Source organism: Kocuria sp. KD4, from assembly GCF_011769905.1.
GTDB lineage: Bacteria > Actinomycetota > Actinomycetes > Actinomycetales > Micrococcaceae > Kocuria > Kocuria marina.
Genome location: NZ_CP050449.1, coordinates 857092 through 912148 on the forward strand (window position 1 = coordinate 857092; position 55057 = coordinate 912148).

At 70.2% G+C, this 55057-nt stretch carries 58 protein-coding genes and 1 tRNA gene (2 of these 59 running past the window's edge); 39 read left to right on the forward strand and 20 right to left on the reverse strand.

Translation table 11 applies throughout. From position 1 onward, the window contains the following. Positions 1-230: the final stretch of an anion permease gene (locus HBK84_RS03960; RefSeq protein ID WP_167318246.1), read on the forward strand. It extends 1201 nt beyond the left edge of the window; only the last 230 of its 1431 coding nucleotides appear in the window; its start codon lies off the left edge, out of view; it ends in the stop codon at positions 228-230. An 88-nt stretch (positions 231-318) separates the two neighbouring features. Here HBK84_RS03960 and HBK84_RS03965 read toward each other — a convergent pair whose 3' ends face one another. From HBK84_RS03965 to HBK84_RS03975, 3 genes are read right to left on the reverse strand one after another with little or no spacing between them, the layout of a single operon-like run. Further along, positions 319-1068, reverse strand: coding sequence for a succinate dehydrogenase/fumarate reductase iron-sulfur subunit (locus HBK84_RS03965; protein ID WP_167318247.1), 750 nt, complete (start codon positions 1066-1068; stop codon positions 319-321). 13 nt (positions 1069-1081) lie between these two features. Continuing rightward, the gene (locus tag HBK84_RS03970) at positions 1082-3076 is read right to left on the reverse strand and encodes a fumarate reductase/succinate dehydrogenase flavoprotein subunit (RefSeq protein ID WP_167318248.1); all 1995 of its coding nucleotides are present in this window, start codon (positions 3074-3076) and stop codon (positions 1082-1084) included. After that, a complete protein-coding gene (locus tag HBK84_RS03975; protein WP_167318249.1) occupies positions 3076-3798 on the reverse strand; it encodes a succinate dehydrogenase cytochrome b subunit in 723 nt (240 codons plus the stop codon). Before HBK84_RS03975 ends, HBK84_RS03970 begins: the two co-directional genes overlap by 1 nt. A 516-nt stretch (positions 3799-4314) precedes the next feature. Here HBK84_RS03975 and HBK84_RS03980 point away from each other — a divergent pair. The 3 genes from HBK84_RS03980 (at position 4315) to HBK84_RS03990 (ending at position 7067) form a co-directional block, all read left to right on the forward strand. Continuing rightward, a complete protein-coding gene (locus tag HBK84_RS03980) occupies positions 4315-5913 on the forward strand; it encodes an L-lactate permease (protein WP_167318250.1) in 1599 nt (532 codons plus the stop codon). A gap of 220 nt (positions 5914-6133) precedes the next feature. After that, positions 6134-6493, forward strand: a complete 360-nt coding sequence (locus tag HBK84_RS03985; RefSeq protein ID WP_052160972.1) for a cupin domain-containing protein — start codon at positions 6134-6136, stop codon at positions 6491-6493. Between the two features lie 190 nt (positions 6494-6683). After that, positions 6684-7067 carry a low temperature requirement protein A gene (locus HBK84_RS03990; protein WP_255458081.1) on the forward strand — a complete coding sequence of 128 codons (384 nt, stop codon included), beginning with the start codon at positions 6684-6686 and terminating at the stop codon, positions 7065-7067. A 68-nt stretch (positions 7068-7135) separates the two neighbouring features. Here HBK84_RS03990 and HBK84_RS03995 read toward each other — a convergent pair whose 3' ends face one another. Further along, positions 7136-8032, reverse strand: coding sequence for a serine aminopeptidase domain-containing protein (locus tag HBK84_RS03995; protein ID WP_167318252.1), 897 nt, complete (start codon positions 8030-8032; stop codon positions 7136-7138). Between the two features lie 489 nt (positions 8033-8521). Here HBK84_RS03995 and HBK84_RS04000 point away from each other — a divergent pair, with 489 nt between their 5' ends. After that, a complete protein-coding gene (locus HBK84_RS04000) occupies positions 8522-9208 on the forward strand; it encodes a histidine phosphatase family protein (RefSeq protein WP_167318253.1) in 687 nt (228 codons plus the stop codon). A 414-nt stretch (positions 9209-9622) separates the two neighbouring features. Beyond that, a complete protein-coding gene (locus HBK84_RS04005; protein ID WP_156523461.1) occupies positions 9623-9769 on the forward strand; it encodes a hypothetical protein in 147 nt (48 codons plus the stop codon). An 87-nt stretch (positions 9770-9856) separates the two neighbouring features. Here HBK84_RS04005 and HBK84_RS04010 read toward each other — a convergent pair whose 3' ends face one another. Together HBK84_RS04010 and HBK84_RS04015 are read right to left on the reverse strand one after the other, a co-directional pair. Next, positions 9857-10393 carry a hypothetical protein gene (locus HBK84_RS04010; protein ID WP_167318254.1) on the reverse strand — a complete coding sequence of 179 codons (537 nt, stop codon included), beginning with the start codon at positions 10391-10393 and terminating at the stop codon, positions 9857-9859. A gap of 31 nt (positions 10394-10424) precedes the next feature. Beyond that, positions 10425-11087 (reverse strand): GAP family protein, encoded by a 663-nt coding sequence (locus HBK84_RS04015; protein ID WP_167318255.1) that lies wholly within the window; start codon positions 11085-11087, stop codon positions 10425-10427. Between the two features lie 71 nt (positions 11088-11158). Here HBK84_RS04015 and HBK84_RS04020 point away from each other — a divergent pair, with 71 nt between their 5' ends. Both HBK84_RS04020 and HBK84_RS04025 read left to right on the forward strand, forming a co-directional pair. Continuing rightward, entirely contained in the window at positions 11159-11758 is a 600-nt protein-coding gene (locus HBK84_RS04020) for a TetR/AcrR family transcriptional regulator (protein WP_167318256.1), read from the forward strand. Between the two features lie 62 nt (positions 11759-11820). After that, a complete protein-coding gene (locus HBK84_RS04025) occupies positions 11821-12405 on the forward strand; it encodes a hypothetical protein (protein ID WP_167318257.1) in 585 nt (194 codons plus the stop codon). A 10-nt stretch (positions 12406-12415) separates the two neighbouring features. Here HBK84_RS04025 and HBK84_RS04030 read toward each other — a convergent pair whose 3' ends face one another. After that, a complete protein-coding gene (locus tag HBK84_RS04030; RefSeq protein ID WP_082943248.1) occupies positions 12416-13105 on the reverse strand; it encodes a superoxide dismutase family protein in 690 nt (229 codons plus the stop codon). 191 nt (positions 13106-13296) lie between these two features. Between HBK84_RS04030 and HBK84_RS04035 the strand changes: the two genes are divergently transcribed. From HBK84_RS04035 to HBK84_RS04045, 3 genes are all read left to right on the forward strand, one after another. Further along, positions 13297-14724, forward strand: coding sequence for an NAD(P)/FAD-dependent oxidoreductase (locus HBK84_RS04035; protein WP_167318258.1), 1428 nt, complete (start codon positions 13297-13299; stop codon positions 14722-14724). Positions 14725-14834: 110 nt separating this feature from the next. Beyond that, a complete protein-coding gene (locus HBK84_RS04040) occupies positions 14835-15020 on the forward strand; it encodes a hypothetical protein (protein WP_240919096.1) in 186 nt (61 codons plus the stop codon). Beyond that, positions 15013-15276, forward strand: a complete 264-nt coding sequence (locus HBK84_RS04045; RefSeq protein ID WP_206069191.1) for a GNAT family N-acetyltransferase — start codon at positions 15013-15015, stop codon at positions 15274-15276. Before HBK84_RS04040 ends, HBK84_RS04045 begins: the two co-directional genes overlap by 8 nt. Here the strand turns inward: HBK84_RS04045 and HBK84_RS04050 are convergent. Both HBK84_RS04050 and HBK84_RS04055 read right to left on the reverse strand, forming a co-directional pair. Further along, complete coding sequence (locus tag HBK84_RS04050; protein ID WP_239320836.1) at positions 15255-16055, reverse strand: glycerophosphodiester phosphodiesterase family protein; 801 nt, start codon at positions 16053-16055, stop codon at positions 15255-15257. The genes HBK84_RS04045 and HBK84_RS04050 overlap by 22 nt on opposite strands. A 322-nt stretch (positions 16056-16377) precedes the next feature. After that, positions 16378-17013, reverse strand: coding sequence for a hypothetical protein (locus HBK84_RS04055; RefSeq protein ID WP_064846014.1), 636 nt, complete (start codon positions 17011-17013; stop codon positions 16378-16380). A 222-nt stretch (positions 17014-17235) separates the two neighbouring features. On the opposite strand from HBK84_RS04055, the gene HBK84_RS04060 reads away from it, so the two are divergent. From HBK84_RS04060 to HBK84_RS04070, 3 genes are all read left to right on the forward strand, one after another. Beyond that, positions 17236-17721 carry a pyridoxamine 5'-phosphate oxidase family protein gene (locus HBK84_RS04060; protein ID WP_064846016.1) on the forward strand — a complete coding sequence of 162 codons (486 nt, stop codon included), beginning with the start codon at positions 17236-17238 and terminating at the stop codon, positions 17719-17721. A gap of 121 nt (positions 17722-17842) precedes the next feature. Beyond that, positions 17843-18988 carry a type III polyketide synthase gene (locus tag HBK84_RS04065; protein ID WP_167318260.1) on the forward strand — a complete coding sequence of 382 codons (1146 nt, stop codon included), beginning with the start codon at positions 17843-17845 and terminating at the stop codon, positions 18986-18988. Between the two features lie 3 nt (positions 18989-18991). Continuing rightward, the gene (locus HBK84_RS04070) at positions 18992-19840 is read left to right on the forward strand and encodes a class I SAM-dependent methyltransferase (RefSeq protein ID WP_167318261.1); all 849 of its coding nucleotides are present in this window, start codon (positions 18992-18994) and stop codon (positions 19838-19840) included. On the opposite strand, the gene HBK84_RS04075 is transcribed toward HBK84_RS04070, so the two are convergent. The 5 genes from HBK84_RS04075 to HBK84_RS04095 form a co-directional block, all read right to left on the reverse strand. Continuing rightward, entirely contained in the window at positions 19813-20625 is an 813-nt protein-coding gene (locus HBK84_RS04075) for a nitroreductase family protein (RefSeq protein WP_167318262.1), read from the reverse strand. The genes HBK84_RS04070 and HBK84_RS04075 overlap by 28 nt on opposite strands. A gap of 3 nt (positions 20626-20628) precedes the next feature. After that, positions 20629-20958, reverse strand: a complete 330-nt coding sequence (locus HBK84_RS04080) for a hypothetical protein (RefSeq protein ID WP_167318263.1) — start codon at positions 20956-20958, stop codon at positions 20629-20631. A 153-nt stretch (positions 20959-21111) separates the two neighbouring features. Next, positions 21112-21870 (reverse strand): LppP/LprE family lipoprotein, encoded by a 759-nt coding sequence (locus HBK84_RS04085; RefSeq protein ID WP_167318264.1) that lies wholly within the window; start codon positions 21868-21870, stop codon positions 21112-21114. 136 nt (positions 21871-22006) lie between these two features. Continuing rightward, positions 22007-24028, reverse strand: coding sequence for a VWA domain-containing protein (locus HBK84_RS04090; RefSeq protein WP_167318265.1), 2022 nt, complete (start codon positions 24026-24028; stop codon positions 22007-22009). 7 nt (positions 24029-24035) lie between these two features. Beyond that, positions 24036-25424: a sigma 54-interacting transcriptional regulator gene (locus HBK84_RS04095; protein WP_131332556.1), complete on the reverse strand. Its 1389-nt coding sequence runs from the start codon at positions 25422-25424 to the stop codon at positions 24036-24038. A gap of 133 nt (positions 25425-25557) precedes the next feature. Here HBK84_RS04095 and HBK84_RS04100 point away from each other — a divergent pair, with 133 nt between their 5' ends. The 6 genes from HBK84_RS04100 to nrfD all read left to right on the forward strand — a co-directional run bounded on the left by HBK84_RS04100 (position 25558) and on the right by nrfD (position 33425). Further along, positions 25558-26229, forward strand: coding sequence for a histidine phosphatase family protein (locus HBK84_RS04100; protein ID WP_167318266.1), 672 nt, complete (start codon positions 25558-25560; stop codon positions 26227-26229). Positions 26230-26298: 69 nt separating this feature from the next. Continuing rightward, the gene (locus HBK84_RS04105; protein ID WP_240919097.1) at positions 26299-27189 is read left to right on the forward strand and encodes an SCO1664 family protein; all 891 of its coding nucleotides are present in this window, start codon (positions 26299-26301) and stop codon (positions 27187-27189) included. Positions 27190-27315: 126 nt separating this feature from the next. Beyond that, positions 27316-27657, forward strand: a complete 342-nt coding sequence (locus HBK84_RS04110) for a hypothetical protein (RefSeq protein ID WP_035965408.1) — start codon at positions 27316-27318, stop codon at positions 27655-27657. 199 nt (positions 27658-27856) lie between these two features. Beyond that, entirely contained in the window at positions 27857-31237 is a 3381-nt protein-coding gene (gene fdh, locus HBK84_RS04120) for a formate dehydrogenase (RefSeq protein ID WP_231885519.1), read from the forward strand. Between the two features lie 11 nt (positions 31238-31248). Beyond that, positions 31249-32328, forward strand: coding sequence for a 4Fe-4S dicluster domain-containing protein (locus HBK84_RS04125; RefSeq protein ID WP_035965484.1), 1080 nt, complete (start codon positions 31249-31251; stop codon positions 32326-32328). After that, a complete protein-coding gene (gene nrfD, locus HBK84_RS04130; protein ID WP_064846027.1) occupies positions 32325-33425 on the forward strand; it encodes an NrfD/PsrC family molybdoenzyme membrane anchor subunit in 1101 nt (366 codons plus the stop codon). The genes HBK84_RS04125 and nrfD overlap by 4 nt, the downstream gene beginning before the upstream one ends. A gap of 121 nt (positions 33426-33546) precedes the next feature. Here the strand turns inward: nrfD and selD are convergent, their stop codons facing one another. After that, the gene (gene selD, locus HBK84_RS04135; RefSeq protein ID WP_167318267.1) at positions 33547-34590 is read right to left on the reverse strand and encodes a selenide, water dikinase SelD; all 1044 of its coding nucleotides are present in this window, start codon (positions 34588-34590) and stop codon (positions 33547-33549) included. A gap of 83 nt (positions 34591-34673) precedes the next feature. On the opposite strand from selD, the gene HBK84_RS04140 reads away from it, so the two are divergent. The 10 genes from HBK84_RS04140 (at position 34674) to HBK84_RS04185 (ending at position 42455) form a co-directional block, all read left to right on the forward strand. Next, positions 34674-34768 (forward strand) — tRNA-Sec (locus HBK84_RS04140). A gap of 41 nt (positions 34769-34809) precedes the next feature. Further along, positions 34810-36117: an L-seryl-tRNA(Sec) selenium transferase gene (selA, locus tag HBK84_RS04145; protein WP_167318268.1), complete on the forward strand. Its 1308-nt coding sequence runs from the start codon at positions 34810-34812 to the stop codon at positions 36115-36117. Further along, the gene (selB, locus tag HBK84_RS04150) at positions 36117-37904 is read left to right on the forward strand and encodes a selenocysteine-specific translation elongation factor (protein WP_167318269.1); all 1788 of its coding nucleotides are present in this window, start codon (positions 36117-36119) and stop codon (positions 37902-37904) included. Before selA ends, selB begins: the two co-directional genes overlap by 1 nt. Positions 37905-38180: 276 nt before the next feature. Continuing rightward, positions 38181-38381, forward strand: coding sequence for a DUF3072 domain-containing protein (locus HBK84_RS12825; RefSeq protein WP_231885531.1), 201 nt, complete (start codon positions 38181-38183; stop codon positions 38379-38381). A gap of 112 nt (positions 38382-38493) precedes the next feature. Next, positions 38494-39315 (forward strand): alpha/beta fold hydrolase, encoded by an 822-nt coding sequence (locus tag HBK84_RS04160; RefSeq protein ID WP_145002544.1) that lies wholly within the window; start codon positions 38494-38496, stop codon positions 39313-39315. A 354-nt stretch (positions 39316-39669) separates the two neighbouring features. Further along, positions 39670-39930 carry a hypothetical protein gene (locus HBK84_RS12630; protein WP_206069192.1) on the forward strand — a complete coding sequence of 87 codons (261 nt, stop codon included), beginning with the start codon at positions 39670-39672 and terminating at the stop codon, positions 39928-39930. 35 nt (positions 39931-39965) lie between these two features. Next, entirely contained in the window at positions 39966-40874 is a 909-nt protein-coding gene (locus HBK84_RS04170) for a DMT family transporter (RefSeq protein ID WP_145002542.1), read from the forward strand. A gap of 245 nt (positions 40875-41119) precedes the next feature. Continuing rightward, entirely contained in the window at positions 41120-41737 is a 618-nt protein-coding gene (locus HBK84_RS04175; RefSeq protein ID WP_145002540.1) for a mismatch-specific DNA-glycosylase, read from the forward strand. Between the two features lie 83 nt (positions 41738-41820). Further along, positions 41821-42255, forward strand: a complete 435-nt coding sequence (locus HBK84_RS04180) for a hypothetical protein (protein WP_145002537.1) — start codon at positions 41821-41823, stop codon at positions 42253-42255. After that, the gene (locus tag HBK84_RS04185) at positions 42255-42455 is read left to right on the forward strand and encodes a helix-turn-helix transcriptional regulator (protein ID WP_064846036.1); all 201 of its coding nucleotides are present in this window, start codon (positions 42255-42257) and stop codon (positions 42453-42455) included. Before HBK84_RS04180 ends, HBK84_RS04185 begins: the two co-directional genes overlap by 1 nt. Before the next feature lie 23 nt (positions 42456-42478). Here the strand turns inward: HBK84_RS04185 and HBK84_RS04190 are convergent, their stop codons facing one another. The 3 genes from HBK84_RS04190 to HBK84_RS04200 all read right to left on the reverse strand — a co-directional run bounded on the left by HBK84_RS04190 (position 42479) and on the right by HBK84_RS04200 (position 46055). Beyond that, positions 42479-43924: a carboxylesterase family protein gene (locus HBK84_RS04190; RefSeq protein ID WP_167318270.1), complete on the reverse strand. Its 1446-nt coding sequence runs from the start codon at positions 43922-43924 to the stop codon at positions 42479-42481. Continuing rightward, a complete protein-coding gene (locus tag HBK84_RS04195; protein WP_167318271.1) occupies positions 43917-44360 on the reverse strand; it encodes a GNAT family N-acetyltransferase in 444 nt (147 codons plus the stop codon). Before HBK84_RS04195 ends, HBK84_RS04190 begins: the two co-directional genes overlap by 8 nt. A gap of 69 nt (positions 44361-44429) precedes the next feature. Beyond that, positions 44430-46055 carry an alkaline phosphatase gene (locus tag HBK84_RS04200; RefSeq protein WP_167318272.1) on the reverse strand — a complete coding sequence of 542 codons (1626 nt, stop codon included), beginning with the start codon at positions 46053-46055 and terminating at the stop codon, positions 44430-44432. Between the two features lie 213 nt (positions 46056-46268). Between HBK84_RS04200 and HBK84_RS04205 the strand changes: the two genes are divergently transcribed. The 8 genes from HBK84_RS04205 to HBK84_RS04240 all read left to right on the forward strand — a co-directional run bounded on the left by HBK84_RS04205 (position 46269) and on the right by HBK84_RS04240 (position 52593). After that, positions 46269-46985, forward strand: coding sequence for a trimeric intracellular cation channel family protein (locus HBK84_RS04205; RefSeq protein WP_064846039.1), 717 nt, complete (start codon positions 46269-46271; stop codon positions 46983-46985). Positions 46986-47520: 535 nt separating this feature from the next. Further along, positions 47521-48411: a rhodanese-related sulfurtransferase gene (locus HBK84_RS04210; RefSeq protein WP_064846040.1), complete on the forward strand. Its 891-nt coding sequence runs from the start codon at positions 47521-47523 to the stop codon at positions 48409-48411. 167 nt (positions 48412-48578) lie between these two features. Further along, the gene (locus HBK84_RS04215; protein WP_167318273.1) at positions 48579-49253 is read left to right on the forward strand and encodes an MOSC domain-containing protein; all 675 of its coding nucleotides are present in this window, start codon (positions 48579-48581) and stop codon (positions 49251-49253) included. 179 nt (positions 49254-49432) lie between these two features. Then, positions 49433-50305, forward strand: a complete 873-nt coding sequence (locus HBK84_RS04220) for a uracil-DNA glycosylase (protein WP_167318274.1) — start codon at positions 49433-49435, stop codon at positions 50303-50305. A 192-nt stretch (positions 50306-50497) separates the two neighbouring features. After that, a complete protein-coding gene (locus tag HBK84_RS04225) occupies positions 50498-51559 on the forward strand; it encodes an LLM class flavin-dependent oxidoreductase (protein ID WP_144997903.1) in 1062 nt (353 codons plus the stop codon). Positions 51560-51757: 198 nt separating this feature from the next. Continuing rightward, the gene (locus HBK84_RS04230) at positions 51758-52147 is read left to right on the forward strand and encodes a YchJ family protein (protein WP_167318275.1); all 390 of its coding nucleotides are present in this window, start codon (positions 51758-51760) and stop codon (positions 52145-52147) included. After that, positions 52144-52329, forward strand: a complete 186-nt coding sequence (locus HBK84_RS04235) for a hypothetical protein (protein WP_167318276.1) — start codon at positions 52144-52146, stop codon at positions 52327-52329. The genes HBK84_RS04230 and HBK84_RS04235 overlap by 4 nt, the downstream gene beginning before the upstream one ends. Before the next feature lie 9 nt (positions 52330-52338). Then, entirely contained in the window at positions 52339-52593 is a 255-nt protein-coding gene (locus HBK84_RS04240; protein ID WP_167318277.1) for a hypothetical protein, read from the forward strand. A 335-nt stretch (positions 52594-52928) separates the two neighbouring features. On the opposite strand, the gene HBK84_RS04245 is transcribed toward HBK84_RS04240, so the two are convergent. Continuing rightward, on the reverse strand, positions 52929-53648 hold the full coding sequence (locus tag HBK84_RS04245) for a PIG-L deacetylase family protein (RefSeq protein WP_167318278.1): 720 nt from the start codon (positions 53646-53648) through the stop codon (positions 52929-52931). A gap of 56 nt (positions 53649-53704) precedes the next feature. On the opposite strand from HBK84_RS04245, the gene HBK84_RS04250 reads away from it, so the two are divergent. Beyond that, the gene (locus HBK84_RS04250) at positions 53705-54220 is read left to right on the forward strand and encodes an O-acetyl-ADP-ribose deacetylase (RefSeq protein WP_145002510.1); all 516 of its coding nucleotides are present in this window, start codon (positions 53705-53707) and stop codon (positions 54218-54220) included. 37 nt (positions 54221-54257) lie between these two features. Here the strand turns inward: HBK84_RS04250 and HBK84_RS04255 are convergent, their stop codons facing one another. Then, positions 54258-55057 carry the 3' portion of a malate dehydrogenase gene (locus HBK84_RS04255; protein ID WP_167318279.1) on the reverse strand. 187 nt of this gene lie beyond the right edge of the window, so the window shows 800 of its 987 coding nt (coding positions 188-987); its start codon lies beyond the right edge, outside the window — the gene reads right to left on this strand; it ends in the stop codon at positions 54258-54260.

The following is a 55057-nucleotide window of genomic DNA, read 5'->3' on the forward strand; positions in this document are numbered from 1 at the left end:
CCGCCGGTGCCCCGCCGATGTTTGCGGCCCTCGCTCTCGGCTTCATCGGCAACCTCTTCGGCGCCATCAGCCACTACGCGTCCGGCCCGTCCGGCGTGGTCTACGGCTCCGGGTACGTCAAGGTCTCCGAGTGGTTCAAGGTCGCCTTCATCATGTCCGTGGCCATCATCATCATCTGGACCGTCGTGGGCAGCGGCTGGATGTGGATCCTCGGCGACCTCGCCATGTAGTCCGCCCCGCGAACCCTCCCAGCACGACGACGCTCGGTACCCTCCCAGGGGCACCGAGCGTCGTCGTCTGTTGTGGAAAGCGGCCAGGTCAGTCGTCCTTGTTGCGCAGCACCTGCCGCAGCTTCTCCCGGTTGAGCCCGGCGATCGCGGTGAGCGGGATGCCCGCGGGGCACACCTCCGCGCACTCGCCGTACACCGAGCACGGGCCGAACTCCTCCTCGGCGGCACGCGTGATGCCCTTGGCCCGGCGGCTGCGCTCCTTCTGGCTGGAGGGCAGCGTGGCCAGGTGCATGGTCTTGGACCCGGCGAACAGCTGCGCGGAACCGTTGGGGCACGCGGCCACGCACGCACCGCAGCCGATGCACGCGGCCAGGTCCAGGGCCCACTCCGCGGCCTCGTGCGAGACCGGGATGGCGTCTGCCTCCGGCGCCGTGCCCACGGAGGTGGAGACGAAACCACCGGCTTCGATCACTCGGTCCAGCGCGCTGCGGTCCACCGCGAGGTCCTTGACCACGGGGAACGCGCCGCTGCGGAACGGTTCGAGCTGCACCGTGGCGCCGTCCTCGAAGGAGCGGAGGTGCTGCCGGCAGGACGGCGTCTTCTCCTGGGGGCCGTGGGGTCTGCCGTCCACGATCACGCCGCACGCCCCGCAGATGCCCTCGCGGCAGTCCGAGTCGAACGCGATCGGCTCCTCGCCACGGGTAACGAGGTCGTCGTTGAGCTTGTCGAGCGCCTCCAGGAGGGAGAACTCGGGCCCCACGTCCTCCAGCGGGTACTCCTCGAAGTGCCCCTCCTCGGCGCCGGACTCCTGACGCCAGACTTTCAACGTGAGTTTCATGAGGATGGTCCTCTCATCGGTAGTCGCGGGTCTCGGGCGGGACGCTGGGGAACTCCAGGGGCTCCTGGTGCCTGATGTAGCGCGGTCCCGTTTCGCCGGTCTCGCCGGAATCAGCACGCTCCCACGCGGACGCGAACAGCCAGTGCTCGTCGTCGCGCTGGGCCTCGCCGCCCTCGGTCTGGTGCTCCTCACGGAAGTGCGCGCCGGCGGACTCGTCCCGGTCCAGCGCGTCCAGGCACATGAGCTCGGCCATGTCCAGGTAGTCGGCCACGCGGCCGGCGCGCTCGAGCTCCTGGTTGAAGCCGTCCGGGCGCCCCTGCACCCGCAGGTCGCTCCAGAACTCCCTGCGCAGCTCCTGGATGCCTCGCAGACCCTCGGCCAGCCCCTCGGCGGTGCGCGTCACCCCGCACTTCTCGTACAGCAGGTCGCCCAGTCGGCGGTGGAAGCGCTCCGGGCCCTGCGTGCCGCCGATCGCGACCAGCGCCTGCACCCCGGCCTCGGCCTCGGCAACCGCGGCCCGCACGACGTCGTCGTCCGGCGAGAGCTTCGGCTTGCCCAGCAGCGGTGCCAGGTAGTTGGGCACCGAGTAGGGGAGCGTGAACCACCCGTCCACGCACGCGGAGAGCAGTGAGTTGGCCCCGAGGCGGTTGGCGCCGTGGTAGCCCCAGCCGGCCTCGCCGCCCACGAACAGCCCGGGGATCGACGTCATCATGTCGTAGTCGCTCCACAGCCCGCCCATGGCGAAGTGCGCGCCGGGCGCAATGCGCATGGGCTCCTCGTACGGGTCCTCGCCGGTGGCGTCCGAGTACATCTCGAAAAGGTTGCCGTAGCGCTCCGCGATCACCGTCCGTCCGAGCCGCTCGATGGCGTCCCGGAAGTCGAGGTAGACGGAGTTCTTCAGCGGCCCGACGCCGCGGCCCGCGTCGATCTCGGTGCGCGCGGCCCGGCTGGCGACGTCGCGCGGTGTGAGGTTGCCGAAGGCCGGGTACCGGCGTTCGAGGTAGTAGTCGCGCTCGTCCTCGGGAATCTCGTTCGGGGGCCGGTGGTCCCCGGCCTTCACGGGAACCCAGATTCGGCCGTCGTTGCGCAGGGACTCGCTCATGAGAGTGGTCTTCGACTGCCACTCGCTGGAGACCGGCAGGGCTGTGGGGTGGAACTGGATGAAGCACGGGTTGGCGAACAGCGCGCCGCGCCGGTGGGCCCGGAATGCGGCGGTGACGTTCGAGTTCTTGGCCAGCGTGGAGCGGTAGTAGACGTTGCCGTAGCCGCCGGTGGCGAGCACCACGGCGTCCCCGGTGACCGCCGAGATCTTCCCGGTCACGAGGTCGCGCACCACGATGCCCTGGGCGCGGCCCTCCACGACGATGAGGTCCAGCATCTCCGTGCGAGTGTGCAGGTTCACCTGTCCCGTGGAGACCTGCCGCAGCAGCGCCTGGGCGGCGGCAACCTGCAGCTGCTGACCGGTCTGCCCGCGCGTGTAGTAGGTCCGGGAGACCTGCACGCCGCCGAACGAGCGGGTGGCCAGCCCGCCCCCGTACTCGCGGGCGAAGGGCGCGCCGATCGCGTTCATGTGGTCGATGACCCGGATGCTCTCCTCGGCCAGCCGCCAGGCATCGGCTTCGCGGCCGCGGAAGTCGCCGCCCTTGACGGTGTCCTTCACGAACCGGGCGATCGAGTCGTTGTCCACCGTGCGGGCGCGTGCGGCATTGATGCCACCCTGGGCGGCCACCGAGTGGGCGCGGCGCGGGGCATCGTGAAAGGTGAACGACTCCACGTTGTAGCCGAGTTCGCCCAGGGCCGCCGCCGCACCTGCACCGGCGAGTCCGGTGCCCACGACGACCACGGTGAACTTCCGACGGTTGAGCGGGCCCACCATGCGGTAGTGCAGCCGCCGGTCCGCCCACATCTGGGACGGGGGCACGTCCGAGCCCAGGCCAGGGAGGTCCGAACCCACGGTGCGCAGCTCGTCCAGCAGGGCCTGCGGCTGGGTGGTCGAGGATGCCGTCATCACTGAATCACTCCCAGGAGAACCAAGACGGGGATCGAGATGTTACCCAGGCAGATGGCCATGGCGACCAGCCCCGCCACCCACGCGGCGAGCCGCCGCAGCCGCCTGCCGGTGGCGCCGAGGTCGTTGGCGGCGGTCCACGTCCCGTGGGCCACGTGCACGGTGAGCACCAGCATGGTGAGCATGTAGAAGAGGGCCACGACGGGCCGCTGGAAACTGGCGACCAGATTGGCGTACGCCGATCCGCTCTCGAACGCCCCGGATGCGGCCGGCTGGACACCCAGCGTGAGGTCCAGGATGTGGAAGATGACAAACAGCAGGATCACCAGGCCGGTCCCGAGCATCGAGCGTGCCATCAGGGCGTCGCCGCGGCGCAACCCGGTGCGTTTGAACGGCCCGCGGGCTCGACGGGCGCGCGTCCACAGCAGGAGCCCGCAGCCCACGTGCAGCACCAGGCTGATCAGCAGCACGACGCGCAGCACCCACAGGACACCCGCGTAGGGCATGAGCGGCATCAGGATCTCGCGCAGCCAGTGTGCGTAGTGGTCGAACTCCTCCTGGCCACGGAAGATGTGCAGATTGCCGTACATGTGCACGAACACAAATCCGACGAAAATGAGACCGGTGACGGCCATGGTGGTTTTCGCGGCGAAGTTCGACACCGGCAGCCGTGTGCGCGGCGGGGCTGACGTGCGTTGTTTTCGCTGAATGGTTGCCGTCATCGTTGCCCCTCGTCAGTGGGTGAACCGAGTGCTGAACTCCGGGAGTTCATCACCCTCAATTCTACGCCGGGAGGGGCATTGTAAGACGCGTTCCGGGGCGTTTCCGGTACTGCCGCCAGAAAAGGTTGTGGCGGGTGCCGAGGGCATTGAGAATAACTAAGGTTTGCCGATCGTAATTTCACGGTGTGGGTATTTTTACTGTGTCCCGTTACCACTCACGGGGTTCCGGACCCCCTGGGCGGCTGTGCCGCTCCCCAGGGGGTCCGCAGCCGGGCGTCTTACTACGCACCTGTCACTCTCCGCGGAGGGTTTCCGCCCGAACTGCCCGGTTCAGGACTAGCGTTGACCCTGTGATCAAGGCGTCGCTGCGGCGCGTGGCAGGTGGTGGTACGAGGGTCCGCTGGCTCCCGGAACCCGCCCCGCTACGCGACCGGCGGCTGACGACGGCGCGCACCGCGGCGACGTCGCGAGCCCGCCTTGAGGACTGCTCACCCGCCGGACGTCGTGGAGGCTCCAATGTGGACCCAATCTCTTGACACCCTGGGCAGCCTGCCCCTCACCGCGCTCGTGGCCGCGATCCCGATAGTCGTGTTCCTGGCCTGCATGATGCTGTTCAAGCTCACGGGGCTGACATCGGGGCTCATCGCGCTGGTGGTGCAGATCCTGGTGGCACTGCTCGTGTTCCACATGCCCGTCTCCGCCGCGGCCGGTGCAGGTCTGCTGGGGCTGCTCACCGCGCTGTGGCCCATCGCGTACATCATCGTCATGGCGGTGTGGCTGTACCGGCTGAGCGTGCGCTCGGGCCGCTTCGACGTGATCCGCTCCTCGATCGCCGCGGTCTCCTCTGACCAGCGCGTGCAGGTGCTGCTCATCGCGTTCGCATTCGGCGCGTTCCTGGAAGGCGTGGCCGGCTTCGGCGTGCCCATTGCGATCTGCGCGGCACTGCTCGTGCAGCTGGGGTTCCCGCCCGTGCGCGCCGCAGTGCTGTGCCTCGTGGCCAACGTGGCCGCCGGTGCCTACGGCGCCATTGGCGTGCCCGTGCTCGTGGGCGCGCAGGTCACCGGCATGGAGACGCAGGAACTCTCGCGAGCCCTCGTGCTGCTGCTCCAGCCGCTCACGTTTCTCGTTCCGTTCCTGCTCGTGTGGATGGTCGACGGGGTGCGCGGCCTGCGCGAGGCCTGGCTCCCGGCGCTCGTCTCCTCGGTGGTCTTCTGCGCGGTGCAGGGTGGCCTGCTGTGGTTCATGGGCCCCGAGCTGGCGGATCTCGCGGCCGGCCTGCTGGCCATGGTCGCCCTGTTCGCGGTGTGCCACGTGTGGTCCCCGCGCCGGATCTCGCGTGCCCCGGAGGCCCCCGAGACCGCTGAGGCCAGCCATCCCGCGAGTGAGGTGATCCGCGCGTGGAGCCCCTTCTACATCCTCACCGCCGTGATCCTGCTGTGGTCCGTGCCCGCCGTGCAGGGCTTCTTCACCGAGGGTGCGCTGAGCTTCACGACCTTCAAGGTGCCCATGCCCGGGCTCACCGGTCACGTGACCACCGCCGCCGGAACGGTCGTCAATGCCACCTGGACCTTCTCGATCCTTGGTGCCACCGGAACGGCCATCTTGATCGCGGTGCTCATCACGTTCTTCACCACCCCGCAGCTGCACACCAAAGAACTGGGGGAGGAGCTGGCGGGCGCCCTCAAGGCACTGGGCCCGGCCATCCTGCTCATCGCCGTGATCCTGGTGCTCGCGAACATCGCCAACTACTCCGGCGGCTCCACCGCCATGGGCACCGCGCTGGCCGCCGTCGGTCCCATTTTCCCGCTCATCGCCCCGGTGATCGGCTGGATCGGCGTGTTCCTCACGGGCTCGGTGGTCAACAACAACACCCTCTTCGCGCCGCTGCAGGTGGCGACGGCGCAGGGCATCGGCGCCGCCCCGTCCCTCCTCGTGGGGACCAACACGGCAGGCGGTACCACCGCAAAGGTCATCTCCCCGCAGTCCATCGCGATCGCCGCCGGCGCGGTGGGTCTCAACGGGCGGGAGAGTGAGATCATGCGCGGCTCCATCGCCTACAGCCTGGGCATGCTCGCGGTGGTGTGCGTGTGGACGTTCGTGCTGGCCCTCGTGTGAGCAACCCTCGGATGAGTGTCTGAGGGAGGCGCGTCCTCAGGCGGGCCACGACCTCCTCGTGGGTGGGCCGTTCGGTGCATCGGGTCAGCTGGGAGGTGCCGCAGGAGGAGAGCGACTGCTTTTCGGCGGTTCCGGCCGAGTGAACCCTCATTGATCCAATATCTTGCGCATAATATGCTGATTATGTTTCGAACAATTCACGGAGGGGACCTGAGAAGCGATGGCGCACCACTCGTTCGAGCACACCACCCACCACGGCTCCGGGAGCGGAGTCGCCACCCTTTCAGAGCTGGTCGGCCGCAGCGAACCCCGTCCGGGCCGCCCCAGTGCTGCCACGGTGGTGGAGGAGGACGGCGTCAAGGTGGTCGCCTTCGAGTTCCACGAGGGCGACGAGCTCCACGAACACGCCGCACCGCACCCGGCGCTGATCCAGGTGGTCCGGGGGAGCGTAGACTTCCAGCTCCCGGAGGGTCCCGTGCAGCTGCGGCCGGGCCAGGTGCTGCACCTCACGGAGGGGCTGCTGCACGCAGTGAGGGCCCTCGAGCCCACGACGCTGTCCGTCACACTGCTGCTGCACTGATCCCGCTGCTGCGCTGAGCCCGGGCGGGCGGGCCCTGCCCGGAGCGGTCCGTGAGCTATGCAGGGGGTGGGACCTTGCCAGTCTGACACTGTCCACGTGACCGACGCACCCCGGCGGGAACGGGCGCCGCCGTCCTCGCCTGATCGCGGAGTCCACCGAGTCCACGCCGTGGCACCCGCACCACCGGGTCATCAACACGTTCGTCGACTCCATGTTCTACGGCTACACGCACTTCTTCATCTTCGCCGCGGCAGGCGCCTTCTCCGCCGGCATCGAGGTGGAGATCGACGTTCTCACGGGCGGCAGCGAGCTGCACGCCCCGTGGTCCTCCTTCGCGTTCACCATTCCCCTCGCCGTCTTCCTGCTCGGCGTGTGGGCGGTTGCCATCAGGTGCAACGCGGACAGGGTCGTCAAGACGGTTCTTCCCCTAGCGAGCGTGCTGATGCTCATCGACCCGCTGCTGCCCGTGCCGTTCGGTCTCATCGCCGTGGTGCTCGTGCTGACCGTGGCGGCCCTCGTGTGGCGCCAGACGGCGGACAGGCCCGTGCCCATGCACCGGCCCGTCAACGTCTGAGCACCCAGGGCGACGTCGCGGCTGCCCTTCTCCGCCCGGTGAGTGCAGTCCCGGGAAGCCGGGGCCGTTCAGCCCTGGGGTGACGGCGCGGTGAGCCAGGCCACGAGGCCTGGCCACACAGCGTCGGCGGCGGAGCGGCGGAACAGGCCGTGGTGGCCGATGCGCGGAACGCCCAGCTGCTCCGGGGTGAACGTGCGGTGCTCCACCGCGGCGGAGGTGAGCCGCCCGGTCAGGGCCCTCATCTGCGCGGGGCTGGCCCAGGGATCGTCGGAGGCGCCGAGCGCGAGCACATCCTGGGTGACCGCGGCCGCACGGGCCGTCGCGTCCATGGACGGGTCGTCGAAGAAGTAGCCGGGACGCCGTGCCCACGACCCCCACTCGACCATCGCGGCTGTGGGCATGTTTTCTCCGATGCCGAGCCGCTTGCCGGGCATATACCCCAGGGTCCGGCTCAGTGCCGGGCCCACGACATGCAGCATGGCGGCCACGCGCAGCTGCTCCTTCCGCGGGGCGATCGTGCGGGTGTGCGCCAGGTGGGAGGAGACCACCGCGAACCGGTCGAGGCCCTCGAGCCCGTGGCCGAGGACCATGGCGTGCCCGCCGATGCTGTGACCCACGGCGTGCAGTGAAAACCCGGGGAACCGTGCGCGGGTCCAGGCGGCCACGGCGGGGACATCCCCGCCCATCCAGTCGCGCATGCGTAGGTGCGGGTTCTTCCGGGGTTCGCCGGAGCGGCCCGTGCCGCGGTAGTCATAGGTCACCGCCGCGAGACCGCGGCCCGTCACGTACTCGGCGAACCCGGCGTAGAACCGTTCGGGCGTTGCGGTGGCGGGGTGGATGACGACGACGCCGCGCGGCTCGCCCTCGGGCAGCCACAGCGTGCCCGCCACGGCGTCCGAGGCGACGGGAATGCTCAGGTTTTCGCGGCGGATCCCGGCTACGGGGGAGTTCCGGTGGTCAGACATAGAAGTTACTCTAGGGTATTTCCAGCGGCTCAGCCCTGGGCCGTTACGGTGACGGTGGCTTCTGTCGCACGCAGGGACGCCACGTCCGTCTCGGGGGCGGGAGAGTCAGTGACGATCGGGGGGAGCTCCGCGCGAGCGCAGCCTGAAGGACGCGCTCGGCACCTCCGCGGGCACTGCGGCCGTCGCCTGCGGTGCCTTCTCCGCAACCATGACGATCGGCCGTCTGCTGGCAGACCGGGTCGTGGAGTGGCTCGGCTCCGGGGCGGTCATGGAGCCATGCCCAGCCGTAGATTGTGAATTCCCGCGATCATGCAGATTCACAACAGCAGGTCACCGCGCCAGGGCAGTGGCCATGGCCTCGAAACAATTCGGCACGCAGCGTGGGCGGTGGTCAGGTCGTGGTGCGTGGCTCAGCGGATTCCTCCCTGAGCTACCGTGGACCGGGTATGACCTACAAGACCCCCGGCAACTGACAAGGTGCATATCCCCGTGCGACTCATTCTGGTGCGTCATGGCCAGACCTCCTCCAACGTGGGCCATCACTTGGACACCGCCGCACCCGGCGCGGACCTCACCGACCTGGGGCGTGAGCAGGCGCGGGCCCTCGTGCAGGCGCTGGCGGGTGAGCCCATCAGTGCGATCTACGCCTCCAACCTCGTGCGCACCCAGCAGACGGCCGCCCCGCTCGCGGAGGCGCGCGAGTTGTCGACCGAGATCCGTGAGGGTCTGCGTGAGATCGGTGCCGGGGATCTGGAAATGGCCAACGACCACGATTCGATCGCGACCTATCTGGAATCAGCGTTGAGCTGGGCGGATGGTGGCCTCGCTTCGAGGATCCCCGGGTCGGACGAGAACGGCCACGACGTCATGGCGCGCTTCGACGCCGTCGTCGAGGAAGCGTCCACTGCTCTGGCACCGGACCGCGTGGCTGTTCTCGTGTCGCACGGCGCCGTCATTCGTGCGTGGTGTGCGCTGCGGTGCGCCAACCTGGACCGCAAGTTCACGGCGACCAACGGATTGTCGAACACGGGCGTCGTCGTGCTCGACGGCGAGCCCGGCGCATGGCGCGTGCTCACCTGGCAGGACCAGGCCGTGGGCGGGCCCGCACTGCAGGATCCGGAGTCCGACGGCGCCGCCGCCGAGGAACTCGATGGGGCAGAAGGCTCCTGCAGCTGAGAACACACAGCCTCACGGGGCGCGGTGGGAGACCACAATGAAGCATGACGATCGACTCATTGCGCGCCGTTTACGACCGCACCCGGATGGTCGGCTGGGACTTCTCACGGTTGGAAGGCCGACTGACCGCTACTGAGCCACCGTGGGATGTCGAGGCAGGCTGTCTCGCGGCCGTGCGCAGTGCGTCCCGATCAGTGGACCTCGGGGCCGGGAGTGGCGAACGGTTGGGAACGCTGCTCGCGGGAACCCGCGTCGGAAGCCGAGGTTGCGCATGGAGTTGAAGAAAGTGTTCATGGCCACAACAGCACGCACAGACGCCAGGGCAAGAGCGGCAACCGCCCCGCCCCATGTCACTTTCCCCCAAACTCTCCGCGACCTGCCAGACTTTAACTCCGACCACACGAAGGGAAGATCATGGAAGACACGCCCAAAACTCAGCCCAGCAACCCGCAGAAGGGCACCCCGTGGGGGCTCATTCTGATCGTGCTCGCGTTCCTGCTGGCCACCGCCATGGTGATCGGCGTGGGTGTCGTGTCCCTGGACATCGGCTTCGGAGGCTGACGACCTCGTACGTCGCCTCCCGTTCCCGGGATCCAGGCGGTACATCTGACGACGGCGGACGATCACCTCGAACGCGAAGGTGGCCGTCTACCGTCGTCGTACTGCCGTCACCGACCCGGGGACGCCGTCAACGGCACGGGGGCTTGATGCGGCGGGATTTCTACAACCGCGACAGCTTCTCGCCGAGTTGCTCCTGTTCCTCGGGCAGGACGCTGATCCCGCTGGTCCGCTCGGCCTCCTGGTAGAGGCACTGCTCATCACGTCGCCCAGTTGCATGGCGCGCAGGTTGAACTCGTCCACCGCCTGGACGAGGGCATTCGCGTGCCGGGGTGTCCAGCGGCGGTTCGGGTCCAGGCGGTAGAGCAGCAGCGTGCGGATCAGGTCCCCGCGCAACCCTTCCTCGGCGATGTGGGTGCGCGCGCTGACCAGCCACGTGACCAGTAGGACCGCCATGAAGAGGACACCGAGCCAGCCGATCACGGGGAAGACCTTGGTCACGAGCTCGGTGAACGGCAGGAAACTCAGCCTGAACCCGACCAGCGTGACCGCGATGAACACGAGCCGCCCCCACCGGGCATGCCAATGTAGTACACCGACGTACTGCACCGAGCGGCGTTCGATCACTTCCGGGGGTTCTCCGCGGACAAGGGGGGTGTCAGTTCATCACGGCGGACAATCCGCTCCCGGCCATCCACACCCCCACGATCGCTGCGATCCACAGAAGCGTGACCTTTGCTTCCCGCTCGAGCGTGGGGACGATCCTCTCGAGGCGCGGCCAGATCCGCTGGCCGACCAATGCTGCAGCCGCGATGAGCACGAGCGCGGGCAGGATCATCACGACGCAGTAGGTAGCGAGCAGGGCCAGACGCAGCGGCCAGCCGATGTCCATACTCGTGATGATCCCGTTGGCCGCGAGATAGGGGACCATCGTGGCGGCTTCCGTGAGAGCAGCGCCGGCACCGAGGGCGACCATGGCACCGGGATGCAAGGACCTGGGCGGTGCGCGGTGCCCCTCGCGCTTCACGGGGTCCGGTGCGAAGATCCCGTACGCGAGCAGACCCAGCCCGGCGACCACCTTGAACCACTGGGCGGGCTCGCTGTCCCAGATCCTCCCGGCCACGTCGGAGAGGAGGTCGAACCCCAGGGCGATCGCGATCCCCAGGAAGAAGTAGAGGAGCACCACGGCCGCGAAGTAGAAGAACAGCGGGACCGCGTCCACGCGCCGCCGGGAGATCACGAGGACCAGGGGGATCACCAGGGTTCCGAGGCTCATGCTGTCCAGCAGGGCCAATCCGAGCAGTGCGAGAAGGTCACCCATGTGTGCCGCCTTGTCTCGTACGAACGTATGCCATACCACGACCATACACTTGTATGAGAGGGGGTGGTCAGATGCCACAGGAGAACGAGAGTCGCGGGATGATCCCCGCCCGGGTCATGATCGCGGAAGCGGCGATCCGCGTGATCGCCCAGCAAGGTTTCGACGTGGTGAGCGTGCGCACCGTGGCCCAGGAGTCCGGGATCTCCCCCGGGACCGTTCAATACCACTACAAGACGCGGCGGGATCTGCTGCTCGCCGCCCTCGAGAGGTCCGTGGAGCGACAAACCCAACGGGTCATGGCTGCGCGCAGTCAGAACGGCTATCGGGCATCCCTCGCTCGCACCCTGCGTGAACTCCTGCCGTTGGAGGGCGTCCGGAGGGAGGACGCTGCCGTGTGGGTCAGCTTCGGGGCGGCCGCCTCCACCCGGGACTGGCTCGCGAGCGTGTACTGGCAGAACCTGCAGATCTTCCACGAGGGTGTCCTGAACGTCCTGCGGCGGGCCCAGGAGGACGGGAAGCTACGTGAGGGGCTGACCCCGGACACCGCCGCGCCCCTGGTCACGGCACTCGTGAACGGGTTGGCCCTGGATCACCTCAACGCACCCGAATCCGTTCGGGAGGGCACCGAACAGGCCCTCGATCGGGGGCTGTCGTTGATCCTCACGGACTGAGCCTCCTCAACGCCGTCGCGTCCCAATCCACCGTGTCAGGGCCCGTGCGTAGGGTCGGATGCATGATCCCCCACGACACGAGACTGCGCCGCCATGCCCCCTTGATCGTGCTGGAGGTGCTCCTCGTGGGGACGCTGATCTTCGAGATCGCCCGGGAGAACGGCCCGGCCGTGTTCTTGCTGTCCGCACTCGTCCTCGCGGCGCTCGTCCCGCTCGCCCTGGAGCCGATCGCCCGCGCCACCATCCCCGTGACCCTGCAACTGCTGTACGCGGTGCTGTTGTTCGGCGGGGCGTTCCTGGGAACGTACGTGCACGTCTACGGTGTGTGGACGCCGTGGGACACCGTGGTCCACTTCTTCTCGGGAATCCTGATCGCGCTGGGTGCCGATCACGCATGGCGCATCCTGTCCCGGCGGCATGGTTTCGTCCTGCCCACGTGGCTGTGGGGGCTCGCGATCGTGTCGTTCAGCGCCTTCATCGCGTTCCTGTGGGAGGTCGCCGAGTTCGTCACCGATCTGGTCTCGGACAGCAACGCTCAGGTGAACAACCTGGACACCATGACCGACATGATCGCGGGCACAACGTCCGCGCTGATCGTCGTGGTCGTCCTGGCGCTCACCCGTGCGGGGCGTCGAACGTCCGTGTGACGAGGACGGGTTACTCGATCACACCACACGCCAGGCGGCTGCCGGCGTCACCCGTGGAGCGGGTGTCCTCGTCCGGTCCCTCCGGGGCGTAGCGCTCGGGGATGTTCGCGTAGTTGTCCGGGCCGGAGTGGATCATCAGCGCGGAGCCGTTGTCGTCCCGCAGGTTCTCGGCCGTGAGCCGGTCCGTCTCGAACGACATGGCCGCCCGCCCGGATTCCGTCACCAGCAGCGCGGGAAGGTCACCCGCATGCTCCGGATGGCGAGCGTCGTCGCCACCCAGGTGCCCGCCGGCGGACAGGAATGCGCCGGTCTCGGAGGGATCGTCCGGCGCGGAACTCTCCGCCTCGCACACGCCATTGCCGTGCACGTGCAGGCCGTAGTACCCCGGTTCCAGACCGGAGAACTCGACCGAAACCCGCATCGCATCCTGGTCGGCCTCGGTGAACTGCGCGGTGCCGACCTCCATTCCCTCGGCATGACGCACCGTGGCGGTGGCCAGGGGACCCGGGCTCGACGCCGCCGTCGCGGCCCCCTGCCCACCCGTCGGATCCGCGGTGGTGGCGTCATTGCCCTCGCCGCACGCGGCCAGTGTCAGCATGCCCGCGAGCCCCAGGAACGCCAGTCCGCCGCGGGCTCGGAAGGGGCGATGGGTGGTGGGGGGCTCGTCGGTGGCCGGGGGTGTCATTGCGCTCGCGTTCATGGCATCTCCTCATCGTCGGTCCGCTGGGCCGGCGAGGGTCGTGATGCCGACCATGCAACGGAGGTGGCTCTTCCACCGTACACATGACGAGGGTCACAATCGGGAGTATTGCCAGGTGGGAGGCCGGTTCCGCACCGAGCACGGGGTGCCCCCGGGCCGACATCCGGCACCCCGGCGGCTACTGTGAGGACATGACGGAGTCAGCAACGCAGGAGTCGGTGGACGTGATCGTGATCGGCGGCGGCGCGGTGGGAGAGAACGCCGCGCAGTACGCGATCGAGGGCACGGACCTCACCGCGGTCATCGTGGAGGGTCACCTGCTGGGCGGGGAGTGCTCGTACTACGCGTGCATGCCCAGCAAGGCGCTGTTGCGCCCGGTCGACGTGACGGGACTGACGGACGACCTCGAGGGCGTCGTCCCCACGCGGCTCGACCGGGACGGCATGCTCGCGCGGCGCGACTCGTTCGTCTCCGACTACGACGACTCCTCCCAGGTCGAGTGGGCCGAGTCCGCGGGCATCCGCGTGGTGCGCGGCCACGCCCGACTCGTGGGCGAGCGCTCGGTGCGCATCGAGGCCGACGACGCCGCCGCGCGCACCCTCACCGCGCGGCACGCCGTGATCCTCGCGACCGGCAGCGAGCCGAGCATCCCCTCCGAGTTCGACGGAGCGCACCCGTGGACGTCCGCGGACGCGACCGGCGTGGTCGAGACGCCGGAGAGCATCGCGATCGTGGGCGGGGGAGTCGTGGCATGTGAGGCCGCGGTGTGGCTCAACGCCCTGGGATCCCGGGTGACCCTGCTCGTGCGGGGCTCGGGTTTGCTGTCCGGCAACGAACCGTTCGCGGGGGACACCGTCCTGGACGGGTTGCGCGCCAGCGGCGTGGAAGTGGTGCTCGGCGCATCCGTCACCAAGTGCACCCGCAGCGATGCCGAGGACACGGGGCTGGGCCGGGTCCACGGCGGGCCGGTCCACCTGGAGACCTCTGCCGGGACCGTCGACGTGGCCGAGGTGCTCGTGGCCACAGGCCGTACCCCGCGGTTGCGGGACGTGGGACTCGACGCGGTCGGGCTGAGCGCGGACGACGTCCTGCATGAGAAGCTCCCCGCATGGCTGCACGCCGTGGGCGATGCCAGCGGCGATGTGCCCCTGACCCACTGGGGCAAGTACCGCGCCCGGGTCATCGGGGCCAGGATCAAGGCGGCGGCCACGGGGGCGCCCGCGCCGTACGAGGTGGAGAATCCGCCCGTGCCCCAGGTCGTGTTCACGCAACCGCAGGTCGCGCAGACGGGACTGACGGAAGCCTCCGCGCGGGACCGGGGGATCGACGTCGTCACCGCGGAGGTGCCCTACAACGGTGCGGCCGGCGCGGCGCTGCTGCGTGACACCGTCTCCGGAAAGGCCAAGATCGTCGTGGACCGGGAGACCCGGTGCCTCGTAGGTGCCACGTTCGCGGGCCCGGACGCTGGCGAGCAACTGCACGCGGCCACGATCGCGATCACGGGGAAGGTACCGGTGCACGTGCTGCGCCACGCGGTGCCCAGCTATCCCACGGTCTCGGAACTGTGGTTGCGGCTGCTCGAGGAACTGCCCGAGCAACTGCGCCGGGCGCCGGAGTAAAAGGTTCCCGAACAACTGCGCTGGGCCCGGAGCAAGAGGTTCCCGAATCCGCTCGCGACGGCCATACTGGGACCGAATCATCCGGGATGCGTTCGTCGAAGGAGCCTCACATGACCCCCTCACTCGCCACGTACATCGCCCTGCCCGGAACCACCGCCGAAGCCATGGAGCACTGGCACGACGTGTTCGGGGGTGACCTGCACATCCTGCGCTACGGCGACATGGACCTGCAGGGCATGCCGTTCGAACCGGATCCCCAGGCCGTGGACCACCCGAGCCGCCGCCACGGTGGCTGAGTGGGCCCTGGACCACGCCGGACTCGAACGCCTCGAGCTGGGGCACCGGGTCAACAACCCCGCATCGGGAGCGGTGGCGCGGGCCGCCGGTTTCCGCAAGGAAGGGACCCAGCGGAGGAAGTTCCTGATCGCGGGCGAGCGGGTGGACGTGGACACCTACGGACGGCTGCGAACGGATCCCCGGTGGCAGGGCAGCGCGGCGGCGGCCCGGTTGCGGCCCGGCGACCGTCGGGGCTACCGCACTGCCACGGCGTGACCCACGGTCGCGGGGTGTTTCCAGGAGAACTCCACGGGGAAGTCGGTCGTGATCCGATCCACGCCCAGGGCCGCCATGCGGTTGAAATTGCGCTCGGCGTTTACCGTGTACACGCTCATGCCCAGCCCTGCCGCACGGACCCGGTCCACCGCGGCCGCATTGAGCCAGCGGTGGTTGGACCCCACCTGCCCCGCGTAGGTGGAGATCCGAGCGAGGGTCTCGGCATCGGGAACCCGGTACACGAGTTGCTGCAGGGGGACCTCCGGGGCCAGTGCCGCGAAGTGCTGATTGGACGCGGCGTCGAAACCCAGGACTTCGATCCGCCCGTCACGCAACAAGCGCTGCCACGGGGGACCCGTCCGCAGGCGCTCCGCGACCACGTCTTCGATACCCGGGGACGTGGCCGGCGATTTGATCTCCATGAACACGCCGATCGCGTCGCCCGCGACTCGCACGGCGTCGTCGAGGTGCGGGATGCGCTCGCCCCGGAACGCGCCGGAGAAGGACGAACCAGCGTCCAGCCGTTGCAATTCGGCCCATGTGAAGGACGTGACCGGATCGTTCTCCCGACCCGGGAACACCTCGGCGGCGTTCGTGGTGCGCGCGGGGGTGGGGTCGTGGAACGCGAAGGGCACACCGTCCGCGGAGAGCTGGACGTCGAGCTCGAAGAACTGCGCACCCGAGGAACGGGCCACCTCGAACGCCGCCACCGTGTTCTCGGGTGCGACCCCCGCGGCTCCGCGGTGGCCGACCAACAGGTGGGCCGGCGCAGTGGTCATTCCCGCAGTGTCCTCCCGCCCGCGGGGTGCTGTCAGGAGGGCCGTGGGCCGGATCCAGCGGAGGGGGTCCGTTGCGAGACGGTCGGTCAGGGGGGTCGTGCGGGTGCGCATCCAGAGCCTCTCACGGGTTGCCGTACGGAGATGGCCTTGCCGGTCGCGTGGTGATGACCGGGGAACGGGCCGAACCCATGGTCGCGGGGGGACATGACGGCTGTGGAGCACCCCGATGACCGAGGTGTTAACTCGGCACCACGGATCACAGCCGGTGTATTAACCTGGCGTCCGCCGCCGAATGCACCTCCGGCGGATCGCACCCGGTCCGTTACTCCAGCGGGTCACCCTTGGTGCGGTCCAGCGCGACCCGGACCAGGGCCGCGGCCAGGATGGGGAGTTTTTCGGGCGGGACGAGGTCCGCGAGGTCGTGGGCGTCGTCGGGCAGACCGATCCGCCGGGCGCCGTCCAGGGCCTTGGCGTCGAAGAACGGCGCGAGGCCGGGCCAGACACCCTGTACCTCCCGGGCGAAGATCGCGGCGCCCGCGGGGCCGATCCCCGGGAACTGCTGGAGCGCCTCGAGGACGTCGTCGGTACCGTCCGCGCGCTCACGCACGCGGCGCAGATCCCCGCCGTACTCGTCGATCAGGAGGGCGGCGCCGTCGCCGAGCATCGTGGAGGTGCGCTCGTCGTAACGCTTGTAGCCGCCGCGACCCAGCGCCTGAACCCGTTGCCGCCACGACGCCGCGCGCATCCGTTCCGGGGTGCGGTACCCGGCCGTGAACAGCTCGCGCGCGGAGGCGACCGCCACCTTGGCCCCGATGCGCGCGGACAGCAGATTGGCCAGCACCAGCAGCTGGAACAGGGGAGCGGGTGTGTCCCGCAGCTCGATGCCGGCGTCCTGCGCGTACGTGGTGCCGTGGCGCTCCAACAGCACGTGCACGGTGTCCTCGTGCGATCGCGTCATGCGTCCCTCCCTGCCTGGATGTCTGTGTCCGTGTTGTCCGACATCATGCCGCCCACGACCGGATCGTTCGGGGCCGTGCTGCTCACGACGGCGTGAATTCCGCTCCCGGCCAACTCTCTCGTGCGCACCGTCACTAGTAAATAAACTGACAATCGACGCCACATCGCGGTGGCAGACCCCACGGTTTGGTGGGCATTCACAGCCTCGACGAAAGGAAGTGCCATGGCGGAGAACACCGACGACATCCAGAAGGTGCGGGACATCATCAAGGGCACCCGCATCGCCATGCTCACCCACGTGGACGGGGATGGTCACCTGGTGTCCAAGCCCATGGCCACGCAGGAGGTCGAGTTCGACGGCACCGTGCGGTTCATCGCGGAGCGCGATTCCGAGCAGGCGCAGGCCCTGCAGCAGCGCCCCGAGGTGAACGTGGCCTACTCGGGTTCCGGCTCGTGGGTGTCCGTGTGCGGCACCGCGCGCATCGTCAACGACGAGGCCAAGCTCAAGGAACTGTGGAGCAGCTTCACCGGTTCGTGGCTCCAGGGCGGCCCGGAGAACCCCAACAACATCCTCATCGAGATCGACGGCCACAGCGCCGAGTACTGGGACAGCCCGGGTAACAGCAAGGTGACCCAGGTGGCCAACTTGATCAAGTCCAAGGTCAAGGGCGACACCGTGGACGGCGAGAACAAGGTCGTGGATCTCTGATCCGACCCGCCCGTCCGACGGCCGTTCGATCCCCATGGATCGGGCGGCCGTTGCGCATGTCGGGGCTCGTCCGGCAAGGGGCGCCTCGTCCGGGCGGGGGCCCGCGCGCCTACCATGGAGTATGACCGTACGCCTACTGTCGATCGAGACCGCCGTCCCCGACACCGTGATCCGGCAGGAGGACGTGTCCCGGCTGTTCGCCGAGCAGCCGGGGATGACCAGGCTCGGCACGCGCGTGGTGCGTTCCGCCTTCGCAGGCGCCGGGGTGAGCACACGCCACACGGTCCTGCCCGAGCTGGGCGTTGTGGCATCGGGGACCGTTGACGGGGGCGACGCCGCGGCGTCGCCGTTCGTGGATCCCACGACCCGGCACCTGCGCTCGCCGGGAACGCACGCACGCAACCAGCTCTACACCGAGCACGCCAAACGGATGTTCGTGACAGCCACCCGGGCGGCCCTCGACGCCGCGGCCCCCGGGATCGAGCTCGCGGACGTGACCCACGTGATCACGGTGTCCTGCACCGGGTTCTTCGCGCCGGGCCCGGACGTGCGCGTGACCAAGGACCTGGGGCTACCCGCGGACGTGAAGCGGATGCACCTGGGGTTCATGGGCTGTAATGCCGCGTTCCCCGCCCTGCAAGCCGCGTACACCGCGTGCCGCGCGGATCCGGACGCCGTGGTGCTCGTGGTGTGCGTGGAGCTGTGCACCCTGCACCTGCACGTGCGCAACGATCCCGACACCGTGATGGGCAACGCCCTGTTCGCGGACGGTGCGGCCGCCGCGGTGGTGACGGGGCGCGACGCCGCCGCTCCCGGCGCTACCCTCGAGCTCGTGGACTTCGAGACGACCCTGGCCCCAGTGGGCGAGGAGGAACTCGCGTGGAGCGTGGGGGACGAGGGCTTCGAGATGATCCTGGGGACCTACGTGCCGCGGATCATCGACGACCACGTGACGGACGCCCTCGCACCCCTGCTGGACCGCGCGGGGTTGAGCGCGGACCGGATCCCCCTGTGGGCCGTGCACCCGGGGGGACGCAGCATCCTGGACAAGGTACAGGGACGGCTCGCGCTCACGGACGAGCAGATGGCCCCCTCCCGGGGAGTGCTCGCGGACGCCGGGAACATGAGCAGTGCGACCATCCTGTTCGTGCTCGAGCGCCTTGTGCGAGCGGGGGACCCGGGCACCGTGGCGGCGCTCGCGTTCGGCCCCGGCCTGAGCATCGAGAGCGCCCTGCTGCGGGTCCGTCCCGCGTCCGAGACGACGTGAGCGATGAAACCTACGCTGCGCAACAACCCTCTGCCGCACGCTGATGTCCTGCGCCGCCGCGACCCCCTGCTCCGCCACCGCAGCGTGGACGAGCCGGAGCTCATGGACGATCCGGCCTGCGATCCGGTGGCCCTGGACAACACCTACCGCTTGTTCGGGGTGATCAACCCGCTCGTTGCATCCTGGCGGCCCGTCTACCGCCGGTATGTACGTCCCGCGTTGCGTGCCGCTGCCCGAGAGGGCCGCCCCGGCACCGTGCTGGACATCGGGTGCGGCGGGGGCGACGTCGCCCGGGCCATCACCCGCTGGGCCGCTCGCGACGGGCTGGACGTGCGGATTACCGGGATCGACCCGGACGCCCGGGCCACACGGTGGGCGGCCGCGCACGACCGCGGAGTGGGCGCCGCCTACCGGACGCTCGCGAGCCACGACCTGGTGGCAGCGGGGGAGCGCTACGACGCCGTGATCTCCAACCACATGCTCCACCACCTGACACGGAAGGAGCTGTCCGCCGTGCTGGCGGACTCACGTCGGCTGACCCGTGGGGTAGCGGTGCACAACGACCTGCGCCGCAGCCGCGCGGCCTGGCTGCTGTACTGGGTGGCCACGCTGCCGCTCGCACGAGCCAGGGTGTTCGTGCGCTTCGACGGTCTGCTGTCCATCCGGCGCAGCTACCGCCCCGGAGAGCTGCGCCAGGCGCTGCCCCCGGGGTGGCGGGCCGTGCAACAGCGGTTCTTCCGGCTGCTGGCGGTGCACACCGGCCAGGACGCGGAGGCGGTCCAGGCGGACCGGGATCAGGTGGACACCCCGCAGAAGGACCGGACTCAGTCGGACCCGGGACGCACGTCCTGATCCCAGCCCTGCTGAGGCGTCTCGCACGTCTCCCGGAACACGTACTGGGAGGGGCGTTTGCGTTCGCGGCTGGACCAGTCGATCGCCGGGCGGTGGGTGCGCTCAGGCACGTAGCCCAGCCGGTACACGGCCATGAGCTCCAGATCCTCCGGAACGCGCAGCACGTCCACGATCCGCTGCCACTGGTGCGGTGCCTCCATGGGGAAGGACACGAACTGGATCCCCATGCCCAACTCCACCGTGGTGAGCCACAGGTTTTCCATGGCGGCACCCATGCTGAACACCGAGTAGAACCCGGACAGCTCCTCCGGGCGGTACTCGCCGCGCTCGAGCATCACGCCGATCAGTAGCGGGGACCCCGCCACGAGCTTGCGGTTCTCCTCGCCCAGGGTCTGGGGCACGCGCAGCTTGTTCATGAGGCTCTGCCCGGAGGGCGTGAACGCCTTGGACGTGAACGGGCGCAACAGCGCGGGCAGTTTGTCGAACAGCATGCCGCTGCGCTGGGCGTCCATCTCTTTCTGGCTGAACCGGAAGTACTTCTTGTACCGGTCGAAGAACGTGCCCGCGCCCATGACCTCGGTCATGCTCTCCCCGCTGATCCGGGCGACGGTCTCGATCGTGTCCCGGTCCTCGATCAGCACGAACCGCCACGGCTGGCTGTTGAACTGGGAGGGGGCCGCGGCCGCCGCGCGGATCAGCAACTGTTGGTGCTCGGGGCTCACAGGATCCGGGCGGAACGGGCCGTTGGTGGTGCGGCGGTTGAACACGGCATCCAGGAATTCCACGATTCACCTCCAGGCCAGCGCGAGGCCGGCCACGTAGCAGGGAGCCGCCGCGAGGGCGTCTCGGGTGTGACGTCGCAGCGGGTGCGCACCGTGGCGCTGCAACAGGAAGAGCGGGACGACCGCCGGTGCGAGGACCGCCGCCACTGGGGAGCGCTCACGCACCGCGGCCACGCATGCCGCCGCGGTCACGGCGGACGTGGTGATGTACAGACCGTGGTGGATCCACCGGACGTTCGAGGTGCTCACCCACCGGGCGGCCACGGACGCCCCCAGCGCGCAATTGGCGGTGTATGCACCGGCGGATGCGGTCACGAGCGTGCGCAGCAGGTTCATGACTCTCCTCGCCGGTGGGGTGCGTCCCGTGCGCTCATCGTGTCACACGTGGCATGCCACGGTGTCCAGCCACGCGGCTGCGCTGCCGTCCCGATGGAGTGCGGGGGCAACGGCGCGTGGTGGCGTTGTCGAAACCGGGCGCCGGGGCGCGGCTCAGCCGATACCCGGGGGCCACTCGCCCGCGTGGTCCACGGACTCGGTGTTCGGGTTCCAGGAGTACGTGGACACAGCCCGCCCGCTCGCACCGGCATTGCTCTCGCCCTCCTTGGCCCACCGGTAGGTGACCTGGATGGCGGAGTCGGACAGCCGCACGGTCGCGGGCGAGAAGGCGATGCCCTCCTGGGTGGTCGTGCCCAGGTATTCGCCGTCGTGGAAGAGCATCTGCTGCGACGGGGAGGACGCCGTGCCCCTGCGGATCGTCAGCGTGACCCACGACAGGTCCGCGCACGGGTCGTACGTCTCGGTGTCGATCGCCACCCACTCGGCGTCGGGAACGTTGCCCTTGGGGAACGCCGGGCCCACCTTGTCGATGTTCTCGTTCACGGCCTGCTCCGCGGAGGTGTTCGCGCACGACCCGGACGGTTCGGGGGTCGCAGACGATGCCGCAGTGGTCGCCGCGGGGCTCTGCGACCCGGGCGCGGGGGTGTCGGACGCGGTCATGTGACTCTTGGGCTGCGCGGCGGGCGAGGAGACGGGAGCCGCGGCGGTCGCCTGGCCGGTCGCCGCGGCGTCGGTCCCGGCCTGCGGGCTCGCGGACTGGGAACGGATGCCGGAGGTGGGCCCGTTGGCGATCTCGGAGGAGGTGGCCATGGACTGTGGTTGTTCCGCGGGCGAGGAGCTGCATCCGGTGAGCCCGCCCAGTGACAGGACCAGGAGGGCGGCTGCCGCGGTCAACGTGCGTGTGCGGTGCATGACGAATCCTCTCGTCTCATCCGTTCCCCGATGTCCACGGGTGGTTCCAGCGTGAGGGCTCGTCTTCACTTAAGCAATACTTCTATGTAAATGCAAAAGAATCAGCCCGCGACCAGGGCATTCGTCCCGAAGACCGTTACGCGTGGTCGTCCGCGAAGCTGTCACCCGACCCACCCCAGGAGCCGTTCCGGGAGCGTGAACGCATGTATTCGCCCAGCACCGCGGCGTCGAGGTCCTCGGGATCCGGGGCGACCACCCGACCGCGCACCCGGCGCGCGAGCGCCGCGATGAAGCGGACGAGTCCGGGGTCGTCCCCCAGCCGGAACAGGGTGATCTCGGTGCCGCGCCGGGCCACGGCGTCCAGCTGCGCCACGGTGAGCCGCAGGGTCTCGGGATCGGGCGGGTACATGAACCATGCCTCGCCGCCGGGTTCCAGGTGGGCGGTGGCCTCACCGTCCGTGACCACAAGCAGCACGGGGTGCATGGTGGGGTGCTTGCGGAAGAAGCGCTGCGCCAGCAGCAGGCCGTGATGCAGGTTGGTGCCCTGTTCGTGCCACGCGGGCAGCGCGGTGAGCTCCCCGATGTCCATCGTCTGGGCGTAGCGGCCGAACGTGATGAGTTCGAGTGCGTCACCCCGGAAGCGGGTGGAGATCAATTGGTGCAGGGCGATCGCCATGCGCTTCATGGGGACCCAGCGCCCGTTCAACGCCATGGAGAAGGACGTGTCCACGAGCAGAGCCACCGCCGCCTGCGTGCGCGCCTCCGTCTCGCGCACCTCGATGTCCTGGACGTCGATCCGCAGACCCGCACTCGGGTCCGCGCCCGACGCCGCCGTGCGGGTCACCGCGTTGGTCACCGTGCGGGTCACGTCCCACGGTTCCACGTCCCCGAACTGCCACGGGCGGGACGAGCCGGTCTGCTCACCGGCGGCCCCGGCGAGCCGGGTGTCCCGGCGGCCACTGCGACCGGAGAGTCTCCCGGCGGCGTCGCGCAACAGGGATTTGCCGAGCTTGCGCATGGCCCGCGGGGACAACCGCAATTCGCCGTCCGTGCCGCGGCGCAGGTAGCCGCTGTCCCGCATGGCGCGCTCGAGCTCGGTGAGCGTGCGCGCGGCGACGGCGGCGTCGTCGCCCAGTTGCCGGGCCAGCGCGGCCACGTCCAGGTCCGAGAGCGTGGAACCCGCATAGGACTGGGACAGCTGCTCGCTCAGGGCGTCCAGGTCCGCGAGGTCCTGCAGCACACCCGTCCCGTCCCCGAGACCGAGGCCTTGATCGCCCTCGAACTGCTCCGAACCGGACCAGTCCAACCCGGGACGCAGGCCCTGCAGCGCGGCGTCGAGGCGGTCCAGTTGAGACATCAGTTCGGGGGAGCCGAACGCCTGCGCGGACAGTGCCATGAGCTCCTCGCGCTGCTCCGGGGTCATGGACCGCATCATGCGCTGCGCGGCGGCGGAGCGCTGAGCCAGCGCGTCGATGAGCTCGTCGATGTCCTGGGGGTTCTCGGGGAACTGGTCCCCGTGCCGGTTCATGAACCGCTCGAAGTCCTCGGGCGTGTCCTCGCCGCGGGCGTGCTTCTCGAGCAGCTCGTTGAGGTCCTCGAGCATGCGGGAGACCGCGGCGCGGTCCTCGTCCGTGGCGTTCTGCAGCGCGTTCTTCATCCCCGCGAAGCGCTGCTCGAGCAGTTCGCGGCCCAGCAGGTCCTTGATCTGTTCGTAGTTGCGCCGTGCGGCGTCCGACTGCCAGTCGTAGTCGGACAGTTCCGTCACGGCCGCCGCGGTGGAGGACGGCAGGGCGTCCAGGCGCATCTCCCGGAACTGCCGGTCCGTGGGATCCATGCGCGCGTCCCGCAGGAACTGATCGCGTTCCTCGCGCAGCGCGCGGTCGAGCAGTTTCTTGGCCTCCTGCACCGTGCCGTCCAGGCGGTGCCGGCTCAGCAGGTCCCGACGCCGCTGATGCACCTGGCGCGCCAGATCGTCCAGTCCGCGCTGGTTGCGCCCGCCGCGGCGCAGGAATTCGCGCAGGGCCTGGTCGGGGGAGTAGCCGGCCATGACGTCCTCGGTCACGGCGTCCAGGACCTCCCCGAGGTCCACGGGTGGGGCCAGGGGATCGGGGCCGCCGGAGTAACGACCGTACCGTGAAGAATGCCGGGGTGTGCGCATGGGAGGCCTATCCGTAGACGGTTTCCCCGTCGCCGGACTCCTTGGAGAGCTTCCGGGTCAGGAACAGCCCCTCGAGGGCGAGTTCGACGGCGGTCGCGCGGTACCCGGGCCCCTCACCGCCCACGCGTTCGGCCAACCGGTCGTAGAGCTCGGAGTCCTCGAGGGCGGGCAGGGCGTCGAGGAACTCCTGGGCGCCCACGCGTTCGCCGGTCGTGATGGTGCGCTGACCGTCGAACGCGGCGACCAGGGGAGAGAGATCCAAGCCACGGAAGTGTTCCCGCACGGCCTGGGCGGTCGCGGTACGCAACAAGTGCTCCAGGATGTCGTCCTCGCGGCCTTCCTCACCGGATTCGAACTCGACCTTCCCGCCGAGTACGGCCACCGCGGTGTCCACGTCCACCAGCCGGGCCACGGCGGGGTCACCGGGGCGCACCGTGGCGCGGTGCCGGGCGGCGGCCGCCACGGTTTCAGCTCCCGCGATCGCGAAGCGCGCGGAGACACCCGAGGACTGGTTCACCGCGCTGGATTCACGCAGTTGTCGTGTGAACCGGGCCAGGATCTCCAGGATGATGTCGGGGACCTCGGCGGTGAGTTCGGCCTCCTGGCGGATCACGGCCATCTCGTCCTCGAGTTCGAGCGGGTAGTGGGTGCGGATCTCCGCCCCGAAGCGGTCCTTGAGCGGGGTGATGATCCGGCCGCGGTTGGTGTAGTCCTCCGGGTTGGCGGAGGCCACGACCATGACGTCCAGCGGCAAGCGCAGCACATAGCCGCGGATCTGGATGTCCCGCTCCTCCATGACGTTGAGCAGGGCCACCTGGATGCGCTCGGCCAGGTCAGGTAGTTCGTTGAGCGCCACGATCCCGCGGTTCGCGCGCGGGATCAGCCCGTAGTGGATGGTTTCGGGGTCCCCGAGCCGCCGCCCCTCCGCGACCCGCATGGGGTCCACGTCCCCGATCAGGTCCGCGACGGACGTGTCCGGGGTGGACAGCTTCTCCACGTAACGCTCGTCGCGATGGCGCCACGTGATCGGTAGGTCGTCACCCTCCGCGGCGATCCGCGCGGTGGACTCGGCGGTGAGCGGTTCGTAGGGGTGTTCGTTGAGTTCGGAGCCCGCGATCACGGGCGTCCACTCGTCCAACAGCCGTGGCAGGGTGCGCAGCAAGCGGGTCTTGCCCTGGCCGCGTTCACCCAGCAGCGCGACGTCGTGCCCCGCGATCAGCGCGCGCTCGAACTGGGGGATCACGGTGCGCTCGAAGCCGTGCAGTCCCTGCCACGGGTTCTCCCCCGCGGCGAGCGCCGCGAGCAAGTTGTCGCGGATCTCCCGGCGCAGGGATTTCAGCTCATGACCCGACGCGCGCAGGTCACCCAGGGTGCGGATGTCAGGTTGGGCGTTCACGCGCGTCACGCTACGCCCGGCAGGCGGCGGCGTCGAGCCCCCGGGGCGGTTCGGTGACGCCGTGTGACGGGCGGGGAGCCGTGCGGGGCGGGGCCCGTGACGCGGGGGCGGGTGCGTTCTAGGCTGACGAAGCATGAGCGACTCCCGCGGATCGACCACCGTCCTGCTCGTGCGTCACGGCCGCACCCCCACGACGGGTGAGCTATTGCCGGGGCGTTCCCCGGCACTGCACCTGTCCGAGCAGGGGTGGGAGCAGGCGCGCGCCGCGGCCGAGCGGATTGCGGAACTGCCCGTGAGCGCGCTGTACAGCTCGCCGCTCGAACGCGCGCGGGAGACCGCCCAGCCGAGTGCCGAGCTGCTGGGTCTGCCCGTCCGCGAGGACCCCGCGCTCCTGGAGCTCGACGTGGGGCAATGGACGGGGCGCGCGCTCAACGACCTCAACCGGTTGCCCGAGTGGCGCACCGTGCAGCACAACCCCTCCGCGTTCCGGTTCCCGGACGGGGAGAGCTTCCCCGAGATGCAGCAGCGCATGGTCGATGCCGTGCAGCGCCTGTGCACGTTCCACCCCGGTGGGACCGTGGTGTGCTTCTCCCACGCGGACCCCATTCGCGGGTTGCTGGCCCACGCGATGGGCACGCCCCTGGACAACTTCCAGCGGCTCAGCGTGGGGCCGTGCTCGATCTCGGTGCTGTCCTATCCCGCGGCGCCCGACGGTGCGGATGAGCCCTCCGGCGACGACACGAATCCCGTGGTGCTCACGGTCAACTCCACGCGGGATTCCTTGCGGGAGCTGGTGGCGTCGTGACGGGCCGGTCCGGCGCGACCCGGAGCGGGCGCGGGGGCGGCGGGACGGCGTCGTCGTGAGAGCGGCGTCGTGAGGGCCGAACGAGCGGACGAGCTGCTGCGCACGGGGGAGATCACACTGCTCGGGCAGCTCGCGCGCAGCAGCAATGAGACGTTCCTCGTGGAGGTGCGCGCGCTGGCGTCGCAATCGGTCACCGGCACCGACGGCGACGCTCGTGCCGGCGAGGTCCCCGACCCCGCCGCCGCGGCCTGCTCGGCACTCGCGACCGGCGACAACGCCGCTCCGGCCGACGCACCCGTCCCGGCGCCCGACCCCGACCACGCCGCCCACGACGGCGCGTCGTTCGGTCCGCCGGATTCGGACACGGCATGCTGGGCCATCTACAAACCCGAGCTCGGGGAGCGGCCCCTGCACGACTTCCCGCCGGGTCTGTACCGCCGGGAGCGTGCCGCGTACCTGCTCAGCGAGGCGCTCGGATGGGGGATCGTCCCGCTCACCGTGATCCGGGACGACGCCCCGTTCGGGACCGGATCGCTGCAGTTGTTCGTGGCCGCGGACCCCCGGGAGCACTACTTCACGATCGTGGAGGACCACCCGGACACCCATACGGCGCTGCGCACCATGGCCGCGTTCGACGTGATCACCAATAACACGGACCGCAAGTCCGGCCACGTCCTGCGCGGACCGGACGGGTGGATCTGGGGGATCGACCACGGCCTGTGCTTCGCCGCGGCGTTCAAGCTGCGCACCGTGATCTGGGAGTTCGCGCACGACCCGCTGCCCCCGGAACTCGTGTCGGACATCGCGGCGCTCGCCGAGAACGGCGCACCGCCGGAGGTGGCCGAGCTGTTGACGACCGAGGAGACAGGGGCGCTGCGTCGTCGTGCCCGTGCGCTCGCGCTGCTGGGCAGGCTCCCGGAGGACCGCTCCGGCATGCGCTACCCGTGGCCGCTCGTCTGAGCCGCCCCGGAGCGGTCCGCTGCGCGTGAAGCGGCCGGGGGTCCGGTGGAGGCGCGGGGCCGCCGCACCGTAGTCTGACCGTGCGCGTGACAGCGCGCTCGTCGAGAACCTGGCAAGGAGCAACCCATGACGCAGCCCATCCCGGACCCCAACCCGCTCGACAACCCCGAGGCCTCGGACGACACGTTCCGCGAGGACGAACTGATCGGCACCACCGGTGACGAGGACTCCGCGTGGGAGGAGGACGACGCCCAGTGGGGTGCCGACGAGGATCCCCTGACCCACCCCGAGGAAGCCGACGTGGAGCAGGTGGCGCAGGAGGAGACGATCCCCGAGCTCGATACCACCTCCGAGACCCAGGACCCTGAGGTCGAGGCCCTCGTGCAGGACCCGCAGGCCGACCGCGAGGTCAACCGCTCGTTGCGGGACGGCGCGGACCAGACCGTGGACCCCATGGACGAGCGCTGACGCGACACGCCGTCGCAGACCACCGACGACCCGTGGCGTCCGGGTGGCCCGTGTGGCCCCCGGTCGTCGCGGGTCGTCGCCGTGCGGGCCGAATCCCGGCGTGACCCGGACCGATGCCGCCGCGAGGGCCGCGCGGGTCGTCGCCGTCGCGACACACCTGACACCTGGACGCGCGCGGTAAACGGTCTATTCTTGAGGTATGTCCCGATTCAGCCCGCTCGAGTGGCCGGTCATCCGCCAGCTCCGGACCGGGGATCACACCGGCCGCAGTTCCGCGGTGCAATCACAGCGCACGCGTGAGATCACGCCGCGCACCAGCAGCGCGGACCGCGTGGTGCAGAGCGTGTGCCCGTACTGCGCGGTGGGGTGTGGCCAGAAGGTCTACGTCAAGGACGAGCGCGTGGTCCAGATCGAGGGTGATCCGGATTCCCCGATCTCCCGCGGTCGGTTGTGCCCCAAGGGGTCGGCGAGCGAGCAGCTCGTGAACTCCCCGGGCCGTCAGACCCAGGTGCTCTACCGCGCCCCGGGTGCCGCCGAGTGGCAGCCCCTGGACCGGGATACCGCGATCGACATGATCGCCGATCGTTTCCTGGAAGCCCGACGCCGCGGTTGGCAGGACACCGACGAGCAGGGCCGTCCGCTGCGCCGCACCATGGGCATCGCGTCCCTGGGCGGGGCCACGCTGGACAACGAAGAGAACTACCTGATCAAGAAGCTGTTCACCGCAGCGGGTGCCGTACAGATCGAGAACCAAGCCAGGATTTGACACTCCGCCACGGTTCCCAGTCTGGGAACCTCGTACGGCCGCGGCGGCGCCACCCAGTCGCTGCAGGACATGGCGAACGCCGACTGCATCGTGATCCAGGGATCCAACATGGCCGAGTGCCACCCCGTGGGATTCCAGTGGGTCTCCGAGGCGAAGGCGCGCGGCGCCAAGATCATCCACGTGGATCCGCGTTTCACGCGCACCTCTGCGGTCGCGGACAAGCACGTCCCCATCCGGGCGGGCTCGGACATCGCCCTGCTCGGTGCGCTGATCAACTACGTTCTCACGCACGACCTGTGGTTCCACGACTACGTGGTGTCCTACACGAACGCCGCCACGATCATCAACGAGGACTTCGAGGACACCGAGGACCTCGGCGGGATCTTCTCGGGCTACGACGTCGAGAAGGGCGCGTACGACCTCTCGTCGTGGGCCTACGACGACGAGGACGACGACGCCGGTGACGGCACCGACAAGCACGAACAGGGCGACGAGGAACGCGAGGAAGCCGGCGGCGACAAGTTCGGCAGCGGCGGCGCGCCCACGGGTGCGTCCGAACCGCGCTGCGACGAGACCCTGCAGGACCCCCGCACGGTCTTCCAGATCCTGAAGCGCCACTTCTCGCGCTACACGCCGGAGAAGGTCGAGGAGGTGTGCGGAATCTCCGCCGCGGACTTCGAGTACCTGGCCCGTGCCGTGACCGAGAACTCGGGACGCGAGCGCACCACGTGCTTCGCGTACGCCGTGGGGTGGACCCACCACACGCTGGGCGCGCAGTTCATCCGCACGGCCGCGATCCTGCAGTTGCTGCTCGGCAACGTGGGTCGTCCCGGCGGGGGCGTCATGGCACTGCGCGGGCACGCGTCCATCCAGGGCTCCACGGACATCCCCACGCTGTTCAACCTGCTGCCGGGTTACCTGCCCATGCCCTCGGTCGAGTCCGATTCGCTCACCGAGTACCTGGGCACGATCGGGTCCAAGACGCAGAAAGGCTACTGGGCTGACGCGGACGCCTACACCGTGAACCTGCTCAAGGCATGGTGGGGGGACGCCGCGCGCGACGACAACGACTGGGCGTACCACTACATGCCGCGGATCAACGGTCCGCACGGGACGTACCAGACCCTCATGGCCATGCTCGAGGACAAGGTGGACGGGTACTTCCTGCTGGGGCAGAACCCCGCGGTGGGATCGTCCAACGGCCGCATGCAGCGCACCGCCATGTCCCACCTCAAGTGGCTCGTGGTGCGCGATCTGAACATGATCGAATCCGCCACGTGGTGGAAGGACGGACCCGAGATCGAGTCCGGCGAGCTGAAGACGGAGGACATCCAGACCGAGGTGTTCTTCATGCCCGCGGCCACCCACGTGGAGAAGTCGGGATCGTTCACACAGACCCAGCGTCTCGTGCAATGGCGCCACCAGGCGGTCTCCCCGCCGGGTGACGCGCAGAGCGAGCTGGACTTCTTCTACGACCTGGGCCGGCGACTGCGCACCCGGTTGGCGGAGTCCACGGATCCCCGGGACCGGCCCCTGCTGGACCTCACGTGGGACTACCCGCTGACCGAGGAAGGTGAGCCGGATCCCGAGAGCGTGCTCGCGGAGATCAACGGCCGGTTCGAGACCGGCCCCGATGCGGGCAAGCCGCTGTCCTCCTACACCCAGATGAAGGCGGACGGCAGCACGTCCGGCGGGTGCTGGATCTACACCGGGATCTACGCGGACGGCGTGAACCACGCCGCGGACCGGGTTCCCGGGCGCGAGCAGGACGAGATCGCCTCCAAGTGGGCGTGGGCCTGGCCCGCGAACCGACGGATCCTCTACAACCGCGCCTCGGCGGACCCCCAGGGCAAGCCGTGGAGCGAGCGGAAGAAGCTCGTGTGGTGGGACGAGGAGTCCGGGCGCTGGACCGGCAAGGACGTGCCCGACTTCCCGGTGGACAAAGATCCCGGCGCGCGGCCTGACCCGGAGCTCGGTGGCGCGGCCTCGCTGCACGGCGACGACCCGTTCATCATGCAGGCGGACGGCAAGGGGTGGCTGTACGCCCCCAAGGGTCTCGTGGACGGGCCCATGCCCACCCACTACGAGCCCCAGGAGTCGCCGGTGGCCAATGCGCTGTACTCGCAGCAGCAGAACCCGGCCCGCGTGATGTTCCCCCGCAAGGACAACCTCTCCGCACCGAGTGCGGGCGCGCCCGGCAGCGAGGTCTACCCGTACGTGTTCACCACGTACCGGCTGACCGAGCACCACACCGCCGGTGGCATGAGCCGCTGGTTGCCGTACCTGTCCGAACTGCAGCCCGAGGCGTTCTGCGAGATCTCCCCGGAGCTCGCCGAACAGCAAGGGTTGGAGCCCTTTGGATGGGCCACGATCATCTCGCCGCGCTCGGCCATCGAGGTCAAGGTCCTGGTGACCGACCGGATGACGCCGCTGCGGGTGGGCGGGCAGACCGTGCACCAGATCGGGCTGCCCTATCACTGGGCCGTGGGCAAGGACGCCGTGGTCAGCGGTGACGCCGCCAACGACCTGTTGGGGATCACCCTGGACCCGAACGTCCAGATCCAGAACTTCAAGACGGGTTCGTGCGACATCCGCCCCGGCCGCCGGCCGCGCGGTGCCGAACGCATCGCGCTCATCGAGGAGTACCAGGAGCGGGCCGGGCTCACCGTCCGGACCGGCAACGAGCGGATCACCGATCCGCAGCGGGAACTGAACGAGGATCCGAAGCGTCCCCACGGCGAGGGCCAGTCCGCGGGGCGTTCCACGGCCCGAGGAGCCGGCACCGCGGTGCGGGAACGGGAAGAGGACGAGTGAGCACGGATCGGATGACACCCACTGACAGGTTCGCGGACGACTCCCACTGGGATCATCCGCACGAGCGCCGCGGGTTCTTCACGGACACCTCCATCTGCATCGGGTGCAAGGCGTGCGAGGTCGCGTGCAAGGAGTGGAACCGCAACCCCGCGGACTCCGACTACGAGCTGCTGGGTTCCTCGTACGACAACACGGGCGGCCTGGGCGCGGACACGTGGCGGCACGTGGCATTCATCGAGCAGTCGCGGGACCGCATCGAGCAGGCCCGGGAATCCGGGCGGGCGCTCGTGGACCTGGGGATGCCCCGCGTGGGTCCGCCCGCGGCGTCGTCGTCGGCTGAACCCGCGTCCGGTGGCTGCGGGTGCTCGTCCGGGGGAGGGGGGTGCGGGAGCGCGGCCACGACCGGCGGCGCATCCACCGCGCAGGACGGCGACTCCCCGGTCCTGGACACCCCGGACTTCCGGTGGCTCATGTCCTCGGACGTGTGCAAGCACTGCACCCACGCCGGGTGTTTGGACGTGTGCCCCACGGGCGCGTTGTTGCGCACCGAGTACGGCACCGTGGTGGTCCAGGAGGACATCTGCAACGGCTGCGGTACGTGCGTGGCCGGCTGTCCGTTCGGCGTGATCGAGCGCCGCGACGACGGTCTCGTGGAGCCCAAGACCCAGCGCGGTGCGGCACCCATGCCGGACACTGTGAAGGTCCCCCAGGACGGGATCGCCCAGAAGTGCACGCTGTGCTACGACCGTATGAAGGACGACCAGACCCCGGCGTGCGCGCAGGCGTGCCCCACCACGTCCATCAAGTACGGCGAGCGCGAGACCATGCTCGAGTCGGCCCAGAAGCGCGTCGCCCAGTTGCACGAGCAGGGCAAGACCGAGGCGCGGCTCTACGGCGCCAACCCCAAGGACGGCGTGGGCGGAACCGGGTCCATCTTCCTGCTGCTCGACGAGCCCGAGGTGTACGGCCTGCCGCCGGATCCCCGCGTCCCCACGGCGGACCTGCCGCGCATGTTCAAGCGTGCGGGCATGGCCATGGTGGGCATGCTGGCGCTCGGCGCGGTCGCGTTCACGGCGGGTGATCGCTCATGAGCATTTCCCCGTACGACGCCTACCGTCCGCCGCAGGAGCCGCGCGGCAAACGACGCCGCAAGAACCGCACCCCGGGCGGGGGAGCCTTCCGCCGCGGTGGCGGTGACGGTTCCCGCGAAGTGCCCGTGGTGCCGGAGCCCGAGTTCACGTCCTACTACGGCCGCCCGATCGTCAAGGCCCCGCCGTGGGACTCCAAGATCGCGTCCTACCTCTTCCTGGGCGGTCTCGCGGGTGGTTCCGCGCTGCTGTCCCTGGGCGGCTACCTCACGGACCGGCCCGCACTGCGTCGCAACGGTCGCCTGGGTGCACTGGGAGCGGCGAGCCTCGGGACCGTGGCGCTCGTCGCGGACCTCGGGCGCCCCGAACGGTTCCTGCACATGATGCGCACGGTCAAGCCCACCTCGCCCATGAGCCTGGGTTCGTGGTTGCTTGCGGGTTTCGCGACCAACGCGGGCGTGGCCGCCGCGATCGAGGTGGACCGGATGACGGATGAACGCCTCCCGCTCGGCCCCCTGCGCCCGGTGCTGCACGCGCTCGAGCTGCCCACGAGCGTGGCCTCCGGCGTTCTCGGAGCGCCGCTCGCGGCCTACACCGCCGTGCTGCTCGGGGACACCGCAGTGCCCACATGGCACGAGATGCACGCGCACCTGCCGTTCGTGTTCGTCAGCTCGGCGTCCTTGGCGTCCGGGGGCTTTGCGCTCGTGACCACGCCCGTGGCGGAGACCGGTCCCGCGCGGTTCTTCGCGGTGGCCGGGGTCGCGGGGGAGCTCGCGGCCATGCACGTCATGAAGGGCGCCATGGACCCCGTCTCCGTGGAGCCGCTCGAACAGGGCAAGCCCGGTGCGTGGCTCACGTGGAGCGAACGGCTCTCGGTCATCGGTGGCGCGGGCGTTCTGCTTGGCGGACGACGCCGCTGGGTCGCCGCAGCCTCGGGGCTCGCCCTCATGACGTCCTCCGCGCTCACGCGCTGGGGTGTGTTCTGGGCCGGCAAGGAATCCGTGAAGGACCCCCGGTACACCGTGATCCCGCAGCGCAACCGGCTCGAGAAGCGCCGCGCCGCCGGGATCATCGACGATTCGATCACGACCGCCGGTTGAGTCTGCCGTGGCGGGGGGCTGCCCCGCTCACGTGCGAACACATGCCCGGGACGACCGCGCAGGCCGTCTCGCAACCGGTCGGATGAACGGTTCGCGCAATGGGTTGAGTTGAACGACGCGCTCAGCGCACGGTGATGAGCGCGTCGCCGTCGGCGGGAACCTCGGTGGTCTCCCCGATCACGGGATAGCCGGGGACCTCCCCGACCACGAGCAGTCCGCCCGAGGTCTGGGCATCCGCGAGCAGGAGCAGCTGGTCCTCCGTGATTCCCGATCCCGCGGACAGGAACGGGCGCACCCAGTCCAGGTTGCGGCGGGTACCACCCGAGACGAAACCGTCCCGCAGGGCGTCCGCGGCGCCGTCGACGAGCGGAACCGCGGAGGCGTCGAGCGTGGCGGCCACCCCGGAGGCCCGGCACATCTTGTACAGGTGGCCCAGCAGACCGAAACCGGTCACGTCCGTGGCCGCACGCACCCCGGCCGCAAGGGCTGAGCGAGACGCATCCTTATTGAGCGCGGTCATGGTCTCGATCGCGGCGGGGAACACCTCGCCCGTGGTCTTGTGCCGGTTATTGAGTAGTCCCACCCCGATCGGCTTGGTCAGGGTGATGGGCAGACCAGGCCGGGCGGCGTCGTTGCGCATGAGGCGTTCGGGATCTGCGGTACCGGTGACCGCCATGCCGTACGTGGGTTCGGGGGAGTCGATCGAGTGCCCACCGATCACGGGGCAGCCCGCGAGCGCGGCCACGTCCAGGCCGCCCTGCAGCACCTCGGACATTAGGCTCATGGGCAGCAGTTCACGGGGCCAGCCCACGAGGTTGATCGCGACCACGGGGGCGCCGCCCATCGCGTAGATGTCGGACAGTGCGTTCGCCGCGGCGATCCGGCCCCAGTCGCGGGCGTCGTCCACCACGGGGGTGAAGAAGTCGGCGGTCGAGAGCACCGCGAGGTCGGGGCGCACGAGGACGGCCGCGGCGTCGTCGCCGTCGTCCAGGCCCACGAGGACGTCCGGGGAGTCCTGACCCGTGAGTCCCTTGACGGCGTCCTCGAGCTCGCCCGGCGGGATCTTGCAGGCGCAGCCACCGCCGTGGGCGTAGCTCGTGAGACGGCCGATCCCGGTCCCGGACGGGTGCGAGGTCGTGGACGGGCGGGCGGCTTCGGGAGTCATGCGTCCAGTCTAGGAGTGGGGACGGACAGGCTACTGAGTTACGACGACCGAGGGCGTCCGAGTGCGGTGATACATTCGCTCCCGGAGGCGTACGTGTCCTGGTGGGCGCCCCGGTCTTCAAAACCGGTGAGACCGAGCAGCTCGGTCTGGCGGGTTCGATTCCCGTCCGCCTCCGCCACTTTTTGAGCACTCGCCCGCCACAGATCCCGAGGAGTTGCCGTGAGTGCAGCGGATCCCCGCAGCCGCATCCCCCGCACCGACCGGTTGCTCGCGGATCCTCGGATCGGGTCCGCGGGAGCCGGGCTGGGGGCCGCGGCGGTGCGGGCCGCGATCACGGCCGCGCAGGCCCGGGCACGCGCGGGGGAGATCGCACCCGAGGACGTCGCGAGCGCCGTCGTCACCGAGCTCTCGGTGCGCGGCGCGTCTTCATTGACCCCGGTGCTCAACGCCACGGGCGTGGTCGTGCACACCAACCTGGGCCGCGCTCCGCTCTCCGATGCCGCCCGCCAGGCCCTGCAGGACGCCTCCGGCTACGTGGACGTGGAACTGGACCTGACCACCGGGCAGCGCTCCGGCCGGGGTGTCGCCGCGCGGCAGGCACTGCTCGACGCGTGCCCCGCCGCCGAGGATGTGCTGATCGTCAACAACGGTGCCGCGGCGTTGGTCCTCGCCACGACCGCGCTGGCCGCTGGGCGCGAGGTCCTGATCAGCCGGGGCGAATTCGTGGAGATCGGTGCCGGGTTCCGCTTGTCCGACCTCATGGAATCCACGGGTGCGCGGCTGCGCGAGGTGGGGACCACCAACCGCACGCACCACGCCGACTACCGGGACGCCATGGGTCCGGAGACCGGGTGCATCCTCAAGGTCCACCCCAGCAACTTCCGGGTGGACGGCTTCACGTCCTCGGTGCCGCTCGGGGAGCTGCGGGCGCTCGCGGAGGAGCACGGGGTGCCGCTCGTGGTGGACGTGGGTAGCGGCCTGCTCACGCCGGATCCCGCGCTGCCCCACGAGCCGAGTCTGTCGGAAGCGCTCGAGGCCGGCGCGGACGCCGTGATCGCGAGCGGGGACAAGCTGCTCGGCGGGCCCCAGGCGGGTCTGTTGCTCGGGCGCACCGAGACGATCCGCCGCCTTGCGCGCTTCCCGCTGGCCCGGGCCGTGCGCGCGGACAAACTGACCCTCGCCGCCCTCGAGGCCACCCTGCGGGGCGGTCCCACCCCCGTCGCGAGCGCCCTGCACGCGGACCCGCAGCGCGTGCGTGAGCGCGCGGAGGCCCTGGCCGCCGCGGTGGGGGCCGACGTCGTGGAGCACGATGGTCGCGTGGGTGGGGGTGGTGCCCCCGGTGTCCCGCTGCCCGGCTGGGCCGTGCGGCTCCCGGAGGCCGCCGCGCGCCCGTTGCGTCTCGGCACGCCAGCCGTGCTGCCGCGCGTGCACGACGGCGCGTGCCTCGTGGACCCCCGCTGCGTCCCCGAGGAGCGGGACGCCGACCTGCTCGCCGCCGTGCGCGCGGCGCTCGCGGAGGTGGGCTGATGTATGTCGTGGCCACGGCCGGTCACGTGGACCACGGCAAGTCCACCCTGGTCCGAGCACTCACGGGGATCGAACCGGACCGGTGGGACGAGGAGAAGCGACGCGGGCTCACGATCGACCTCGGGTTCGCGTGGACCGAGCTGCCCTCGGGGAGGCATGTGGCGTTCGTGGACGTCCCCGGGCACGAGCGGTTCCTGGGCAACATGCTTGCCGGTGTGGGCCCGGCTCCGGTGGTGTGCTTCGTGGTGGCCGCGGACGAGGGCTGGCAGGCCCAGTCCCGCGACCACCGGGATGCGGTCGCTGCTCTCGGGATCGAGTACGGGATGATCGTGGTGACTAAGGCGGATCGGGCTCCGGAGCGGGTGGCCGACGTCGTGGCGCGGGCGCGCGCGGAGCTCGCCCACACGGGTCTCGCGGACGCTCCCGCCGTGGCCGTCTCGGCGCGGGAGGGAACCGGACTCGACGAGTTCCGGGACACGCTGGACGCGGTGCTCTCCCGCGTGCCCGGCCCGGACCCGGACGCCAGGATCCGGTTGTGGATCGACCGGGCCTTCACGATTTCCGGTGCCGGGACCGTGATCACCGGGACCCTGACCGCCGGGACCCTGCACACGGGTGACCGGTTGACCCTGCGCGGTCGAACGGGAAAGCAAGAGGTCGCCGTGCGCTCGATCCAGAGTCAGAATGATTCCGTGGCGCGGATCGGACCCACCCACCGCGTGGCCGTGAACCTGCGGGGCACGAGCAAGGACGCGATCCACCGTGGGGACGTGCTCGTGACCCCGGACGCGTGGCCGAGCGCGGGCGTCATCGAGGTCCGCCGTGAGCGGGGTGCTCCGTTCGACGAACTGCCCGCCGAGATCGTGGTGCACGCGGGAACCGCCGGCGTGGGCGCTCGGTTGCGACCGCTCGATGCCGATCACGCCCGATTGCAGCTGGACCACGAGATGACCCTCGTGCCGGGGGACCGGCTCGTGCTGCGCAGTCCCGGGGCGCAGGTCGCGGTCGGGGGTGCACGTGTGCTCGACGTCGACCCGCCCACCTTGGACCGGCGCGGTGCGGCCGCCCGGGAGACCGCTCGGCTCGGGGGCATCGCCGACCACGGCGACCCCGTGGCGGAAACCGTCAAGTACGGGGCGGTGAGCACCGAGCGGTTGCGGCTGCTGGGGTTCGCGGCGGACGAGACGCCCTCCGGCGACGTCGTCGTAGCGGACGGATGGTGGATCCACGTGCCCCGGCTCACGGAGTGGGCCACGCAGTTGCGAGCGGCGGTCGAGGCCGCGCACGAGCGCGACCCCCTGGCCCCGGGACTGACCCGAGGCGCGGCCCGCACAGCGCTCGGCGAACCCGGCGGACGGCTCCTGGACATGCTCGTGGCCCGGGCGCAGCTCACGGAGCAGGACGGATACATCACGGTCCCCGGTCGCGGCGGCGGACTCGGTGCCGCGGAGGCCGCGATCACCGCGCTCGAGAAGCGCTTGCGTGCGGATCCGTTCGCGGCACCGGAGGCGTACGAACTGCAGGAGTTGCGCCTCGGCCCGCGAGAATTGGCGGCGGCGCAGCGGCTCGGTCGGGTGCTGCGGTTACCCGGCGACGTCGTCCTGTTGCCCACCGCGCCCGCGCTCGCGATGCGCGAGCTCGCGCGGCTGCCCCAGCCCTTCACCACGAGCCAGGCGCGGCAGGCGTGGGGCACCACGCGCCGGGTGGCCGTACCGCTGCTCGAACACCTGGACGCCAAGGGCTGGACGCGGCGCGAGGACGGGAGCAACCGCAGCATCGTGCGGTGACCACCCGCTGCGGATCGGTACGAGCGGTGGGACCTTGCGCGCCGTGAGCGAAACATGCTCGCGGGGAGGCGGAGCGGGGGCTAGCGTCGACACCACGACATCCGGTGATCCGGCGCGAGACCCAGCGAAGGAGCAGTCATGACCGAAACCCCCGCACAGGACCCCCAGGGCGGACAGCCCCCGCTCGAGAACGGCACCCCGGACGGTGCCCTGCCCGACCAGGCCGCCAACGGCGTTCCGCAGGGAGAGACCAATGGCGCGCCCCAGGGCGAGACCATCGGTGCGACCGGTGACGCTCAGGACTCGTCCCTCGAGAAGGACCCCTCGACCTGGGTCAGCGGCGATGAGCCCATGACCGCGTCCCAGAAGTCCTACCTGGACACCCTCGCCAAGCAGGCCGGGGAGGAACTGCCCGCGGATCTCACCAAGGCGGAGGCGTCCCAGCACATCGAACGGCTCAAGGGCTCGCAGAACTGATCCGTCCTCATCCGGGACGTCCCGGATCCACCGCCCCGTACCCGGCATCCACGCCGCGTGCGGGGCGGTGTCCGCTTTGGGCCGCGGTGGGCGCGCACAGTAGATTGGGCCCGTGCCCCAGGACCAGAAACCCCTCGTGAAGACCACGCTCGTGGGAGACGGCGAGCATCGCGTCGTGTTCCTGCACGGACTGTTCGGGCGGGGCAAGAACTTCACGAATATCGCCAAGGGATTGCGGCCGGAGTTTTGTAGTCTGCTCGTGGACCTGCCCAACCACGGTGAGTCCGCCTGGACCGAGAGCTTCGGCTACGCAGCCATGGCGGATACCGTGGCCGCCGAGCTGCGTGAGTCCTTCGCCGCGGACGGTCCCGTGGACGTCGTGGGCCACTCGATGGGCGGCAAGGTCGCCATGATCCTGGCCCTGCGTCACCCGGAACTCGTGCGCCGGCTCGTGGTCGTGGACATCTCCCCGGTGGGTGCGCAGGAGTCCGGTGCCGGGCGGGGCGACTTCGAGCACCTGCTGGGCGCCCTGCAGCGCCTGGACCTGAGCGACGTCAGCCACCGCTCCCAGGCGGACGCCGCGCTGCGCCCCGAGATCCCCGAGGACCACGTGCGCGGTTTCCTCCTCCAGAACCTGCGCCACCGGGACGGCGGCTTCGGGTGGCAGCCCAACCTGGGCCTGCTCCATGCCGAGCTCGGCGCCATCGGGGACTGGCCCGCGGACGACGTCGCAGGGCGCACCTTCATGGGGCCCGTGCTGTGGATCGCGGGGGAGCGTTCCGACTACGTCCAGGACAGCGACGTCCCCGCGATGCGCGCGCTCTTCCCGCGCACGGTGCGGACCACGGTGCGCGGTGCGAGCCACTGGGTGCACGCGGACCGCCCGGACGAGGTCATCTCCGCGCTGCGCACGTTCCTGCTCACCGACCGCTGATCCCGCGCGGTCCGTAGGGTTGAAACTCCACGACCAAAAGAGCACCCCGGATGCACTCCGACCTCGGCCGCTGTGTCTTCGTGACCTTGAGCGGGGTGTTCTGCATCGTCGGGACACTCGTGGGCGTCGGAGTGATCGGGACCTCCGTGGCGAACACCGCCCGCGGAGCCCTGGACACGGACGCAACTCTGATCGCTCCCGCGGGCACCGCGTTCTCCATCTGGTCCGTGATCTACGTGGGCCTGTTCCCCTACACCGTGCGGCAATGGCTGTGGAGCGTCGCAACGAACGCGCGGGAGCGCCGGATCGGCTGGCTCGCCGGGGTGTCCATAGTGCTCAACGCCGCATGGCTGCGTGCTCCTCACCGCCGTCTCCGCCCGGCTCCTGGGTCCGCGTTTCACCGTGGCCGCGGCCGTGGTGTGGGCGCTCGTGTGGATCGGGGTGGCCCGCACCTCCAGTGGACCCGCGTCCCAGGTGGTGGGAACCGCGGCGTTCGTCCTCGCGGCCGTGACCTTGGTGATCTGGATCATGGCCCTGGTCCGGGGTCGCAACCGGGGCACCCGGGCACTCGACACCCGCGCGGGACGCGAGCGCAGCGGCGTCGTCGCGAGCTGACCCGGTACCGCGCGGTACCGCGTAGCGTGGACGCCGTGAATCCCACGACCTCACCGACGGCCCGGGAGAGCGGTGGTTCGTCCGCGCAGGGCGTGCTGCTCGTGGTCGCCGCGGCGTTCGTCACGCAGACGGGCGCGGCGATCGCCGTGAGCCTGTTCGACCACGTGGGCGCCACGGGTGCCGTGTTCCTGCGACTGGTCATTGCCGCGGTGGTGCTGTGCGCCGTCGTACGACCTTCCCCGGCGGGGCTCACGCGGCACACGATCGGGGTCGTGCTCGCCTTCGGGGTGGCCCTCGGTGGGATGAACCTGCTGATCTACCAGGCCATTGCGCGATTGCCGCTCGGGATCGCGGTGACCATCGAACTGCTCGGACCGCTCGCGCTGTCCGTGGTGCTGTCCCGGAAGTGGAGCGGGGTGCTGTGGGCCGCCCTGGCGCTCGCGGGCGTCGTGCTGCTGAGCGGTGTGGGCCCGGGCTCAGGGGTCCCCGACCTCGCGGGTGTGTTCTTCGCCATGGCTGCGGCCGCGATGTGGGCCGTGTACATCCTGATGTCCCGGCAGGCGGGGCGCAGTTTCCCGGGGACCCAGGGGCTCGCATGGGCCATGGTGATGGGCGCGGTGCTCGCGGCGCCCTTCGGGATCGCGAGCGGTGGAGCGGCGCTGCTCGAGCCGCACGTGTTGCTCGTGGGGCTCGCGGTGGCGCTGCTGTCCTCGGCGCTGCCCTACGCCCTCGAACTCGCGGCACTGCGTCGGTTGGCCGCCGAGACGTTCTCGATCCTGGTGAGCCTGGCACCGGCCGTCGCCGCTCTGGTGGGCTGGGTGATCCTGGGGCAGGTGCTGGGCCCTGCGGAGATCATCGGGATGGGCCTGGTGATCCTCGCCGGTGCGGCGGCCGTGTGCACGGGGCGTCTGCCATCCACGGGGCCGACGCCGCCGGGGACGTGACGCGCACTGGTTCCGACCCGGCCCGCTCCCGCCGTTCCGGGCTGCGTCGTCGGCGGGGTGGGTTCCCGCAGCGCTGCCTGCTCCGCGTCGTCGAAGGAGCATGTTCCCGCCGCGCTGTCGGCTTCGCTGGAGGCGTGGTCAAGCCGCGCCCCCCGACTCGACGGAGGGACGTTCTGCTCCGAGTGCGCCAGCTGTGCTCCGGCATCCATCCGGGCCGTCGGTGCTGCGGCCTAGCATGATCCACCATGGGATTCTCACGCGCCGAACTCGACTCCTACCGGGATCGCACTGTCCCGGATCTGCTGCCCCAGCCGTTGCGGCTGTTGTTCGTGGGAATCAACCCGGGGCTGTGGACCGCCGCGACCGGTGCGCACTTCGCCCGGCCGGGTAACCGGTTCTACCCGGCGCTGCACCGCGCGGGGATCACCCCGACCCTGATCAACGCCGCCGACGGCTACGTCCCGGAGGAGCTGGCGCAACTGACCGACCGGGGGATCGGGATCAGCAACGTGTGTCCCCGGGCCACTGCGCGGGCGGATGAGCTCACCGCGGAGGAGTTCCACGAGGGGGCACAGCGGCTGGACCGACTGGTCCGCGCGGAGCATCCCGCCGTGGTTGCGGTGCTCGGCATCACCGCGTACCGCGCGGCCTTTGACCGCCCCAAGGCCGTCACGGGTCGGCAGGATTCACCGTGGCCGGGCACCGAACTGTTCGTGGCACCCAACCCCAGCGGTCTCAACGCCCACAGCTCCCTGGACGACCTCGCGCGGATCTACGGTGACATCGCCCGCGCCGCGGGCATCGCCGTCGACTCGGAGGACACCCCTCGAAGCGTTGAACCTCGGGATGTCAAACACCCTTGACATCGAGTGTCAAGCACGCTTGACTGTAGCCATCGACATTCGGAACGGTATCCCCGCTCCAATCGGGTGAAGGGATCGCAATCATGACCACTCGAACAGAGCGCCGGATGAAGGCGCCCCCGTCCGCCTATGTCACCATGCTCATCACCGGTGCGCTCGCCGCGGCGGCACTGGGTGGCGTGGCCGCATGGTTCTCCGACGAGAACCGGCTCATGGCGTTCGTCATCTTCGCGGTGTGCACCGCCGGGCCCATATTCGCCCTGTCCTGGTTCGAGTTCGTCTCCCGATACACGGTGAAGTCCGATCCCCACGCGGAGGACAACGTGGAGGGCCAGTGGTACGAGAAGGCGGCCTCAGGCGCCTTCCACGACTTCCTGGTGGTGGCCGGGCTGGGCTGCGTCGTCCTGGCCCTCACGCAATTCGAGATCGCGGGATCGACCCTCCTGGTGCTGTTGCTCGTGTTCGTCATGGCTGATGCCGCCATCCGCTACGCGGTACTCAACAGGCGAGGGGCCTAGTGGACAACCGGATCGCGGAGCGGAGGGGAGACCGGTCGTGGTCGCAGGCCCACCTCGCACAATTGCTGGGCGTCTCCCGCCAGACCGTGATCTCGATCGAGCGCGGCCGGTTCGACCCCAGCCTCCCGTTGGCGTTCCGGCTCGCCGCCGTGTTCGAATGTCGGATCGAGGACCTGTTCACGCCCGACGCCGTCGAGTGACCCGTGTTCCCGAGCCACCCGGTTCAGGCGGCACGACCCCTATCCGGCGGGAACACCCGCAGCCCGGCGCGGGAATCACTCGTGACGGGCTCGCCCCGCGCGAAGTCCGCCCACACGCGACGCAAGCGAGCGCCGTCAGCGAGAACGTCCGCCCACGTGTGTCCCTCGACCATGGGGGTGCGCTCCCATGCCGGGCCAGGGAAGAGCAGGGGCAGCTCGGAGATGTGCGCCGCGGCGATCGGGCTGCGCCCCACACCCCACGAGAACTCGTAGCGTGCGCCCGTGCCACCCGAGCGGACATGGCGTTGCGCGAACCGGCGGGCACCCCGGCCGTAGAGCCGCTGGGTGAACGGGCTGATCAGGATCCGCTCCACGCCGCGGGACTTGCGGGGGTGGTTCATCCGCCGGAGTAGCGGGGGGATGCGCGCGGTGAACAGCGCGGCTTCGCGGGTCGTGTTGCCCACGAGGACCTCCACGTGTGGGGCGGCCTCGCGCCAGTGCCGGTCCAGGTCGGATTCCGGCGGCAGCGGGTCGTGGCCGTACTGCAGTCCGAACGGCATCTGGCCCTTGAGTCCGAACCGCGTGGCGGCCTTGGCCACGCGCTGTTGCATCGCGCGGATGTCGTCCAGCGACGCGTCCCGGGCGAGTGCACTCGCGGTCGCCGCCATGAGCTCGCTCATCGTGGCGCGCCCGGCCAATAGGCCGAACGGCGCGCTCTGGATGACGGCACGGCGGAACAGGCCCCGAGCGCCGTCGGCGATCATGAGGTGCGCGACCGCGTCCCCACCCGCGGACTGACCGAACGCCGTGACGTTGGCGGAGTCGCCGCCGAATGCGGCGATGTTCTCGCGCGTCCAGCGCAGGGCAGTGATCATGTCCAGCAACCCCAGGTTGGCGGGGATGTCCGCGCCGTCGCCCAGGAAACCGAGCAGCCCCAGCCGGTACGTCACGTTCACCACGATCACGCGCTGTTCGCTCACAAGCACGCGCGGGTCGTAGAACGGCGCGTCCCCCGCGCCGGATGCGTACGACCCGCCGTGGATCCACACCATCACGGGCAGCCCGGCGTCCGGCGGCGTGTTCGCAGGCACGGTCACGGAGACGCGCAAGCAGTCCTCGTCCTGGGGTAGCTCTCCGATGTTGCTGCCCACGACGTCGTCCAGGAACGGCATGGGCGGTTGCGGGCACGCGGGCGCCGGCTCGGTCGCGTGGATCTCCACCGACGACGCCGCGACCGGCCGCGGTCGCTCGAAACGCCCCGCGTTCGCGTACCGGATCCCGGTGGCCCGGTCCACCGGCCCGTCCCGCCATCCGATGATCCGCCCGCACGGTGCGTCCCACCGGGGTGCGGTGGGTGCGTCGGACGGGGGCGGGGCGGAGCGACCTGACACGGCGTGACCCGGGACGGCGGCGTCGTCGTCCTGTGGGGCGGACCCCGGATTTGCCGGAGCAGGGGGACGCTCAGTCATGCGCGCCGCGATCCATGGACAGGCTCATCCCGATGGTCCGCGGCGCGGGGTCCGCGAACCCGTGCCGCTCGTACAGCGGACGCCCGGGCTCATCCGCCATGAGGGACACGTACGCGCCCGGCGGTGCGTCGCGGTGGATGTGATCCAGCAGCGCGCGCAGGACCGCGGAGCCGATGCCCCTGCCCTGATGCGGCGGCAACACCGCCATGTCGATGACGTGGAAGTACCACCCGCCGTCCCCGATCACCCGGCCCATGCCCACGGTGTCACCGGACTCGTCGTGGATCGCGTGGATCGCCGCCCACGCGCCGCCGATCCCGGCCGCGGCCTGTTCCTCGGTCTTGCGGCTCATCCCCGCCTCACGGTGCAGCGTCAGGTAGTCCGGGATCGTGGGCGGGCCGTCCAGGACGGTGTAACCGGGCAGGGTGTCGTTCATGCTCCTATCCTGGCGCATCCGTGGACCACGGAACACCACGCCAGCGGGGTGTCCGCTGGCGCCGCGCGGTCACCGCTGCGGGGTGAGCGTGCGGGTGTAGACCGTGGTGCCGTTGGCGTTGATGAGGCGCACCGTGAACGCGCTGCCGTCCCCCGCGACGTTCACGTGTCCGAAGTACTGGTGCTCGCCCGAGCGCGGGGAGCCCATGGGTGGACCGGCCTGTTGGAAGTCCACGCGGGGGCCGAACGTGCGGTCCAGTTCGTTGGGGCCGAAGGAACCGGCGTTGATGGGCCCGGCCACGAACTCCCAGAACGGCGTGAAGTCCTTGAACGCCGCCCGCTCCGGAGAGTAGTGGTGGGCCGCGCAGTAGTGCACGTCCCCGGTGAGGAACACCACGTTCTTGATCCGGTGGTCCTTGATCGCCTTGAGCACGCGGGCCAGCTGCAGCTCACGGCCCAGTGGTGCACCGTGGTTCGCGTTGGAGATGGATTCCTGTCCCTTCCCGTCCGGGACCACCAGACCCAGGGGGAGGTCGTTGCCGATGACCTTCCACGTGGCCCGGGACCGGCACAGCTCGTGGATCAACCACCGGGTCTGTTCCTCGCCCAGGATCTCCGTCTCGTGCGACTCCAGCCCATTGGTGTTCTCGCTCTTGAACGTGCGCATGTCCAGGGCGAAGACGTCCAGATGAGGGCCCCGGGCGATCTTGCGGTGGATGCGCGCGGGCTCGAAACCGGTGCCGCGGCGCAGTGCGCGGGAGTCGGCGATGGGCATGTACTCCTGCCACGCCTGCCGACCGCGGGCGGCCAGGGTGTCCACGTCCCGGACCTGCGTGTACCGCGGGTCGTCCAGGACCTCACCGGGCCACCAGTTGTTGGTGGTCTCGTGGTCGTCCCACTGCGCGATCACGGGGACCTCCGCGTACATGGCCCGCAGGTTGGTGTCCATCATGTTGTAGCGGTGGCGGCCCCGGAACTCGGCAAGCGTCTCGGCGACCTTGGAGACCTCCTCCGTGACCTCATTGCGCCACAGCGGTTCACCCGGTACCTGGCGCGTGGGCTCCAGAGGGTTGTCCGCGTAAATCGTGTCCCCGGAGTGCAGGAAGAAATCGGGCCGCGTGGCATGCATTGCCGCATAACCGCGCATGCCTCCGATCTCCGGGTTGATGCCGTAGCCCTGACCGGCGGTGTCAGCGGTCCATACGAAGGACTGGGAAGCGCACTGACCGCGGCGGTTCGTACGCTCCGGGGCGGTCGTGAACGACCCCGTGAGTCGCTCACCCATGCGTCCGGAGTCGTCCTCGAAACGGTACGTCACGTCGAAGCGGGTTCCGGCGGGAAGCTTCCGGGCCAGGATCTTGGCCGTGTGGTCGGTCCCGGGGTGGGCCCACCCGCTCACGAGGTGCAGCTTGGTGGCGTGGCGCCCGCGCAGGACGGTGCCGTCCGCCGCGGTGGCCCGCAGGACGGCGTGCAAGCGCCCCGCGCCGGAGGATCGTGCCCACAGCACGGCGGAGTCGGAGGTGACGTCGCCACTGGCCACCCCGCTCGGGAGGGTGAGGCGCTCGACCACGAGCCCCGGCCCGCGGGAGGGCTTGTCATGGGCGAGCGCGGCGGAGGGGACGGCGGTCACGACGGCGGCCAGGGCGGCCCCGCTCATGAGCTGACGACGGTTCAAGGGGCCGTTCTGAAGAGTCATGACCTCATGATCGGCGCCGTGGGTGACCCGTGGATTGCTCCCGGGTGAATCTTCGGATCCGCTCTGACGTGCACCGATACCCCCACGGGGTGCACCACGGGCAGCCGGGGTTCCCACCCGCGGAACCGATCGACGTGCCGGTTGCCGCCCGGTGCGCCGATCGGCCCCTATGCTGGTCCCCGTTCACGCAACGGGTCGACGGGAGAACACGCAGTGAGCATCGAGGCGGCATCCGTCTTCAGCGCCGTGGATCTGCTGGGCGTGCTGACCAACGGGATCCTGGGCGGCGTCGTGGCCCGCCAATTGCGCATGGACCTCGTGGGATTCACGGTGCTCGCCATCGTCTCCGGACTGGGCGGCGGCATGCTGCGGGACACGCTGCTGCAACAGGGCTTCCCGGTGGCGCTGACCAACCCCGCCTACCTCACCTCCGCGCTCGCCGGCGCGGTGATCGCCTACCTCATGGTCTTCGGTCACCGCTGGACGATGCGCGCCCTGTTCGTGGCCGACTGTCTCTCGGTGGGGTGCTGGGCCGCCACGGGCACCGTCAAGGCCCTGGGTGCCGGGCTCGCATGGCCACCGGCCATCCTGCTGGGGGTCGTCACCGCCGTGGGCGGGGGGATGATCCGGGACATCGCCGTGGGCCGGTTGCCCGCCATCTTCGGCGGGAACACCCTCTACGCCACGAGCGCCCTGCTCTCGAGCGGCCTCATGGCACTGCTCGCGGGCCTGGGTCACGAGACCGCCGGTATGGCCGGAGCCATCGTCCTCAGCGCCGTGGTCAGCGTCGCCGCGCGCCGTTTCGGGTGGCGCCTGCCCGGCCCCGCGAACCTCGGCCCCGGTGCGCTGGCACGGTTACGCCGCAGACCCGCCACGGGCAGACACGTGCGTCGCGAGCGGGGAGGGGTGCGGCGGCGTCGTCGGGTGTGACTCCGGCGCGGACCGCGCCGACAGGTCCGAACCCGGGGCTCACCCGAACGGCGGACAACGCCGCTGCGTCCCGGTACGCGGGGAATGGTCAGTCGGCGGGGGAGACGTCCTTCGCGGGCGCCTTGTTGGTCCATGACGTGGACGCGTTGCGACCCGCCAGCAGGGAGAAGATCACGATGAGCGCTGGGGGCGCCGGCGGAAACGGACGCGGTGGACATGGTGCTCCCTAGAACGATGTGCCGGAGGTTCGGCGCCGATGGGTCATTGGCAGCTCATCAAGTCAGGCGTCCACCGCGCGGAGCACGGGACCTGTGAGCCCCACACCGCTGGGTCGGTGGCAGGTGAGGCCCCCCACGGCTGTATCCAATCCAGCGAGGGCCACGCGCACCCGCACCCCGCCCCACATCCCCCGCCTTACACCCCCGCGGCAATCCCACTGCACAACACACATGCCCCGGAACGACCGCGGGATCGGCCGGGAACGGCTTTTTCGGGGCATAGATGTTCGGTCGGAGCGGGGATCTACGCTGGAGTCATGTCCCTCCCCAAGATCGTGCTGTTCTACGTCTTCACACCCCTGCCGGATCCGGAGGCGGTGCGGTTGTGGCAGCTGAACCTGGCGCGGAGCAGCAATGTGACGGGGCGGATCATCGTCTCCGCACAGGGGATCAACGCCACGGTGGGAGGGGACATCCAGGACGTGAAACGGTACGTCCGCGGGCTGCGGGAGTATGTCCCGTTCAAGGATGCGGACGTCAAGTGGTCGGACGGCCGCGGGGACGACTTCCCCCGGTTGAGCGTCAAGGTGCGCCCCGAGCTCGTGTCCTTCCACGCCCCGGACGTCATCACGGTCACGGAGCACGGGGTCCAGGGCGGTGGCACCCACCTGACACCCCGCGAACTGCACCAGCTCGTGGACCGGGGCGGGGAAAACGTGGTGTTCTTCGATGGTCGCAACGAGCTGGAGGCGCGGATTGGGAGGTTCCGGGACGCCGTCGTCCCCGACACGGGCACCACGCGGGACTTCATCCGCGAACTCGACTCCGGGAAGTACGACCACCTCAAGGACAAGCACGTGGTGACCTACTGCACCGGGGGAGTGCGCTGCGAGGTGTTGAGCGTGCTGCTGAAGAACCGGGGATTCCGGGACGTGTACCAGCTGGACGGCGGGATCGTGCGCTACGGCGAACAGTACGGGGACCACGGACTGTGGGACGGCTCCCTCTACGTCTTCGACAAGCGTATGCACATGGAATTCTCCCCTGATGCGCGCTCGCTGGGCCGCTGCGAAGAATGCGGCACGGCGACACCCACGTTCGTGAACTGCGCGGAACCCACGTGCCGGCAGCTGTTCCTGTGCTGCGAGGACTGCACGGCCTCCGGGGCCCGGGTGTACTGTCCGGACTGTGTCCCGGCGCACGCATGAATCACAACGAACCCCGAGCAACGAGCCACGCGCGGTGCACGAAGCAGCACGCGGCAGCGCGAGACGCCGCGGGTCGTGAAGCAACTGACAGGCAGGCGGACCGGCCGGACCGCGCGAGCGGCGCCCATACCCCATCCGGTGAGCAGTCCCCGGGATCAGGAGGACCCATGGAGAATCCACAACTGACGGTCACGGATGCCGCGGTGGTCGCACTGCACACCGGCGCGGTGCGGCGGCAGCGCTGGGGCGGCAAGGCCTTCGACACCGCCGCGGACAAGGAGGCCCGCACGGACCGGGTGTTCCTGAGCGCCACGGGATTCATCGGCGACGAGCAAGGGGACATCCCGGTGCACGGCGGTCCCGAGAAGGCCGTGTGCTGCTATCCCCATGAGAACTACGACGCGTGGCGCCGCGAGGGCCGCGATCTGGGCCCCGGTGCGTTCTCCGAGAACCTCACGTTGCGCGGCGCCACGGAGGATCAGGTCCACCTGGGGGACGTGTACCGGGTGGGCACCGCGGTGGTCCAGGTGACCCAGCCCCGCACGCCGTGCGCCACGGTGTCCCGCAGGTGGCAGGACGCCCAGCTGCCCCGGGACATGGAAGACACCGGCCGCACGGGGTTCTACCTGCGGGTCCTGCGCGAAGGTCACGTGGCCGCGGGGGACACGTTCGAGTTCACGAGCCGGCCGTCGGGCGCGGTGTCCGTGAGCGATGTCGTGCGCATCATGAACGCCGGCATGGCGGACCCGGGCGCCTACCGTGCGCTGACCCGCGCCCCGGAGTTCCCACAGCGCTGGCGCCGGCAGATCCTGCGCCGGCTCGGGGAGAACACCCTGCTCTGAGCCGCGGGCCCGACGTCGCGTGCTCGCCTCGGTCATTCCCTACCTGTTCCGCTCGGGGCGGGGACGACGGCGCTCGCGACCGGCGCGGCCCGGCTCGGGCGGCCCGCCGCTCCGCACCGCACGTCACCGCATTTCCACACCCTTCCACACCCACTCGCCCCCTTGAGACAGGCACCCGCATGGCCGAGAACCCCCAGACGCTCCTGCCCCACCCGCTCACCGGGCGGCTCTTCCCGTCCCCGGTGCCGCCCGGGACCGGGTGGCCGGAGGACCCCGCGCGAGCGGACACACCCGTGGCCCACGACGCCGCCCGGGTGCGTGAGCTCGCGGCGGGGGCGAGCGACGTCGAACAGCTCAATGCCCTGTGCAGCGTGTGTCGCACGTGCGAGCGGCTCGTCGAATGGCGGGAGGACGTGGCCGAGCACAAGCGGGCGTCGTTCGCGGGGGAACCGTACTGGGGGCGCCCGGTGCCGTCCTACGGGGACCCCATGGCGCGGCTCGTGATCGTGGGTCTCGCGCCCGCGGCGAACGGGGGCAATCGGACGGGGCGGATGTTCACGGGGGATCGCGCCGGGGACTGGATCTACGCGGCGCTGTACCGCGCAGGGTTCGCGGCGAACGAGACCGTGAGCACCGCGGGGGACGGGCAGACCCTGCGCGGCGTGCGGATGATCGCCCCGGTGCGCTGCGCGCCGCCCGCCAACAAGCCCGCACCGGACGAGAAGGCGGCGTGCAGAGGTTGGTTCGAGCGGGAGATCGCGCTGCTCCCGCATCTCGAGAGCATGCTCGCGCTCGGGGGCATCGCGTGGCAGACGACCCTGGCCGCCGCGGCGCGCATGGGTTGGGACGTGCCCCGACCGCGCCCCAAGTTCGGCCACGGCGCCGTCGCCCGGTTGCGCACGCCGGAAGGCCGCACGGTGCGACTCGTGGGGTGCTACCACGTGAGCCAGCGCAACACGTTCACGGGCCTGCTCACGCGTGAGATGCTCGACGACGTCATGGCCCTCGCCGCGGCCCCCGCCTCAGGGGAGGAGGAGTCTGGCGAGGCCTGACCCCGGGAACTGCCCCCGCGGGGCCGATTCCGGGGTGCGACGACGCCGCGCGCGCACGGACCGCTTGAAAATCACCCCCGCGGACACGGGATGCCCGGACGCCGGCGTGCGATCGACACCGAGCGGCGTCGTGCTCATCGCGGAAGAAGTTGCACGGGAAATAAAAGGGGCGGGGTCGCAGTTGCACCGGTCATGAAGGCTTTCGGATTCCTGAGTTTCGGTCATTACGGTTCCGGGCGTGGACGCGCGGACCCGGATGCTCGTCAGGCCCTCAAGGACGCGATCGAGATCGCCGAGGGCGCGGACGCGCTGGGCGTCAACGGCGCGTACTTCCGCGTGCATCACTTCGCACGCCAGTCCGCGTCCCCCATGCCCCTGTTGAGCGCCATTGCGGCCCGTACCCGCCACATCGAGGTGGGCACCGGCGTGATCGACATGCGCTATGAGAACCCGCTCTACCTCGCGGAGGAAGCGGCCCAGTTGGACCTCATCGCGGACGGCCGCGTGGCCCTCGGCGTGAGCCGCGGTTCACCTGAGCCCGCGCTGCGCGGGTGGGAGGCGTTCGGCTACCTGGGTTCCACGGATCCGCGCGGTGCGGACATCGCCCGGGAGCACTTCGACACGTTCCTGCGGGCCATCAAGGGTGAGCCCATGACCTACGCGGATCCCGCCCAGTACGGCGCGGGAGCACGGCTCGCCATCGAACCGCAATCACCGGGTCTCGCGGAACGCGTGTGGTGGGGTGCCGGTTCGGGCCGGACCGCCGAGTGGGCGGGCGAGCAGGGCGTGAACCTCATGAGTTCCACACTGCTCACGGAGGCCAACGAGGGTACGTTCGCCGCGCAACAGGCCGATCAGTTGCGCCGCTACCGCGAGGCCTTCGCGAAGGCGGGCCACACGCGTACGCCGCGCACGTCCGTGAGCCGCAGCGTGTTCCCGATCGTGGGCCCCGAGGACGAGATCTTCTCCTACATGGGCGCGCGCGAGTCCCGCGACCAGGTGGGCGTGATCGACGGGTTCACCTCCACGTTCGGGCGCACCTACGCCGATTCGCCGGACGTCCTCATCGAGCAGCTGCGCGCCGACGACGCCGTCATGTCCGCCGACACCCTCATGCTCACTATCCCGAGCCAGCTGGGCCCCGAGCTGAACCTGCGCATCCTCGAGAACTTCGCCAAGCACGTGGCACCCGCCCTCGGGTGGAAACCCAATACGGAGGGCCCGGTCCAGGGGTACTCGGTCGCGGGTCGCTGACCGCCGGAGCCATGGCCGCACGGGGCGGGCCGCGGGATGTGCCCGACGACGATCGTCGGACCCGCGGCCCCCGTGCCGCCCGCTGACGTACCGCCCGGCTGTCATGCGGCCCGACCGGCGAAGGCCACGTGCACGCGCCGGGTAGGGCGACGTCGCACCCCGAGGGGTGGGGGGCAGCGCGGGGGTAAACTCCCGCGCATGAGTGTTTGTCCCTGCGGTGGGCTGCCCGCCGGTACCCCGTTCGAACAGTGCTGCGGCCCCGCGGTGCGTCACGAGCGGTGGCCCGTGACCGCGGAGGCCCTCATGCGTTCGCGCTACACCGCGTTCGCCACGGGCGACGACGACCACCTGTTCCGCACGTGGCACCCCGCGAACCGTCCCGCGGACACCGCGAGCGATCCCCGGGTCGAGTGGACCGGGCTTACGATCGTGCGCACCGAGGCCGGCGGGGAGGACGACGCCGCCGGCACCGTCGAGTTCGAGGCCAACTACCGCGGTCCCGACGGTCCGGGCGTGCTGCGCGAGAACTCACGGTTCGCCAGGCGCGCAGGCCGGTGGTTCTATACGGCCCCGGTCGAGGACGCGTGAGTGGCACAGCCACGGCAGGGATCACCGGACGGGCACTGGGTGCGCTGAAGAGCAATGTGGCGAGCCTGCCGCGGTCGTGCTTTGCGGTGGTCGTGGCCTCCGGCATCGTCTCCGTGGGGGCGTACCACCTGGGATTCCACGGACCCGCCACCGTGGTCATGGGGTTCGCACTCGCGGTCTAGGCGATGCTCGTGGTCCTCACCGCGTGGCGCGTGGTCGTCTATCCGCAGCGGGTTCTCGAGGACCTGCACGTCCCCGCCCGGGCCTTCGGGTTCTTCACCGGGGTGGCCGGGACCAACGTGGTCGCGGTGTGTCTCATCGCGCTGGGGGAGACCGTTCCCGCGGCGCTGTTGCTCGCGGCGTGCGGCGTGAGGTGGCTGTTGCTGGGGTACCTGGTGCCGTGGTTCGCGGTGCTCGGCCGGGCGGGCGGCCCGTGCTGGCCCTGACCAACGGGTCGTGGTTCATCTGGGTCGTGGCCGGCGCTCTGATCGTGGAAACGGACAGCGCGCCCATGGTGGATGCGACCCGCGGGCTCGTGGCCGGCATGGCCGTGGTGCTGTGGTGTTTCGCCACGTGGCTCATCCCCGTGCTCGCGGCCCTAGGGGTGTGGCGGCACACGGTGAAACGGGTCCCCCTAAGCTACGACGCGTCCCCGTGGTCCATCGTGTTCCCCCTGGGGATGTACTCGGTGGGGGAGGCGAACGGCGCCAGTGCCAACGTCCTTGCGGGGGCACGAGCGCCGTCGCTCCTGGTGATGTCTCCGCGGACAACTCCGAGGACGTCAGAGCGGGAAAACCCGCACCCCGAGAGCGTGGTCCACACCCGCGGCGCGCCCGGCGCCTTCGGTCATGCCCGTGATCATCTCGTGCGGATCCGGGTGCCCGTCCAGCGCGGCGAGGTACTGCTTGTGGCAGCGCAGCGACTCGACCGCCGCGGTGATGTCCTCCTCGGACAGTTCGATCGCATGATCGGGTTGCGCGCCCGTGACGAGCAACCGTTCGGCGCCCCACGCCTCGAGCCCCTCGTCCTCGAGCAGCTCCCGGAACACCCACGGATTATCGGCGTCCCGCAGAGCGTCGAGCGCGGCCATCCCGGCCACGCGGTGGTCGGCCTGGTTGAGACCCCACCCGGCCTCCACGGACCAGTCGATCGTGACCATGGTGTCCGGGCGGACCTCGCGGATCACCCGCGCGATCCTGCGCCGCAGGTCCAGTCCGTATTGGAGGGTCCCGTCCGGCAGGTCCAGGACCCGCAGATCGGTGACCCCCACGGCCCGGCACGCCGCTTCCTGTTCGCCCCGCCGCAACGGGCCGACGTCGCTCGGATCGCGGTCCCGGATCCCCGCCTCCCCGGCGGTCAACAATAGGTAGCTCACCGTCGCGCCGCGCCGGGTCCAGCGGGCGACGGCGGCCGAACCCCCGTACTCCATGTCGTCCGGGTGGGCCACCACGCACAGGACGGTGTGGACCCCTGAATCGTCGAACAGTTCGAGATCGGCCATGCTCCCAGCCTAGGGGCCCATGGGGTTCGGTGACAGGGCGGGACTAGTGTGGCCGTATGAACATCGAGATTCGCAAGGGTGACATCACGAAAGTCCACGCGGACGCGATCGTCAACGCGGCCAACTCCAAGCTCCTGGGCGGAGGCGGTGTCGACGGGGCGATCCACCGCGCCGCCGGGAAACAGCTGCTCGCCGAGTGCAAGCAGTTGCGGGAGACGACCCTCCCGGACGGGCTGCCCGCGGGCGGGGCCGTGGCGACCAAGGGGTATGACCTGCCCGCCACGTGGGTCATCCACACGGTGGGCCCGGTGTTCGCGAAGAAGACCGATCGCAGTGACGTCCTGGCCTCGTGCTACCGCGAGTCGCTGCGCGTGGCGGACGAGATCGGCGCCGTGTCCGTGGCCTTCCCCGCGGTCTCCGCCGGGATCTACGGCTGGCCCATGGACGACGCCGCCCGGATCGCCGTGCGCACGGTCCTCGCCGCGGACACCTCCGTGGACACCGTCGTCTTCGTCCCCTTCTCCGACGCCGCCGAGCAAGCGTTCCGCGACGCCCTGGCCGAGAACTCCTGACCCGCCCCACACACGGCGGTGCGGGTCAGGGCCGGGCTCAGATCAAGCCCAGTTGCTGCACGGCGTCGCGCTCGGACTCGAGTTCCGCCACGGACGCGTCGATGCGTGAACGCGAGAACTCGGAGATTTCCAGGCCCTGCACCACGGACCAGTCGCCCCCGGACGTGGTGACCGGGAACGAGCTGACCAGGCCGGCCGGGACACCGTAGGAACCGTCGGAGACCACGGCCATGGACGTCCAGTCCCCGTGGCGGTTACCGAGCATGAGGTCGCGGGCGTGATCGAGCGTCGCGCTCGCCGCGGATGCGGCGGAGGACGCACCGCGGGCCTGCAGCACCGCCGCACCCCGCTGGGACACCGTGGGGATGAACGTGTCCGTGACCCATTTGCGGGACACCAGGTCCAGGGCGGGCCGCCCGGCCACAATGGCGTGGTCCAGATCCGGGTACTGCGTGGCGGAGTGGTTGCCCCACACGCTGAGGTTCTTGACCTTCGCGACCGAGGTTTTGGTCTCAGCGGCGAGCATGGCCGCGGCCCGGTTGTGGTCCAACCGGGTCAGGGCGCTGAACCGGGACTCGGGTATGTCCGGGGCGTTGCGCTGGGCGATCAGCGCGTTGGTGTTGGCCGGGTTGCCGGTCACGACCACGCGCACGTCGTCGTGGGCCACGTCGTTGAGGGCTCGGCCCTGTTCCGTGAAGATCGCACCGTTGGCCTCAAGCAGGTCGCTGCGTTCCATCCCCTTGGCCCGCGGGCGGGCACCCACGAGCAAGGCGAGCTGAGCGCCGTCGAACACCGTGCGGGCGTCGGAGTCGATCTCCACGTCCGCGAGCAGCGGGA

Excerpts from the sequence above, each read along its gene's own strand:
- HBK84_RS03965 (WP_167318247.1), bottom strand. The coding sequence starts at position 1,068 with ATGAAACTCACGTTGAAAGTCTGGCGTCAGGAGTCCGGCGCCGAGGAG.
- HBK84_RS04060 (WP_064846016.1), top strand. The coding sequence starts at position 17,236 with ATGGCGGAGAACACCGACGACATCCAGAAGGTGCGGGACATCATCAAG.
- HBK84_RS03975 (WP_167318249.1), bottom strand. The coding sequence starts at position 3,798 with ATGACGGCAACCATTCAGCGAAAACAACGCACGTCAGCCCCGCCGCGC.
- HBK84_RS04030 (WP_082943248.1), bottom strand. The coding sequence starts at position 13,105 with ATGAACGCGAGCGCAATGACACCCCCGGCCACCGACGAGCCCCCCACC.
- nrfD (WP_064846027.1), top strand. The coding sequence starts at position 32,325 with ATGAGCATTTCCCCGTACGACGCCTACCGTCCGCCGCAGGAGCCGCGC.
- HBK84_RS04090 (WP_167318265.1), bottom strand. The coding sequence starts at position 24,028 with ATGCGCACACCCCGGCATTCTTCACGGTACGGTCGTTACTCCGGCGGC.
- HBK84_RS04215 (WP_167318273.1), top strand. The coding sequence starts at position 48,579 with ATGGAGAATCCACAACTGACGGTCACGGATGCCGCGGTGGTCGCACTG.
- HBK84_RS04125 (WP_035965484.1), top strand. The coding sequence starts at position 31,249 with ATGACACCCACTGACAGGTTCGCGGACGACTCCCACTGGGATCATCCG.
- HBK84_RS03995 (WP_167318252.1), bottom strand. The coding sequence starts at position 8,032 with ATGTCTGACCACCGGAACTCCCCCGTAGCCGGGATCCGCCGCGAAAAC.
- HBK84_RS04005 (WP_156523461.1), top strand. The coding sequence starts at position 9,623 with ATGGAAGACACGCCCAAAACTCAGCCCAGCAACCCGCAGAAGGGCACC.
- selB (WP_167318269.1), top strand. The coding sequence starts at position 36,117 with ATGTATGTCGTGGCCACGGCCGGTCACGTGGACCACGGCAAGTCCACC.
- HBK84_RS04190 (WP_167318270.1), bottom strand. The coding sequence starts at position 43,924 with ATGACTGAGCGTCCCCCTGCTCCGGCAAATCCGGGGTCCGCCCCACAG.
- HBK84_RS04035 (WP_167318258.1), top strand. The coding sequence starts at position 13,297 with ATGACGGAGTCAGCAACGCAGGAGTCGGTGGACGTGATCGTGATCGGC.
- HBK84_RS04250 (WP_145002510.1), top strand. The coding sequence starts at position 53,705 with ATGAACATCGAGATTCGCAAGGGTGACATCACGAAAGTCCACGCGGAC.
- HBK84_RS04100 (WP_167318266.1), top strand. The coding sequence starts at position 25,558 with ATGAGCGACTCCCGCGGATCGACCACCGTCCTGCTCGTGCGTCACGGC.
- HBK84_RS04025 (WP_167318257.1), top strand. The coding sequence starts at position 11,821 with ATGATCCCCCACGACACGAGACTGCGCCGCCATGCCCCCTTGATCGTG.
- HBK84_RS04225 (WP_144997903.1), top strand. The coding sequence starts at position 50,498 with ATGAAGGCTTTCGGATTCCTGAGTTTCGGTCATTACGGTTCCGGGCGT.
- HBK84_RS04065 (WP_167318260.1), top strand. The coding sequence starts at position 17,843 with ATGACCGTACGCCTACTGTCGATCGAGACCGCCGTCCCCGACACCGTG.
- HBK84_RS04055 (WP_064846014.1), bottom strand. The coding sequence starts at position 17,013 with ATGACGCGATCGCACGAGGACACCGTGCACGTGCTGTTGGAGCGCCAC.
- HBK84_RS04245 (WP_167318278.1), bottom strand. The coding sequence starts at position 53,648 with ATGGCCGATCTCGAACTGTTCGACGATTCAGGGGTCCACACCGTCCTG.
- HBK84_RS04175 (WP_145002540.1), top strand. The coding sequence starts at position 41,120 with ATGGGATTCTCACGCGCCGAACTCGACTCCTACCGGGATCGCACTGTC.
- HBK84_RS04070 (WP_167318261.1), top strand. The coding sequence starts at position 18,992 with ATGAAACCTACGCTGCGCAACAACCCTCTGCCGCACGCTGATGTCCTG.
- HBK84_RS04110 (WP_035965408.1), top strand. The coding sequence starts at position 27,316 with ATGACGCAGCCCATCCCGGACCCCAACCCGCTCGACAACCCCGAGGCC.
- HBK84_RS04040 (WP_240919096.1), top strand. The coding sequence starts at position 14,835 with ATGACCCCCTCACTCGCCACGTACATCGCCCTGCCCGGAACCACCGCC.
- HBK84_RS04085 (WP_167318264.1), bottom strand. The coding sequence starts at position 21,870 with ATGCACCGCACACGCACGTTGACCGCGGCAGCCGCCCTCCTGGTCCTG.
- HBK84_RS04080 (WP_167318263.1), bottom strand. The coding sequence starts at position 20,958 with ATGAACCTGCTGCGCACGCTCGTGACCGCATCCGCCGGTGCATACACC.
- HBK84_RS04210 (WP_064846040.1), top strand. The coding sequence starts at position 47,521 with ATGTCCCTCCCCAAGATCGTGCTGTTCTACGTCTTCACACCCCTGCCG.
- HBK84_RS04230 (WP_167318275.1), top strand. The coding sequence starts at position 51,758 with ATGAGTGTTTGTCCCTGCGGTGGGCTGCCCGCCGGTACCCCGTTCGAA.
- HBK84_RS03970 (WP_167318248.1), bottom strand. The coding sequence starts at position 3,076 with ATGACGGCATCCTCGACCACCCAGCCGCAGGCCCTGCTGGACGAGCTG.
- HBK84_RS03985 (WP_052160972.1), top strand. The coding sequence starts at position 6,134 with ATGGCGCACCACTCGTTCGAGCACACCACCCACCACGGCTCCGGGAGC.
- selD (WP_167318267.1), bottom strand. The coding sequence starts at position 34,590 with ATGACTCCCGAAGCCGCCCGCCCGTCCACGACCTCGCACCCGTCCGGG.
- HBK84_RS03980 (WP_167318250.1), top strand. The coding sequence starts at position 4,315 with ATGTGGACCCAATCTCTTGACACCCTGGGCAGCCTGCCCCTCACCGCG.
- HBK84_RS04220 (WP_167318274.1), top strand. The coding sequence starts at position 49,433 with ATGGCCGAGAACCCCCAGACGCTCCTGCCCCACCCGCTCACCGGGCGG.
- HBK84_RS04020 (WP_167318256.1), top strand. The coding sequence starts at position 11,159 with ATGCCACAGGAGAACGAGAGTCGCGGGATGATCCCCGCCCGGGTCATG.
- HBK84_RS04195 (WP_167318271.1), bottom strand. The coding sequence starts at position 44,360 with ATGAACGACACCCTGCCCGGTTACACCGTCCTGGACGGCCCGCCCACG.
- HBK84_RS04015 (WP_167318255.1), bottom strand. The coding sequence starts at position 11,087 with ATGGGTGACCTTCTCGCACTGCTCGGATTGGCCCTGCTGGACAGCATG.
- HBK84_RS04050 (WP_239320836.1), bottom strand. The coding sequence starts at position 16,055 with ATGACCACTGCGCCGGCCCACCTGTTGGTCGGCCACCGCGGAGCCGCG.
- HBK84_RS04200 (WP_167318272.1), bottom strand. The coding sequence starts at position 46,055 with ATGACTCTTCAGAACGGCCCCTTGAACCGTCGTCAGCTCATGAGCGGG.
- HBK84_RS04180 (WP_145002537.1), top strand. The coding sequence starts at position 41,821 with ATGACCACTCGAACAGAGCGCCGGATGAAGGCGCCCCCGTCCGCCTAT.